56 protein-coding genes, 2 tRNA genes, 1 riboswitch and 1 other annotated feature (2 of these 60 cut by a window edge) are annotated in these 55,252 nt (G+C 67.0%); of the genes, 24 read left to right on the top strand and 34 right to left on the bottom strand.

The features are described from left to right. Window positions 1-144 carry the 5' portion of a class II 3-deoxy-7-phosphoheptulonate synthase gene (locus KO490_RS12675; protein ID WP_216019782.1) on the bottom strand. Its footprint begins 1,266 nt before the window's first position, so the window shows 144 of its 1,410 coding nt (coding positions 1-144); it begins with the start codon at window positions 142-144; its stop codon lies off the left edge, out of view. Window positions 145-322: 178 nt separating this feature from the next. Here KO490_RS12675 and KO490_RS12670 point away from each other — a divergent pair, with 178 nt between their 5' ends. Continuing rightward, the gene (locus tag KO490_RS12670; RefSeq protein ID WP_216019781.1) at window positions 323-1,309 is read left to right on the top strand and encodes a GlxA family transcriptional regulator; all 987 of its coding nucleotides are present in this window, start codon (window positions 323-325) and stop codon (window positions 1,307-1,309) included. Between the two features lie 89 nt (window positions 1,310-1,398). Next, entirely contained in the window at window positions 1,399-2,586 is a 1,188-nt protein-coding gene (locus tag KO490_RS12665) for a Hint domain-containing protein (RefSeq protein WP_216019780.1), read from the top strand. Here KO490_RS12665 and ftsY read toward each other — a convergent pair. From ftsY to KO490_RS12635, 6 genes are all read right to left on the bottom strand, one after another. Continuing rightward, entirely contained in the window at window positions 2,502-3,560 is a 1,059-nt protein-coding gene (gene ftsY / locus KO490_RS12660) for a signal recognition particle-docking protein FtsY (protein WP_216019779.1), read from the bottom strand. The two genes, KO490_RS12665 and ftsY, sit on opposite strands and share 85 nt — an antisense overlap. An 83-nt stretch (window positions 3,561-3,643) precedes the next feature. Then, window positions 3,644-5,248, bottom strand: coding sequence for a glucose-6-phosphate isomerase (pgi, locus tag KO490_RS12655; protein WP_216019778.1), 1,605 nt, complete (start codon window positions 5,246-5,248; stop codon window positions 3,644-3,646). Window positions 5,249-5,259: 11 nt separating this feature from the next. Continuing rightward, window positions 5,260-5,931, bottom strand: a complete 672-nt coding sequence (gene pgl, locus KO490_RS12650; protein WP_216020148.1) for a 6-phosphogluconolactonase — start codon at window positions 5,929-5,931, stop codon at window positions 5,260-5,262. Between the two features lie 5 nt (window positions 5,932-5,936). Next, complete coding sequence (zwf, locus tag KO490_RS12645; protein WP_216019777.1) at window positions 5,937-7,385, bottom strand: glucose-6-phosphate dehydrogenase; 1,449 nt, start codon at window positions 7,383-7,385, stop codon at window positions 5,937-5,939. Between the two features lie 60 nt (window positions 7,386-7,445). After that, window positions 7,446-7,985: an RSP_2648 family PIN domain-containing protein gene (locus KO490_RS12640; RefSeq protein ID WP_216019776.1), complete on the bottom strand. Its 540-nt coding sequence runs from the start codon at window positions 7,983-7,985 to the stop codon at window positions 7,446-7,448. Then, the gene (locus tag KO490_RS12635; RefSeq protein ID WP_216019775.1) at window positions 7,985-9,178 is read right to left on the bottom strand and encodes an RSP_2647 family RNA methyltransferase; all 1,194 of its coding nucleotides are present in this window, start codon (window positions 9,176-9,178) and stop codon (window positions 7,985-7,987) included. The genes KO490_RS12640 and KO490_RS12635 overlap by 1 nt, the downstream gene beginning before the upstream one ends. Before the next feature lie 182 nt (window positions 9,179-9,360). Between KO490_RS12635 and edd the strand changes: the two genes are divergently transcribed. Then, on the top strand, window positions 9,361-11,163 hold the full coding sequence (edd, locus tag KO490_RS12630; RefSeq protein ID WP_216019774.1) for a phosphogluconate dehydratase: 1,803 nt from the start codon (window positions 9,361-9,363) through the stop codon (window positions 11,161-11,163). A 70-nt stretch (window positions 11,164-11,233) separates the two neighbouring features. On the opposite strand, the gene KO490_RS12625 is transcribed toward edd, so the two are convergent. The 6 genes from KO490_RS12625 to KO490_RS12600 form a co-directional block, all read right to left on the bottom strand. Continuing rightward, window positions 11,234-11,692, bottom strand: a complete 459-nt coding sequence (locus KO490_RS12625; RefSeq protein ID WP_216019773.1) for a low molecular weight phosphatase family protein — start codon at window positions 11,690-11,692, stop codon at window positions 11,234-11,236. A 4-nt stretch (window positions 11,693-11,696) separates the two neighbouring features. After that, window positions 11,697-12,176, bottom strand: coding sequence for a UPF0262 family protein (locus tag KO490_RS12620; protein WP_216019772.1), 480 nt, complete (start codon window positions 12,174-12,176; stop codon window positions 11,697-11,699). Next, window positions 12,173-13,486, bottom strand: coding sequence for a histidinol dehydrogenase (gene hisD / locus KO490_RS12615; RefSeq protein ID WP_216019771.1), 1,314 nt, complete (start codon window positions 13,484-13,486; stop codon window positions 12,173-12,175). The genes KO490_RS12620 and hisD overlap by 4 nt, the downstream gene beginning before the upstream one ends. Before the next feature lie 111 nt (window positions 13,487-13,597). Beyond that, entirely contained in the window at window positions 13,598-14,074 is a 477-nt protein-coding gene (locus KO490_RS12610; RefSeq protein WP_216019770.1) for a DUF2948 family protein, read from the bottom strand. A 3-nt stretch (window positions 14,075-14,077) separates the two neighbouring features. Next, window positions 14,078-15,349 (bottom strand): UDP-N-acetylglucosamine 1-carboxyvinyltransferase, encoded by a 1,272-nt coding sequence (murA, locus tag KO490_RS12605; RefSeq protein ID WP_216019769.1) that lies wholly within the window; start codon window positions 15,347-15,349, stop codon window positions 14,078-14,080. Continuing rightward, the gene (locus tag KO490_RS12600; RefSeq protein WP_216019768.1) at window positions 15,349-15,528 is read right to left on the bottom strand and encodes a hypothetical protein; all 180 of its coding nucleotides are present in this window, start codon (window positions 15,526-15,528) and stop codon (window positions 15,349-15,351) included. The genes murA and KO490_RS12600 overlap by 1 nt, the downstream gene beginning before the upstream one ends. A 151-nt stretch (window positions 15,529-15,679) precedes the next feature. Here KO490_RS12600 and KO490_RS12595 point away from each other — a divergent pair. Continuing rightward, window positions 15,680-15,754, top strand: a tRNA-Thr gene (locus KO490_RS12595). A gap of 121 nt (window positions 15,755-15,875) precedes the next feature. Here KO490_RS12595 and KO490_RS12590 read toward each other — a convergent pair. Next, window positions 15,876-16,862, bottom strand: coding sequence for a zinc-dependent alcohol dehydrogenase family protein (locus tag KO490_RS12590; protein WP_216019767.1), 987 nt, complete (start codon window positions 16,860-16,862; stop codon window positions 15,876-15,878). A gap of 366 nt (window positions 16,863-17,228) precedes the next feature. On the opposite strand from KO490_RS12590, the gene KO490_RS12585 reads away from it, so the two are divergent. From KO490_RS12585 to KO490_RS12575, 3 genes are read left to right on the top strand one after another with little or no spacing between them, the layout of a single operon-like run. Then, window positions 17,229-18,176, top strand: a complete 948-nt coding sequence (locus KO490_RS12585; protein ID WP_252727163.1) for a sulfurtransferase — start codon at window positions 17,229-17,231, stop codon at window positions 18,174-18,176. A 1-nt stretch (window position 18,177) separates the two neighbouring features. Continuing rightward, a complete protein-coding gene (locus KO490_RS12580; RefSeq protein ID WP_371822349.1) occupies window positions 18,178-19,311 on the top strand; it encodes a YeeE/YedE thiosulfate transporter family protein in 1,134 nt (377 codons plus the stop codon). Further along, complete coding sequence (locus KO490_RS12575) at window positions 19,308-19,478, top strand: hypothetical protein (RefSeq protein WP_216019766.1); 171 nt, start codon at window positions 19,308-19,310, stop codon at window positions 19,476-19,478. Before KO490_RS12580 ends, KO490_RS12575 begins: the two co-directional genes overlap by 4 nt. A 35-nt stretch (window positions 19,479-19,513) precedes the next feature. On the opposite strand, the gene KO490_RS12570 is transcribed toward KO490_RS12575, so the two are convergent. After that, window positions 19,514-21,307: a TRAP transporter permease gene (locus tag KO490_RS12570; RefSeq protein ID WP_368500156.1), complete on the bottom strand. Its 1,794-nt coding sequence runs from the start codon at window positions 21,305-21,307 to the stop codon at window positions 19,514-19,516. After that, window positions 21,304-22,245, bottom strand: a complete 942-nt coding sequence (locus tag KO490_RS12565) for a TAXI family TRAP transporter solute-binding subunit (protein ID WP_216019765.1) — start codon at window positions 22,243-22,245, stop codon at window positions 21,304-21,306. The genes KO490_RS12570 and KO490_RS12565 overlap by 4 nt, the downstream gene beginning before the upstream one ends. 180 nt (window positions 22,246-22,425) lie before the next feature. On the opposite strand from KO490_RS12565, the gene KO490_RS12560 reads away from it, so the two are divergent. Further along, a complete protein-coding gene (locus tag KO490_RS12560; RefSeq protein WP_216019764.1) occupies window positions 22,426-23,646 on the top strand; it encodes a GAF domain-containing sensor histidine kinase in 1,221 nt (406 codons plus the stop codon). Between the two features lie 64 nt (window positions 23,647-23,710). On the opposite strand, the gene KO490_RS12555 is transcribed toward KO490_RS12560, so the two are convergent. The 14 genes from KO490_RS12555 to KO490_RS12490 form a co-directional block, all read right to left on the bottom strand. Beyond that, a tRNA-Phe gene (locus tag KO490_RS12555) sits at window positions 23,711-23,786 on the bottom strand. Window positions 23,787-23,869: 83 nt separating this feature from the next. Next, window positions 23,870-24,031, bottom strand: coding sequence for a DNA gyrase inhibitor YacG (locus KO490_RS12550; RefSeq protein ID WP_216019763.1), 162 nt, complete (start codon window positions 24,029-24,031; stop codon window positions 23,870-23,872). Beyond that, window positions 24,031-25,080, bottom strand: a complete 1,050-nt coding sequence (locus KO490_RS12545; RefSeq protein ID WP_216019762.1) for a ribonuclease E/G — start codon at window positions 25,078-25,080, stop codon at window positions 24,031-24,033. The genes KO490_RS12550 and KO490_RS12545 overlap by 1 nt, the downstream gene beginning before the upstream one ends. Beyond that, on the bottom strand, window positions 25,077-25,679 hold the full coding sequence (locus KO490_RS12540) for a nucleoside triphosphate pyrophosphatase (protein WP_216019761.1): 603 nt from the start codon (window positions 25,677-25,679) through the stop codon (window positions 25,077-25,079). The genes KO490_RS12545 and KO490_RS12540 overlap by 4 nt, the downstream gene beginning before the upstream one ends. A 25-nt stretch (window positions 25,680-25,704) precedes the next feature. Further along, window positions 25,705-25,923 (bottom strand): translation initiation factor IF-1, encoded by a 219-nt coding sequence (gene infA / locus KO490_RS12535; RefSeq protein WP_022707441.1) that lies wholly within the window; start codon window positions 25,921-25,923, stop codon window positions 25,705-25,707. Between the two features lie 88 nt (window positions 25,924-26,011). Further along, entirely contained in the window at window positions 26,012-27,073 is a 1,062-nt protein-coding gene (locus KO490_RS12530; protein ID WP_216019760.1) for a FliM/FliN family flagellar motor switch protein, read from the bottom strand. Window positions 27,074-27,134: 61 nt separating this feature from the next. Next, window positions 27,135-29,774 (bottom strand): sensor histidine kinase, encoded by a 2,640-nt coding sequence (locus tag KO490_RS12525; RefSeq protein WP_216019759.1) that lies wholly within the window; start codon window positions 29,772-29,774, stop codon window positions 27,135-27,137. Next, window positions 29,764-30,033 (bottom strand): hypothetical protein, encoded by a 270-nt coding sequence (locus tag KO490_RS12520; RefSeq protein WP_216019758.1) that lies wholly within the window; start codon window positions 30,031-30,033, stop codon window positions 29,764-29,766. Before KO490_RS12520 ends, KO490_RS12525 begins: the two co-directional genes overlap by 11 nt. Continuing rightward, window positions 30,026-30,385, bottom strand: a complete 360-nt coding sequence (locus KO490_RS12515) for a response regulator transcription factor (protein ID WP_216019757.1) — start codon at window positions 30,383-30,385, stop codon at window positions 30,026-30,028. The genes KO490_RS12520 and KO490_RS12515 overlap by 8 nt, the downstream gene beginning before the upstream one ends. 55 nt (window positions 30,386-30,440) lie before the next feature. Continuing rightward, on the bottom strand, window positions 30,441-31,721 hold the full coding sequence (locus KO490_RS12510; RefSeq protein WP_303462980.1) for a short-chain fatty acyl-CoA regulator family protein: 1,281 nt from the start codon (window positions 31,719-31,721) through the stop codon (window positions 30,441-30,443). Then, a complete protein-coding gene (locus KO490_RS12505; RefSeq protein WP_216020143.1) occupies window positions 31,718-32,545 on the bottom strand; it encodes an ATP-binding protein in 828 nt (275 codons plus the stop codon). Before KO490_RS12505 ends, KO490_RS12510 begins: the two co-directional genes overlap by 4 nt. A gap of 8 nt (window positions 32,546-32,553) precedes the next feature. Continuing rightward, window positions 32,554-33,408, bottom strand: coding sequence for a twin-arginine translocase subunit TatC (gene tatC, locus KO490_RS12500; RefSeq protein WP_216019756.1), 855 nt, complete (start codon window positions 33,406-33,408; stop codon window positions 32,554-32,556). A 1-nt stretch (window position 33,409) separates the two neighbouring features. Continuing rightward, the gene (gene tatB / locus KO490_RS12495) at window positions 33,410-33,880 is read right to left on the bottom strand and encodes a Sec-independent protein translocase protein TatB (RefSeq protein ID WP_216019755.1); all 471 of its coding nucleotides are present in this window, start codon (window positions 33,878-33,880) and stop codon (window positions 33,410-33,412) included. A gap of 19 nt (window positions 33,881-33,899) precedes the next feature. Further along, window positions 33,900-34,133 (bottom strand): twin-arginine translocase TatA/TatE family subunit, encoded by a 234-nt coding sequence (locus tag KO490_RS12490; protein WP_216019754.1) that lies wholly within the window; start codon window positions 34,131-34,133, stop codon window positions 33,900-33,902. Between the two features lie 130 nt (window positions 34,134-34,263). Here KO490_RS12490 and KO490_RS12485 point away from each other — a divergent pair, with 130 nt between their 5' ends. Together KO490_RS12485 and KO490_RS12480 are read left to right on the top strand one after the other, a co-directional pair. Next, complete coding sequence (locus tag KO490_RS12485) at window positions 34,264-34,881, top strand: MarC family protein (protein WP_216019753.1); 618 nt, start codon at window positions 34,264-34,266, stop codon at window positions 34,879-34,881. Beyond that, window positions 34,881-35,444 carry a TIGR02281 family clan AA aspartic protease gene (locus tag KO490_RS12480; protein ID WP_216019752.1) on the top strand — a complete coding sequence of 188 codons (564 nt, stop codon included), beginning with the start codon at window positions 34,881-34,883 and terminating at the stop codon, window positions 35,442-35,444. The genes KO490_RS12485 and KO490_RS12480 overlap by 1 nt, the downstream gene beginning before the upstream one ends. Before the next feature lie 13 nt (window positions 35,445-35,457). Here the strand turns inward: KO490_RS12480 and KO490_RS12475 are convergent, their stop codons facing one another. The 3 genes from KO490_RS12475 to KO490_RS12465 form a co-directional block, all read right to left on the bottom strand. Continuing rightward, window positions 35,458-37,731: an FdhF/YdeP family oxidoreductase gene (locus KO490_RS12475; protein WP_216019751.1), complete on the bottom strand. Its 2,274-nt coding sequence runs from the start codon at window positions 37,729-37,731 to the stop codon at window positions 35,458-35,460. A gap of 68 nt (window positions 37,732-37,799) precedes the next feature. Further along, a complete protein-coding gene (locus tag KO490_RS12470) occupies window positions 37,800-38,789 on the bottom strand; it encodes a bile acid:sodium symporter family protein (RefSeq protein WP_216019750.1) in 990 nt (329 codons plus the stop codon). Window positions 38,790-38,804: 15 nt separating this feature from the next. Further along, window positions 38,805-40,388, bottom strand: a complete 1,584-nt coding sequence (locus tag KO490_RS12465; protein ID WP_252727162.1) for a gamma-glutamyltransferase family protein — start codon at window positions 40,386-40,388, stop codon at window positions 38,805-38,807. A gap of 88 nt (window positions 40,389-40,476) precedes the next feature. Here KO490_RS12465 and KO490_RS12460 point away from each other — a divergent pair, with 88 nt between their 5' ends. Both KO490_RS12460 and KO490_RS12455 read left to right on the top strand, forming a co-directional pair. Further along, window positions 40,477-41,121: a GntR family transcriptional regulator gene (locus tag KO490_RS12460; RefSeq protein WP_216019749.1), complete on the top strand. Its 645-nt coding sequence runs from the start codon at window positions 40,477-40,479 to the stop codon at window positions 41,119-41,121. Then, a complete protein-coding gene (locus KO490_RS12455; RefSeq protein ID WP_216019748.1) occupies window positions 41,118-41,888 on the top strand; it encodes an inositol monophosphatase family protein in 771 nt (256 codons plus the stop codon). Before KO490_RS12460 ends, KO490_RS12455 begins: the two co-directional genes overlap by 4 nt. Here the strand turns inward: KO490_RS12455 and KO490_RS12450 are convergent. Further along, a complete protein-coding gene (locus KO490_RS12450) occupies window positions 41,858-42,601 on the bottom strand; it encodes an FkbM family methyltransferase (RefSeq protein ID WP_216019747.1) in 744 nt (247 codons plus the stop codon). The genes KO490_RS12455 and KO490_RS12450 overlap by 31 nt on opposite strands. A gap of 126 nt (window positions 42,602-42,727) precedes the next feature. Between KO490_RS12450 and ribA the strand changes: the two genes are divergently transcribed. The 12 genes from ribA to nrdF all read left to right on the top strand — a co-directional run. Continuing rightward, window positions 42,728-43,864 carry a GTP cyclohydrolase II gene (gene ribA, locus KO490_RS12445; protein WP_216019746.1) on the top strand — a complete coding sequence of 379 codons (1,137 nt, stop codon included), beginning with the start codon at window positions 42,728-42,730 and terminating at the stop codon, window positions 43,862-43,864. Further along, window positions 43,861-44,805 carry a zinc-binding alcohol dehydrogenase gene (locus KO490_RS12440; RefSeq protein WP_216019745.1) on the top strand — a complete coding sequence of 315 codons (945 nt, stop codon included), beginning with the start codon at window positions 43,861-43,863 and terminating at the stop codon, window positions 44,803-44,805. The genes ribA and KO490_RS12440 overlap by 4 nt, the downstream gene beginning before the upstream one ends. Window positions 44,806-44,824: 19 nt before the next feature. Continuing rightward, a complete protein-coding gene (locus KO490_RS12435; protein WP_216019744.1) occupies window positions 44,825-45,220 on the top strand; it encodes a 6-carboxytetrahydropterin synthase in 396 nt (131 codons plus the stop codon). Continuing rightward, on the top strand, window positions 45,220-45,993 hold the full coding sequence (locus KO490_RS12430) for a trans-aconitate 2-methyltransferase (protein ID WP_216019743.1): 774 nt from the start codon (window positions 45,220-45,222) through the stop codon (window positions 45,991-45,993). Before KO490_RS12435 ends, KO490_RS12430 begins: the two co-directional genes overlap by 1 nt. Window positions 45,994-46,024: 31 nt before the next feature. Next, window positions 46,025-46,867, top strand: coding sequence for a RibD family protein (locus KO490_RS12425; protein WP_216019742.1), 843 nt, complete (start codon window positions 46,025-46,027; stop codon window positions 46,865-46,867). A 33-nt stretch (window positions 46,868-46,900) separates the two neighbouring features. Then, window positions 46,901-48,556 (top strand): BCCT family transporter, encoded by a 1,656-nt coding sequence (locus tag KO490_RS12420; protein ID WP_216019741.1) that lies wholly within the window; start codon window positions 46,901-46,903, stop codon window positions 48,554-48,556. A 112-nt stretch (window positions 48,557-48,668) separates the two neighbouring features. Further along, window positions 48,669-48,724: a sequence feature (sul1 is cis-regulatory element that is thought to sense ions involved in sulfur or methionine metabolism; They are found in Alphaproteobacteria), on the top strand. A gap of 74 nt (window positions 48,725-48,798) precedes the next feature. Beyond that, complete coding sequence (locus tag KO490_RS12415) at window positions 48,799-50,292, top strand: SulP family inorganic anion transporter (RefSeq protein ID WP_216019740.1); 1,494 nt, start codon at window positions 48,799-48,801, stop codon at window positions 50,290-50,292. A 14-nt stretch (window positions 50,293-50,306) separates the two neighbouring features. Further along, on the top strand, window positions 50,307-51,158 hold the full coding sequence (locus KO490_RS12410; RefSeq protein WP_216019739.1) for a universal stress protein: 852 nt from the start codon (window positions 50,307-50,309) through the stop codon (window positions 51,156-51,158). A 166-nt stretch (window positions 51,159-51,324) separates the two neighbouring features. Then, window positions 51,325-51,482, top strand: a riboswitch (cobalamin riboswitch). A gap of 91 nt (window positions 51,483-51,573) precedes the next feature. Next, entirely contained in the window at window positions 51,574-51,798 is a 225-nt protein-coding gene (nrdH, locus tag KO490_RS12405) for a glutaredoxin-like protein NrdH (protein WP_216019738.1), read from the top strand. A gap of 4 nt (window positions 51,799-51,802) precedes the next feature. After that, a complete protein-coding gene (nrdI, locus tag KO490_RS12400) occupies window positions 51,803-52,216 on the top strand; it encodes a class Ib ribonucleoside-diphosphate reductase assembly flavoprotein NrdI (protein WP_216019737.1) in 414 nt (137 codons plus the stop codon). Beyond that, the gene (gene nrdE / locus KO490_RS12395) at window positions 52,201-54,324 is read left to right on the top strand and encodes a class 1b ribonucleoside-diphosphate reductase subunit alpha (RefSeq protein WP_216019736.1); all 2,124 of its coding nucleotides are present in this window, start codon (window positions 52,201-52,203) and stop codon (window positions 54,322-54,324) included. Before nrdI ends, nrdE begins: the two co-directional genes overlap by 16 nt. Window positions 54,325-54,391: 67 nt before the next feature. Further along, window positions 54,392-55,252, top strand: partial view of a class 1b ribonucleoside-diphosphate reductase subunit beta gene (gene nrdF / locus KO490_RS12390; protein WP_216019735.1) — the 5' portion only. Its footprint extends 111 nt past the window's final position; 861 of the gene's 972 nt are visible here — the first part of the coding sequence; it begins with the start codon at window positions 54,392-54,394; its stop codon lies beyond the right edge, outside the window.

The raw sequence follows: 55,252 nt of genomic DNA, 5'->3' as shown, positions 1-55,252 counted from the left end.
CGGCGGCAGGCGGCGCAGCTGCGATTCGACCGCCGACAGCGCGTCGGCATTCGTATAATCCGGCATCTGGACGCGGGGATAGGCGCGCCAGCCGGCCTTGTCCCAGGTTTGGGTGGCGACGGGTTTGCGATTATCCTGCGTCATCTTGATACGCTCCTTGGAAAAAATGGTCGGATCGATATAGCCGCGAATGCCACTCAGGGAAAGTCTTTGCTGACCTTGCGGGCAAGGTTTCGGCCCGGGTCCGGCCATGGACGGAAATTCTTGCGGGGGCAGTCAAAGGCTGATTGGCTGCCTGATACACGTTCAGCCCGGACCACCCATGCATATCACGCCCCCCCGCCGCTTCACCTTCCTGCTGCTCGACCGGTTCACGATGCTGCCCTTCACCGCCGCGATCGAGCCCCTGCGCCTGGCGAACCGTCAGGCGGGGCAGCAGCTCTATTCGTGGCGGCTGGTCGGGCCGAACGGCGACCGGGCGGTCTGTTCCAACGGTACCGCCGTGGCGCTGGATGGCGGGCTGACCATGGACGGCCCCACCCCCGGCCGGGACGAGGTCGTGCTGATCTGCGGCGGAACCGAAATCGCGCGCGAGGCGACGCGCCCCGTGCTGTCATGGCTGCGCCGGATGGCCCGAGGGGGCGCACAGCTGGGCGCGTTGTGCACCGGGTCGTGGGTTCTGGCCGAGGCGGGGCTGCTGGACGGTCGCAAGGCCACGATCCACTGGGAAAACCACGACGGCTTTGCCGAGGCCTTTCCGCAGGTCGATCTGTTCCGCAGCGTCTTCGTCCATGACGGCAACCGCCTGACGGCGGCGGGCGGGACATCGGCGATCGACCTGATGCTGCATCTGATCGCCGAGGCGCATGGGGACGCGCTGGCCGCCGATGTCGCCGACCAGATGCTGCACACCGCCATCCGCACCGATCAGGATCGCCAGCGCCTGTCGATCCCCACGCGGATCGGGGTGCGCCATCCGCGCCTTGCCGCCGTCATCGCGCGGATGGAGGCGAACCTGGAAGAACCGATCAGCCCGGCCCAGCTGGCAACCGATGCGGGCATGTCCACGCGCCAGCTCGAACGGCTGTTCCGCCGTTACCTGAACCGCAGCCCGAAACGGTACTACATGGAGACGCGACTGGCGCGGGCGCGCAACCTGCTGATGCAGACCGAGCTGTCGATCATCGAGATCGCGCTGGCTTCGGGATTCTCCAGTCCGTCGCATTTCTCCAAATGCTACCGCGCGCAATATGGCAGCACCCCTTACCGCGAGCGCGGTGTCTCTGCGCCGCTGCCCCAGCCTGCTTAACGCCCCATTAACCTGCCTTACCCTATCGTTTTGCGCGGACCGCGCGCTCGGGCGCACGGAGGGGGAATGGGCAGGGATGGACGGGCGGGTTGGAATACAAGATCACGATACTGACGATGCCGACCGCCATCCGGACCAACGGCGCAAGCTATGCCCCCTGGAGCGGGTCCTACGCCTCGATCGAAATGACCGGCGCAACCACGCAAGTCATCGGGATCGAGGACGATGATTCGAGCTTCGAGCATCCCTATTACTCGCCCGCGGAAAATCAGCAGACGCTGACCCATGACGTCACGCTGACACACGGAACCGCGCAGACGGTGCTTCCGGCCGGGACGGGTATCATCGCGACCTCTGGCGGGTTCATCACCGGCCCCGACGGCGAACGGTTCGTGACCATGTTTCCCGTGCGGGACAACGACGCCTTCGGGCAGGAGGTCGGTCAGCGATACTCGGTGATCCTCATCCCCGTTCCCGCGGCAGACGGGTCGCTGCCGGTCTTCGAACTTGGGAACAGTTATCGCTTCTCCGGCAATCGGACGATCGGCACGTCCAATCCCAGCACGCTGATCTATGGGCTGGCGACGCCCTTGTGCTTTGCGGAAGGAACGCTGATCGCGACCGATGCGGGGCCATGTCCGGTTCAGGATCTGCGCCCCGGCGACCGGCTGTGGACGCTGGATGCAGGGTATCAACGGCTGAAATGGCGCGGAATGCAGATCCTCGGGCCGTCGGATCTGGACCTTGCCCCGCAGCGGCGCCCGATCAGGGTCGCGGCCGGTGCGCTTGGTTGCGGTCAGCCCGCCCGGGATCTGGTCCTGTCGCCGCAACATCGGGTCCTGATCCGGTCGGCCGTCGCCAAACGCATGGGCGGATCGGCCGAGATGCTGGTCGCGATCAGGCACCTGGTCGGAATGCCGGGGATCGAGGTCATGCGGCGGGCCCGTTCGGTCATCTATTGGCACCTGCTGCTGCGCGACCATCACATCCTCGATGCCGAAGGTGCCCTGGCCGAGAGCCTGCTGCCCGGCCCCGAGGCGATGCGCAGCCTGGCCCCCGCAGCCCGGGCCCAGATCATGTCGCTGATTGCGGGCAGGCAGATCGAACCCGCCCGCCCCATCCTGCGCGGACAGCAGGCGCGCGGTCTGCAGCGGCGTCACGCCAAGAACGCCAAGCCGCTGGTCGCCCCGGATCAGAGCCCGACGAGGGCGCGCGCGAATTCATCCGCGTCGAAGGCATCCAGATCGTCGATCTGTTCGCCCACCCCGATGGCGTGAATGGGCAGGCCGAAGCGGTCGGCCAGCGACACGAGCACACCACCGCGCGCGGTCCCGTCCAGCTTGGTCATCACGAGGCCCGACACGTCGGCCAGCTTCTGGAACGTGTCGACCTGGTTCAGCGCGTTCTGGCCCGTGGTCGCATCCAGCACCAGAAGGGTGTTGTGCGGGGCCTCGGGGTCCTTCTTGCGGATGACGCGAACGATCTTGGCCAGCTCCTCCATCAGGTCCTGGCGGTTCTGCAGGCGTCCGGCAGTGTCGATCATCAGCAGATCGGCGCCATCGGCCTCGGCCTTGACCATGGCGTCCCAGGCAAGGCTGGCGGGATCGCTGCCATGAGGCGCGACCATGACGGGCACGCCCGCGCGGTCGCCCCAGACCTGCAGCTGTTCGACCGCAGCCGCGCGGAAGGTGTCGCCCGCCGCGATCACGACGGATTTGCCCGCCGCGCGGAACTGGCTGGCCAGCTTGCCGATGGTGGTGGTCTTGCCCGCGCCGTTGACGCCCACGACCAGCACGACCTGCGGCTTCTTGGCATAGAGCGGCAGCGGACGCGCAACGGGGGCCATGATGCGCCCGATCTCGGTCGCCAGAAGCTCCTTCAGCTCGGTCGCGGAAACGCGGCGGCCCATGCGCCCTTCGGCGATGTTGGCGGTGACGCGCAGCGCCGTCTCGACGCCCAGATCGGCCTGGACCAGCATGTCCTCGAGATCCTCGAGCATGTCGTCATCCAGCGCCCGGCGCGGTTCCTCGACCTTGCCGCCGCCGAACAGGCGACCGACGATGCCCGCCGTCGCGGGCTTGGCGATCTGTGGCTTGTCCGCTTCCGGTTCGGGGACGGGAACCTCGGGGGCGGGTGCTTCGGGAATGGACGCCTCGGGCGCCGCATCCTCGGACACGATCCCGTCCAGCCCCTCTCCGATCTTCGAGGAAGAGCGCGTCAGCCGCTCGCGCAGTTTCGTGAAGAACGCCATGGAAGAACCCCGCTTGTATCGGGTTCAGACCTAGCTGCTCGGTCCGCAAAGGAAAAGGGGGGCCATGGCCCCCCTTCGCGTTCTCAGCCCCGCATCTGGCGGATCAGGCCCGCCAGCGCCTCGGTCGAGGCGTCATGGCCGGGGGCGTCTTCGCCCTTCAGCAGCGGCTCGACCTTCAGTGCCAGCTCCTTGCCCAGCTCGACCCCCCACTGGTCGAAGCTGTTGATGCCCAGGATCACGCCTTCCACGAACACCCGATGTTCATAGAGCGCGACGATCTGGCCAAGCGCATAGGGCGTCAGCTTGTCGATCAGCAGCGTGGTCGAGGGCCGGTTGCCCGGGAAGACGCGGTGACGCGCCTGGCGTTCCAGCTCGTCGCCGGTCAGGCCCTTGGCCTCCATCAGGGCGCGCGCCTCGTCCAGCGAGCGCCCGCGCATCAGCGCCTCGGACTGCGCAAGACAGTTCGCGGCCAGCAGGATGTGGTGATGGGCCAGATCGGGCTCGTGGCCGTTCGCGGCCAGGATGAATTCGGCCGGGACGGGCATCGTGCCCTGGTGGATCAGCTGATAGAAGGCGTGCTGACCGTTCGTGCCGGGTTCGCCCCAGACGACGGGGCCGGACACCACGGGCAGGTCGCTGCCGTCCATCGCCACGCGCTTGCCGTTCGATTCCATCTCCAGCTGCTGCAGATAGGCGGGCAGACGGATCAGGCGGTTGTCATAGGGCAGCACCGCGCGGGTCGGATAGCCGCAGATCTGGTGATGCCAGATCCCGGTCAGGGCCAGCAGCACGGGCAGGTTCTGCGCCAGCGGTGCGCTGCGGAAATGCGCGTCCATCGCCGCGGCACCCGCCAGGAAGCGATCGAAATCCTCGGGCCCCACGGCCAGCATGACCGACAGACCGATCGGACCCCAGACCGAGTATCGCCCGCCGACCCAGTCCTCGAAGCCGAAGACGCGGGATCCGTCGATGCCGAAATCGGCGGTCTTGTCCACGGCCGAGGACAGCGCCGCGAATTGCGCGGCAGGCTCGGACACTTTCGCCGCCATCCAATCGCGCGCGGTGCGGGCATTGGTCATCGTCTCGATGGTGGTGAAGGTCTTGGAGGCGACGATCACCAGCGTCGTTTCCGGGTTCAGACCCTTCAGCGTGTCCGCGATATCCGCACCGTCCACGTTGCTGACGAAATGCGTGCGCGGCCCGTCATGGTAGGGTGCAAGCGCCAGCACCGCCATGAACGGCCCAAGGTCCGACCCGCCGATGCCGATATTGACGACATCCGTGATCTTGCCGCCCTGCCCGGTGAATGCGCCCGAACGCACGTCATCGGCAAAGGCCTTCATGCGGGCGTGGGTTTCACGCACCTCGGGCATCACGTCGCGGCCATCGACCGTGACGCTGGCATCCAGATTGCGCAGGGCGGTGTGCAGGACCGCGCGGCCCTCGGTCTCGTTGATCTTCTCGCCGGTGAACATGGCTTCGCGCCGCGCCTCGACCTGCGCGTCGCGCGCAAGGTCCAGCAGCATCTTGCGGGCGCCGGCATCGATCATGGTCTTCGAATAGTCGAAGACCAGCCCGTCGGCCTGCGCGGTGAATTCCTGCGCACGATCCGCGTCGAACAGCGATTCGATCCGCGCGTCGCCCTGGGCTGCGCGGTAATCCTTGAGGCGGTTCCAGAAATCGGTCATCTCGGCTTTCCTTATTCGGCCCAGTGCACGGTCGCGGCATCGAGGAAGGCGCGGATCGGCGCCTCGATCGGGTCGAGCTTCATCGCGCGTTCCAGCGCCTCGCGCTTTTCCGGGCCCATGATCAGCACATGCGTGTTCAGCGCGTCGGCCAGGACCGGGCGCGTCAGGGTGATGCGCGGCTCTTCGGCGCCATCGGCGCGGATCGGCATCAGCATGGGGGCATCGGAGGCCATCGCGGCCTTCAGGTGATCGGCCCCCGGGAACAGGCTGGCCGTGTGCATGTCGTTGCCCATGCCCAGCAGCAGCACCGTCAGCGGCAGCGCCGGCGCGATCCGTTCGGCCAGCCCTTCGGTCGCCTGATCGGGGGTTTCGTCGCCGGTGAACAGGTCGATGTAATTGGCGGCCTCGGCCTTGTCCTTCAGCAGGTGGCGATGCAGCAGCCGGGTGTTCGACCGCTTGTGCGTGCCGTCCACCCAACGCTCGTCGCCCAGAAGGACGGTGACGCGGTTCCATTCCAGCTGGGCACCCGACAGCGTCTCGAAGACCGGCGCGGGCGAAGTGCCCCCCGGAACGCAGAGCGTCGCGCCCGGATTGCCACGCAGATGCTGCGCCAGCTGCGATCCGATGCGATCGGCCAGCGACAGCGCCAGCATCTCGCGGTCGGGATATTCCTTGAATTCCATCGCCATCAGCGGATCTCCCTCCAGCGGCGGTTGTCGCGGTGCATCAGGCGCAGGGCCTCGTCGGGCCCCGAGGAACCGGGATCATAAGGCTCGGGGCGGCGCTTGCTGTCCTCCCAGGCCTGGATGATCGGGTCGGTCCATGCCCATGCGGCCTCGACCTCGTCGCCGCGCATGAACAAGGTCTGGTTGCCGCGGATCACGTCCATGATCAGACGCTCATAGGCGTCGGGCATGTCGCGCCCGTCCGGCCCCAGGGCATCCGCGAAGGACATGTCCAGCGGCACCTGCACCAGACGCATGCCGCCCGGTCCCGGTTCCTTGATCATGACCTTCATGTTCATGCCCTCGTTGGGCTGAAGGCGGATCACCAGCTCGTTGGCCTTGGGATGGCCGCTATCGTCGAAGATCGAATGCGGCGGCTCCTTGAAGGTGATCGCGATCTCGCTGGTGCGGGCGCGCAGCTTCTTGCCGGTGCGCAGGTAGAAGGGCGTCCCCTGCCAGCGCCAGTTCGAGATGCGGACCTTCATCGCGACATAGCTTTCGGTCGAGGAATTCGGATCCTCGGCATCCTCGAGATAGCTGGGCGCTTTGCCGTCGGACTGGTACTGGCCGCGCACGATCTCCTGCGGTTCGACCGGCTCCAGCGCGCGGATCACCTTCAGCTTCTCGTCGCGCACGGCGTCGGGATCGAAGTGATAGGGCGGCTCCATCGCGATCAGGCACAGAAGCTGCATCATGTGGTTCTGGACCATGTCGCGGATCGCGCCGGACTTGTCGTAATAGCTGCCGCGCCCGGTGACACCCACGGTCTCGGCCACGGTGATCTGCACGTGGTCGATGAACTGCGCGTTCCACAGCGGTTCGAACAGCACGTTGGCAAAGCGCACCGCCATCAGGTTCTGGACGGTTTCCTTGCCCAGGTAATGGTCGATCCGGTAGATCTGCTGTTCCGAGAAATGCTGCGCCAGCGTCGCGTTCAGCGCACGCGCGGTCTTCAGATCGCGACCGAAGGGCTTTTCCACCACGATGCGGCTGTCGTCATCCGCGATGCCGTGGCCTGCCAGCCGTTCGGCGATGTCACCGAACAGCGACGGCGCGACCGAGAAGTAGAAGGCATGAACCGCACCCGCGCGCATGCGCGATTTCAGTTCCTTCCAGCCGCCTTCGCCCTTGGCGTCGATGGGGACGTAACCCAGGGTCTGCAGGAATTCCGCCAGGCTGGAATCGTCGGGCTTCACGCCGCCGAATTCGCAGATGGCGGCCTTGGCTTCGGCCCGGAAATCGTCGTCGCCCTGATCGGTTCGGGCTGCGCCGATGATCTGGGCATCGGGCGGGATCTGACCGGCCACGAAACGGCGATAGAGCCCCGGCAGGATCTTCCGATGCGCCAGATCGCCCGTGGCGCCGAAGATCACGAGGTCGAAATCATCGACCGGAATGACGCGCGAGACCATGCTGTCCTCCTTGTGTTTGGCAACCGCAATATCGTTTGTGAGCGGTAACAGCAACGCGAATTAAATCTTCATCAGCTTGGCCAGCCGCGGAAGGCGGCAGCGTTTCAGCAATTCAGCCACACTCATCGCGCCGCCTGCCGCCTCGGCGCGCAAACGGGCGGATTCCACGGCAGACCGCACTGCGGCGGGGTCGGTCGCATGCAGATCCAGCAGGAATGCGTCGGGATGGATCGCCCGCAGCCCCAGCCGTTCCATCAGCGGGCGCGGGAAATCGCGCAGGTTCGCCGTCACGATCAGGGCGGCATCGCCTGCAAGCGCGGCCTCGACCACGTGGCGGTCGGCGGGGTCGGGGAAATCCAGATCGATCGCCGCATCCCCGTCATCGGGTTGGACGGCCTGCGGAAAACGCAGGCACAGCATCGCGATCTCGGCGCCCGCCACTTCGGCGGCGACGGGCCCCAGGCGGATCGCCGCGCGGTGCCATTCGCCCAGGATGCGATCCGACCACATGGGACGATACAGCCCCCCTTCCCCGAGATCGGTCAGGATCTCCCTCAGGATCGTCGGGAACAGGACATTCGCATCTAGGACCGCGCGCATCAGTCCAGCCGGAAGAACAGCGACTTGAGATAGCCCGTCTCGGCCAGCTGCGGCAGCGTGGGGTGATCGGGACCGGCATGGCCGCTGTGGATGAGCTGACCGCGACGCCCGCCGCGCCCGATGCCGCGTGCGCTGACATTGCGGAAGCTTGCCAGATCGACGGCATGGCTGCAGCTGCAAAGCCCGAGGTAACCACCCGGCTTGACCAGCGGCGCGGCCAGCTTGGCGATGCGCTCATAGGCGCGCAGCCCGGCCTCGAGCGCGGGTTTCGAGGGCGCGAAGGCCGGCGGATCGCAGATCACCACGTCGAAGCGGCGGCCATCTTCGGCCAGCTGTTCCAGCATGGCGAACGCATCGCCGCGCAGGACTTCCAGCCGGTCGGCGGCACCCATCGCGTCGGCACCGCCCTTGGCCAGTTCCAGCGCCGGCGCGCTTGCATCGACGCAGGTCGCCCGTTCGGCGCCCGCCGCCAGCATCGCCAGACCGAAGCCGCCAACATGGCTGAACACGTCCAGCACCTCGCCCTGATCGACAAGGCGTTGCGCGAAGGCATGGTTCGGGCGCTGATCGAGGAACAGCCCCGTCTTCTGCCCGCCCATCAGATCGGCCAGATAGGTCGCACCGTTCATCTGCACCGGGATCGGAGCCTCGGGGGTGGTGCCGCGCACGACCTCCATCCGTTCGGGCAGACCCTCCAGCCCGCGTGCGCGTCCCTGCCCGTTCAGGACGACCGTGCCGACGCCCACGATCTCGACCAGGGCATCCGCGATGCGGTCGGCCAGCGCATCGGCCCAGGCGGCGTTGGGCTGCATGACGGCGGCATCGCCGAAGCGGTCGATGACCAGGCCCGGCAGGCCGTCGGCCTCGGCATGGACCAGCCGATAGAACGGCTGATCGTGCATCCGTTCGCGCATGGCCAGGGCCCGTGCGATGCGGCGTTCCAGCCAGGCGGCGTTCACCCGCGCCTCGACATCCAGATCCATCACCCGCGCGACGATCTTGGAATTGGGGTTCACCGTCACCAGCGCCAGCGGCTTGCGCTCGGCATCCTCGAGGATGGCGAAATCGCCCGGTGTGATGCCCTTGGTGCGACGGTCGAGAACGACCTCGTCGGCAAAGACCCAGGGGAAGCCGTGGCGGATCGCCTGCGGCTTGGATTTCGGACGGAGACGGATGACGGGCAGCTCGGACATGGGGGAATTCCTTTCGTGCCTCGATCTGGCATGACGCCCGCCCCCGCACAAGCCGCGATCCCCGCAGGGCGCGTGCAAATTTTCGCAACCCGTGCCCCATGCTTCCGCGTTCCCTTGCTTGGGAACGGTTGAATTGTTAACGCTAACTACATATGATCCGCCCGAAGCCAGAGGGAAGCCACATGACACTTCACGCCAGCATCGAACGCGTCACCGACCGTATCCGCGAACGCTCTCTTGCGTCGCGCGCGGCCTATCTGCAAAAGATCGAGAAGGCGGCGCAGGACGGACCGGCGCGGGCGCATCTGTCCTGCGGCAACCAGGCCCATGCCTATGCGGCGATGTCGGACAAGGACGACATGGCGACCACCCGCAAGCCCAATATCGGGATCATCACCGCCTATAACGACATGCTGTCGGCGCATCAGCCCTATGAGCGTTTCCCCGACATCATCCGTCGTGCAGGCCATGCGGCAGGCGCCACGGTCCAGGTCGCGGGCGGTGTGCCCGCCATGTGCGACGGCGTGACCCAGGGCCGTCCGGGAATGGAGCTGTCGCTGTTCTCGCGCGATGTCATCGCGCTGGCCGCGGGCGTGGGGTTGTCGCATGACTGCTTCGATTCGGCGATGTATCTGGGCGTCTGCGACAAGATCGTGCCGGGGCTGATCATCGCGGCGGCGACCTTCGGGCACATCCCGGCGGTCTTCGTGCCGGCCGGTCCGATGCCCTCGGGGCTGCCCAACGACGAGAAATCGAAGGTCCGCCAGCAATTCGCCGCCGGAGAGATCGGTCGCGACGCGCTGATGGCGGCCGAGATGGCGTCCTATCATTCGGCGGGCACCTGCACCTTCTACGGCACCGCGAACACGAACCAGATGCTGATGGAGTTCATGGGCCTGCACCTGCCGGGGTCCAGCTTCGTCAACCCCAACACCCCCCTGCGCGAGGCACTGACCACGGCGGCCGTGGAACGTGCGGCGGCGATCACCAACCTGGGCAACGAATACATGCCCGCGGGCCAGGTCCTGGACGAACGCGCCTTCGTGAACGGCATGGTCGGCCTGATGGCGACCGGCGGCTCGACCAACCTGGTGCTGCACCTGCCGGCCATGGCACGTGCAGCGGGCGTGATCCTCGACATCGAGGATTTCAACGACATCTCCGAGAGCGTGCCGCTGATGGCGCGGGTCTATCCCAACGGTCTGGCCGACGTGAACCATTTCCACGCAGCCGGGGGCCTGGGCTACATGATCGGGCAGCTGCTGGAAAACGGCCTGCTGCATCCCGACGTGAACACGATCAACGGCACGGGGCTGGACGGATACACCGCCGAGCCCAAGGTCGCCGATGGCCGCGTGAAATGGGAAGCCGGTGCCAAAGACAGCCTGAACGACAAGATCCTGCGCCCCGCGACCGACCCCTTTGCCAAGACTGGCGGCCTGAAGCAGCTGACGGGCAATCTGGGTCGCGGCGTCATCAAGGTCAGCGCCGTCGCCCCCGAGCGGCGCGTGATCGAGGCGAAGGCCCGCGTCTTTGCCGACCAGGAAGAGGTTAAGACCGCCTTCCGCGCCGGTGAATTCACCGAGGACACGATCGTCGTGGTCCGTTTCCAGGGGCCGCGCGCCAACGGCATGCCGGAACTGCATTCGCTGACGCCGGTTCTGGCGGTGCTGCAGGATCGCGGGCTGAAGGTCGCACTGCTGACCGATGGGCGCATGTCGGGCGCATCGGGCAAGGTGCCCGCCGCGATCCATGTTTCCCCCGAGGCGGCGACGGGCGGCCCGCTGGCACGGGTGCAGGATGGCGACGTGATCCGGCTGGATGCCGAGACGGGGCAGATCGATTGCCTGGCCCCCGATTTCGACAGCCGCAGCCCGGTTCAGGCCGACCTGTCCAGCAGCCAGCAGGGCCTGGGCCGAGAGATGTTCGCAGCCTTCCGCGCGGTCGCGGGCGATGCGACCGACGGCGCAGGCGTCGTGGTCTGATCGCGGCGGACAAGCTGTGGAACGGATGGCCCCGCCGCGTGCGGGGCCTTTTCATTGAACGGGGCCGCAGTCAGGTCCGCGGCGGACCGAAGCGTTCGATCATGCGGCTGCGGATCTGGTCGCGCGTCTGGCGATAGGCATTCAGCTTGGCCTCTCGTCCCTCGGCCAATCCCGCCGGGTCCATGATCGGCCAGTATTCGACATCCAGATGGGCATGGCGCGTCATTTCCAGCGCCATGCGCTGGCTGGCGGGCGACAGGGCCACGATCAGGTCGAATTGCGACAGGTCGTCGCCCCAGTCGCGCATCTCGTCGAAGCTGCGCGACCGGTGATTGGCCAGGGGCACGCCCATCTCGTCGCAGACGGCGATGGCGAAGCCGTCCACCTCCATGTCGCTTTTCACGCCGGCGGACTGGACATAGGCCGATCGCCCGTAGAACTGCTTCATCATCCCCTCGGCCATCGGGGAACGGATGGCATTGTGATCGCAGCAGAACAGGACCGATGATGGGATCTTGCCCTGCGCCATCCCCTCAGCCCTGCGGTATCAGTGCACAGATGAGGGTGAACAGACGCCGCGCGGTGTCGATATCCAGCCGGGCCTTGCCCTCCAGCCGCTCCTGCAGGGTGCGGGCGCCCTCGTTGTGGATGCCGCGCCGGGCCATGTCGATCGCCTCGATCTGGGCGGGCGGCAGGCGCTTGACCGCGTCGAAATAGCTTTGGCAGATCTGGAAGTAATCCTTCACCACCTGGCGGAACGGCCCGAGCGACAGGTGGAACTCGGCCACCTTGTCGGCAGCTTCGGATTGCAGGTCGAAGACCAGTCGCCCGTCGCGAATGCACAGGTCCAGCACGAACGGCCCCTCGGGTTCGGGGGCGTCGTCACGGGCGGGCACGGCAAAGCTGTTATCCTCGATCAGGTCGAAGATCGCGACGCGGCGCTCCTGCTCCATCTCGGGGGTGGCAGGCGGGATGGCGCTGTCGTCGATCTCGATCCTGATGATGCGGCTCATTCGGGCATTCTCTCGTTCAGGGTCCCCAGCCTAGCCTGAACCGAAGCGCCATGCGCCTGCAAGCCCTCGGATGCGGCAAGGCGCACGGCGGCGGGGCCGATGGACGCAAGGGAACCGGGCGTCAGCCGCGCCATGGTCGTGCGCTTGACGAAATCCATGACCGACAGCCCGGACGAGAAGCGCGCCGAGCGGGCCGTGGGCAGGACGTGATTCGGGCCGCTGACGTAATCGCCCACGGCCTCGGGGGTGTGCGCGCCAAGGAAGATCGCGCCCGCGTGGCGGCATTTCGCGGCCAGCCCCTCAGGGTCGGCCACGACCAGTTCCAGGTGTTCGGGCGCAATGCGGTTCGACAGGGCCGCGGCCTCGTCCAGATCGCCGACGGTGATGACGGTCCCGTAATCGCGCCAGCTTGCGCCCGCGATGGCCGCACGGTCCAGCGTGGGGATGATCCGTTCGACGGCATCTGCGGTGGCGCGGGCCATGTCCGGGTCCGTGGTGATCAGGATCGATTGCGCATCGGCATCATGTTCGGCCTGCGCCAGCAGATCCCATGCCAGCCAGTCGGGGTTCTGATCGCCATCCGCGATCACCAGCACCTCGGACGGGCCCGCGATCATGTCGATGCCGACGCGCCCGAAGACCTGGCGCTTGGCCGCCGCGACATAGGCGTTGCCCGGCCCGGTGATCTTGTCCACCGGCATGATCGTGTCGGTGCCATAGGCCATCGCGGCGATCGCCTGCGCGCCGCCGAGGCGATAGATCTCGTCCACGCCCGACAGGCGCGCGGCCAGCAGGACCAGCGGATTGACCACCCCGCCCGGCATGGGCACGCAGATGACCAGCCGCTCGACCCCCGCCACGCGCGCCGGGATCGCGTTCATCAGGACGGATGACGGATAGGCCGCCTGCCCGCCCGGCACATAGAGCCCGGCCGCGGAAACCGCGCTCCACCGCCAGCCGAGGGTCGCGCCGGTCGCGTCGGTCCAGCTGTCATCCTGCGGCATCTGGCGTTCGTGATAGGCCCGGATGCGTTCGGCGGCCAGCTCCAGCGCGGCGCGATCCTCGGCCGAGACCTTGGCGATCTCGGCATCCATTTCCTCGGCGGTGACGCGCAGGCCCTCGGGGGGCAGGTCCAGCCGGTCGAAACGGGCGGTCAGCTCGCACAGCGCCAGATCGCCACGCGCGCGCACATCCGCGATGATCGCCGCGACCGTGTCGTTCACGTCCGCGCTGTCCTCGCGCTTGGCCGACAGCATGTGCTGGAAGCCCGCTTCGAAATCCGCGTCGCTGCTGTTCAGAAAGACCGGCATGGCATACCCCATTCGCAATTCTCGCGTCCGGGCCTGCCCCGGACCGCCCCGCGGATCAAGCCGCCTTCGGGGGACAGGATGCCGCAGGTTCAGTTCTTCAGACGATCCCGGTCATTCGGGATGATGCGGCACCTTGCCCGACACCGCCTTGTGCGGGCGGGTGACGTCGCGCAGGTCCAGGTTGATGCACTCGACCTCGGCCATGATGGTGCCGTCACCCGCGAAATCCAGCGTCAGTTTGCCGGTGCCGTCCTCGCCCGGCTGCCAGCGGATCGCCAGCAGTTCCAGGACCGAACCCTCGTCGCGGGCCACGCCGTCCGACAGGACGCGCAGCACGTCGTTGATCACCAGCACCGAACGGACGCGTTCGAAATCGCGCCCTTCGGACCGTGCGGCATCGACATCTTCCCAACGGAAGCGGTTGACCAGCAGGGCAAGCCGCCGCGCGCGGGTGTCGTGGCTGATATCCGTCCCGATCAGCACCGCGTCCTGCACGAACGAGGACATGATCCCCAGATCGGTCTCGTCCTCGGCCCTGATGGCAAGGGGCCTGGGATCGGCATCGGCGAAACGGGCATCTTCAGCCATGGATCACTCCTCTTTCACGCGTTCGATATGGGCGCCGACATTGCGCAGCTTGCGCACGACATGTTCGTAGCCGCGATCCAGGTGATAGACGCGGCTGACCGTGGTCTGCCCTTCCGCGGCCATGCCCGCAAGGATCAGGCTGACCGAGGCGCGCAGATCGGTCGCCATCACCGGCGCGCCGCGCAGCTTCTCGACGCCGTGGACCGTGGCATGACCGCCATGAACCTCGATATTGGCGCCCATGCGGGTCAGTTCGGGGGCATGCATGAAGCGGTTTTCGAAGATGGTCTCTTCCAGCACGCTGGTTCCCTCGGCCATGCACATCAGCGCCATGAACTGCGCCTGCAGATCGGTCGGGAAGCCGGGGAAGGGTTCGGTCGTCACGTTCACGGCCTTCACCCGCCCGTTGTGGCGCGAGACCTTGATGCCGCGGGGCGTCTCCTCGACGGTCACGCCGGCCTCCTCCAGCTTCTCGCAGAAGGCCGACAGCAGCTCGATCTTGCCGCCCAGGCACTCCACCTCGCCGCCGCACATGGCGGGGGCCAGCATGTAGGTGCCCAGCTCGATCCGGTCGGTCACCACGGGATGTGTCGCGCCGTGCAGCGCATCCACGCCCTGGATGGTGATGGTGCTCGTGCCCTCGCCCTCGATCTGGGCGCCCATGGCGCGCAGGCAGCGGGCAAGGTCCACGATCTCGGGTTCGCGGGCGACGTTCTTCAGCACCGTGGTCCCGCGGGCAAGCGTCGCGGCCATCAGCGCGTTCTCCGTGGCACCAACGGACACCAGCGGGAATTCGTAGGTCGCGCCCTTCAGCCCGCCCTGCGGAGCCTTGGCAAAGACATAGCCGTCGCGCAGGTCCAGCGTCGCGCCCATCGCCTCCAGCGCGCGCAGATGCAGGTCGACGGGTCGCGCACCGATCGCGCAGCCGCCCGGCAGCGACACCTCGGCCACGCCGTCGCGCGCCAGCATCGGCCCCAGGACCAGGATCGAGGCGCGCATCTTGCGCACGATGTCGTATTCCGCACGGTGGCTGTTCAGGTCGTGGCTGGACATGGCCAGAACCTGGCCATCCTGCAGGCCCGTCACCTCGGCCCCCAGGCTTTGCAGAAGCGCGGTCATGGTGCGGATGTCCGACAGGCGCGGCGCATTCGTCAGCGTCAGCGGCTGATCGGTCAGCAGCGTCGCGGGCATCAGGGTCAGGCAGGCATTCTTGGCCCCCGCAATCGGAATCTCGCCCTTCAGAGGGCCGTTCCCTTCGACGATGATCTGATCCATCAGCTGTCCTTGCCTGTCGCGTGGCCCGTTTCGGGCGCATCCTCGTTGTCATCGACCTGATCGGCCGCCTGCCGCGCCCGTGCCTGCGCCTTGCGGCGGGCAAGGTTCGCCCGCAATGCCTGCGCAAGGCGGTCTTCCCGGCTGCCGGGCTGCGGTTTGCTGCTGCGTCGATCGGTCATGGTGTTTCCTGTTAGCGCCCGCCCGCGCGTTCGTCCAGCAATCGCGAAGCCCCGGACGGAGCTCGTGCGATTTTCCGTCCCGTGACGCGAAAAAATGCCCAAACCCCTCTTGCACGCCCCGAGGGGTTTGGCTAAACGCCCCTTCATCGGCGCTGTGGTAGCTCAGTGGTAGAGCACTCCCTTGGTAAGGGAGAGGTCGAGAGTTCAATCCTCTCTCACAGCACCAGAAATCTTCCCCAAGATCAATGGTACGACCTGCGCCCCAAACGGTTGCGCCGGCCTGTCGCGCAAACGCATTCGGGCGCCGACGATGCGGCGCCCGTGGGGTTCGAACTGTTCTCCGGCACTCAGACTTCGACGACGACCTTGCCGATGGCCTGACCGCTTTTGAGCCGGTCATAGGCCGCGCCGACCTCGGTCAGGGCGAAGCGTTCGGCGTCCAGAAGCGGCTTCACCGCGCCCGCATCGATGATCTGCGCCAGATCGGCCAGGATGCTGCCATGTGCCTCGCGGCGGAAATCATGCAGCATCGGGATCAGCATGAAGACGACATGCAGCGACAGGCCGCGGAAATGCGCGGGCGTCAGGTCCAATTCCAGCAACGCCACGGTCGTGACGACCTGGCCGTTCAGTGCCGCCGCGGCAAAGGAATTGGTCAGGTTCGCGCCGCCGACACTGTCGAAGACGACATCGAAACCTGCGCCGCCTGTATGGGCCTGCACATAATCCTCGACCGTCTGGGCCTTGAAGTCGATCGGCGTCGCGCCGAAACTCCGGATCGTCTGCAACTGCGCATCGCCCGACCCCGTCGCCCAGACCTCGGCCCCCAGATGACGCGCGATCTGCACGGCCAGATGGCCGACGCCCCCGGCCCCACCATGGACCAGCACCCTCTGGCCGGTCCCGACGCCCGCACGATGCAGACCCTCATATGCAGTGATGCCCACCAGCGGCACGGCGGCCGCCTTTCGCATGGTCAGGGTCTTCGGCTTGGGCGCGATCAGGCGGGCATCGGCCAGCATGTATTCCGCCAGCGCGCCCTGCAGGTCGGCCAGACCGCCCGCGCAGCCATAGACCTCGTCGCCGGGCGCGAAACCGGTCACGCCCTCGCCCACCTCCTCGACGATGCCTGCGAAATCCATGCCCAGCACGGCGGGCAGATCGGGCGACAGGGGCAGATCCTTGCCCATGTCTCGGATCATCATGTCGATCGTGTTCACGCTGGTCGCCTTGACCCGGACCACGACATGGCCCGGCGTGGCGGCAGGTCGGGGCAGTTCGGTCGGGCTGAAGGCGGCATCGGGACCGTAGGTGGTCAGGTTCATCGCTTGCATGGCTGTCTCCGTAGGGATCGGGTTATGCTGACAAGATAATCCCGCTGCGCTTCGATAAAATCCGTCTATGATTGATTTCAGAATACGCGATTTTCATATAATCACGCGCCCGATGCCGTGGCCGTCGCATCGGCGTAGCTGACGCAGGGACAGGCAGCAAAAAAAAAACCCCGTTCCGGCATATGGCGCAATCCGGGCAAACCTTCGCCCCGACAGCGTCACAAGCGGAAATTCTTCCGCATCATGCCCCGCAGGATGCACCCGGTTCGCATCCGGTGGCTTCGGGTCATGGTCCCAGAACTCGATTGATGCGATGATCGTTGCTATCTCCTCCGGCAACCCGATCAGCATCAACGCGAGCATATCATGACCAAGCCCATCGCATCCGCCGCGCTGGCCGCGGCGCTTCTTTCAGCCCCCGCAGGCTTTGCCCAGTCCATCGACAGCCCGCTGGTATCGCCCGACGAACTGGCGGCCCTTCTGAAGACCGACGACGTGGCGGTGCTGGACATCCGCGCCGCCGATGGCAGCGGAAGCTATGCTGAGGGCCATGTCGAGGGCGCGGTCAACGCCCCCTATGCCCTGTTCCGCGGCCCCGAGGACAACCCCGGCCAGCTGCCTTCCGAAGAACAGCTGACCCAAACGCTGCGCGAACTTGGCCTGACCGAGGATCGTCCGCTGGTCATCACCTATCAGGGCAGCGACGTGACCGATTTCGGGGCGGCGGCGCGTGTCTACTGGACGATGAAATCCGCGGGCATCACCGATCTGGCGATCCTGAACGGCGGGGTGAACGCATGGACCGATGCGGGCCTGCCGCTGGACGCTGCTGCCGTGACGCCGCAGCCCTCGGACATCACCGTGACCTGGGACGACACCTGGACCGCCAGCGTGGATGACGTGCAGGCCGCGATCGACGGCGAAACCGACACACAGCTGGTCGATGCCCGCCCCGAGAGCTTCTGGAAGGGGGAACAGGCCCATCCCGCTGCGGCCCGTCCGGGCACCCTGCCCCAGTCGCGCTATTTCGTGCATTCCAGCTGGTTCTCGGACAAGCCGGTGATCGTCGATGCCGAAGCCGCCCGCCGACTGGCCGAGGAAAACGGCCTGACCGGCTCCGAGAACCTCATCTCGTTCTGCAATACCGGCCACTGGGCGGCGACCAACTGGTTCGCCATGTCCGAACTGGCGGGGATCGAGAACGTGAAGCTTTATCCCGAATCCATGGTGGGCTGGTCGAATGCGGGCCGCGAGATGGCGAACGCGCCGGGCCGCATCCAGCATCTGTGGACCCAGATCAAGAACGTCTTCTGACATGGCCGCGACCGACATGACGATCCCCGCCCCATCGCGGGCGGGCAACATCACGCGGCGCGGCGGGCTGATCCTGGCTGCGCTGATCCTCTGCGGCGTGGTCGCGGTGATGGTCGGAGCGCGCTATGGCCTGCTGCTGATGATCGGCCTGGGCTTCGGCATCACGCTGGAAGGGTTTCGCTTCGGCTTTGCGGGTCCGTGGCGCGCGACGATCACCAAGCGTGATCCGGGCGGCACCATCGCGCAGCTGATCGCCATCGCCATCGTCGCGATGGCGGCGTTCCCGCTGCTGGCCACCCACGGGGCCGAAATGGTCGGCGCCCATGCCCCGGTAGGTTTTGCCATGATCGGCGGCGCCTTCGTCTTCGGCGCGGCCATGCAGGTGGTGATGGGCTGCGGTTCGGGCACGCTGGTCAATTCCGGCAGCGGCAATCCGATCAGCCTGATGGCGCTGCCCTTCTTCGCCATCGGCAGCTTTGCCGGGGCCTATCACCTGATCTGGTGGACGTCGCTCGGCTCGATGCCGACGGTGGCATTCTCGGGGACGTCCGGCCTGATCGGGACGCTGATCGCATTGGCCGCGGTCGCGGCGGTGCTGCTGTGGCGCGCGCCCCCCGAACTGCGCCGCGTCCCGCGCCGGCTGTGGATCGCGGCACCGCTGCTTGCCGGTCTGGCGATCCTGAACCTGCTGGTCGCCGGGCAACCGTGGGGCGTGGTCTACGGGCTGGGCCTGTGGGTCGCCAAGGGCGCGGCGGCGACCGGGATGGACCTGACCCAATCGGCCTTCTGGGGGACCGAGGCGAATATCGCGCGGGTCGGACAATCGCTGCTGACCGACGTGACCTCGCTGACCAATCTGGGGATCATCGGGGGTGCGTTCCTCGTGGCCGCCTGGCGGAACGGGCTGTCGCAGAAACTGCCCTCCTATCCCCCGCGGGCATGGATCGCGACCATCGTGGCGGGCTTCCTGCTGGGCTACAGCTCTCGCCTGGCATTCGGGTGCAACGTGGGGGCGTTCTTCTCGGGGATCTCGACTGGCAGCCTGCATGGCTGGGTCTGGTTCGCCGCCGCATTCGCAGGTGCCTTCATCGGCATCCGCCTGCGCCCCGTGCTGGGATTGGAGGCGAAATCATGAGAACGCGCAGGCTGACCGCGTCGCTGACGGCGATCCTGGTGCTGGGGCTTCTGGGTTTCGACTTGGCCACGTCCGAGCCGCCGAACCCGTTCCGGGCACCACCGATCCTGGCCTTCGGCTCGGGGCAGGCATCGGGCGGGGCGCATTGCGCCGCCCTTCCGAACTGAACGAAAGGGGCGCATCACCGCGCCCCTTTCCCGTTTCAATAGCTGGCTGCGAAGCCGAAGATCAGCGCCAGTCCCGCGGCGATCCCGATCACCGTGGGCAGCACCCTCTGCGCACCGATCAGCGCATAGGAGATGATCACGCAGCCCCCGCCCACGATCACCGCCGCCAGCAGCGCGGCCAGGGGCTCCGACGCCAGCCGGATCAGCGACGGATGCGCCACCATCCCGAGCGGGATGAGATACAACCCCACCCCAAGCGCCATGGCCGTGATCGCCACGCGCAGCCAGTTCTCGCGCGCCATGCCGGCCGCGATGAAGACCGCGCCGCAGACCGGCGGCGTGATGGTGGACAGCAGCGCGAACCAGAAGACGAACAGATGCGCCTGCAGCGGCGCCAGTCCCAGCTGCGTCAGCGCCGGCCCCGCGACCGAGATGCAGATGACATAGGCCGCCGTGGTCGGCACCTCCATCCCCAGCACCAGGCAGGCCAGCGCGGTCAGCAGCAGCGACGGCCAGATCGTCCCGTTCGACGTGGACAGGATCAATGACGTCACCTTGACCCCGAGGCCGGTGATCGCCAGCACCCCCACGATGATCGAGGCGCAGAGGATGATCGAGGCGATCAGCGCCACCTGCCGGGCCGATGCGATCAGCGCGGCTTCGAAGCGCGACGCCGCGCGGCGCAGGTCGATGCGCATGTCGGCCCCCGCGATCAGCAGGACCGCACCCGCGATGATAGCCAGTGCCGCGGAATATTGCGGGGTGAAGCCCAGCCCGAACATGCCCCCCAGAAGCACCGCGAAGGGCACCGCGAAAAAGGCCGAGGTGACTGCGACCTCGGCCCCGCCGGGGCGCTGGTCGGCGGGCAGCGCGCCCAGTCCGAAGCGGCGGGCATAGGCGTCGATCCCGACCCAGACCACCACGAAATAGAGGATCGCGGGCAGGATCGCCGCGCCGATGATCTGGGTATAGGGGGTGCCCGTCAGCTCGACCATGACAAAGGCGCCCGCACCCATCAGCGGCGGCATGATCTGCCCGCCCGAGGATGCGACGGCCTCGACCGCGCCCGCGATGCGGCGGGGATAGCCAAGCCGGATCATCGCCGGGATCGTGATCGCGCCGGTCGATGCGACATTGGCCGATGCCGACCCCGATATGGACCCGAACAGCGCCGATGCGATGACCGAGACCTTGCCCGCCCCGCCGCGCAGGCGGCCCGCGACGGCGGCGGCAAGGTTCATGAAGCCCTGCCCGGCCTCGCCCGCGTTCAGGACCGCCCCGAAGATCACGAAGATCGCCACGACCCCCACGGACACGCCGGTCAGCGATCCGAAGATCCCGCCCTCGGCCAGGGTCAGCGTGCCCATCAGGCTGGCGGCGGGCAACGGTGCATGGCCGAACTCGCCCGGCACATGCTGGCCGAAGGCGGCATAGGCCAGCGCCAGCGCCGCGATCAGCGGCAAGGGCCAGCCGATGGCACGGCGCGCGGCCTCCAGCACGGCCAGCAGCAGGACGCCGCCCACGGCATATTGGAAGCCGGTCTCGACAAAGCCGTACTGATCGGCCAACGGCCCCGCATTCAGCGCGATCCAGACCGAACCGGCAATGCCCAGCAGTGCCAGCACGACGCCGCCCCAGCCCAGGATGCCGCGTGGGCGATCCTCGGTGAAGATGAAGATCCAGGGCAGGATCAGCGCAAGATGCAGCGGGCGCGCGACAAGGTTCGGCACCAGCCCGGAAAAGATCAGCCCCAGATGAAAGGCTGTCAGAATGAACGCGGCGGACAGCATCGCTGCCCGCCACATGGTCGAAACGGCCCGTTCGGTCATTCCCCGACTGCCACTCCGGCTTCTTCATAGTAGCGGGCCGCGCCCGGATGCAGCGCGCCCAGTTCGGCCACCTGATCCGTGCCGACGCCGCTCCACCAGGGTGCGGTTTCCGCCATCGCGTCGCGCTGCGTCCAGAAGGCGCGGGTCAGCTGATAGGCGGTCTCGTCATCCATCTCGGTCGAGGCGAAGGCCACCACCGGCAGGCCCGTCGTCACGATGTCGCCCGCCTGCCCCGGATAGACATCGGCCGGGATCACGACGCGGGCCTGGCCCGTCTGCGCGACCTGCTCGTCGGTCATGGACAGGATGCGCACGCCTTCGCCCGCGGCGGCCTCGATCACGTTGGGCGCAGGGAAGCTGCCCGCCGTCACGAAGCCGTCGATCTGGCCATTCGTCAGCGCGTCGCCCGCGTTCGACAATTCGGCATCCGCGATGGTCACCTTGTCGGTCAGCCCGAACAGGTCGAGGTATTTCTGCCCCTCGCTTGCGCCGAAGCTGCCCTTGCCCAGCAGGATGCGCTGACCTTCCAGGGCCGACAGGTCGGTCGGCCCCTCGGACCCGCCCACGACGAAATGCATGGTCAGCGAGGGGATCGGGAACAGCGCGCGGATCTCGTCGAAGCGCGGGTTGCCCTTGCCCTCGAACGGGCCGGACCCGGCCTGCGCGGCGGATACCAGCGACGGCGGTGCCGTGAAGACGTAATCGCCGCCCCGCGCGCGGACCTCCATCACGTTCTGGACCGAGCCCTGGCTCTCCTCGACCGTGACGGCCAGTTCGCCCTCGGTCGCGCCGCGCACGCCCTCGGCCAGTTCGACTGCCATCTGGTAATAGGACGTGCCCGTCTTGGCCGACTTGTAGGTCAGCCGCGTTTCCGCATGTGCCGCGCCCGCCGTGACCAGCACCGCCCCCGCCAGCATGGCATGTTTCCATCGACGCATCGTTTCCCCCTTCGCTCCCATTCGGTTCCGTCCATCTTGTTAGTCGATGACCGCAGCCGGGTCCATTCGCTTCAACCCCTTCGGGAACGGTCACAATCCTCGCCGCAGGCGTTGTTTTGCTTTCGTGCAGGGGGCAACATCCCTATGCAGGGACCAACGCGATACCCACAGGAGATGACGATGCAAGGCGACACGCCCCCCCGGTTGCAGGACCGCGCAGCCTTCGCGTCGGGGCAGCACGATTTTCAATCGGATATCGAAACCCTCAGCCAGAGCCAGACGATCCGGACCATCCTGGAAACGGTCATGCTGGCCACCGAGATGCGCTTTGCCGCCGTGGCCCGCGTGACGGAAGATCGGTGGGTCGCCTGCCGCACGGTGGACGAACTGGACTTCGATCTGGTCGCGGGCGACGAGATCGAGATCCAGTCCACCTTCTGCCAGCAGGTCCGCGAGGCCGCGTGCAAGGTGGTGTTCGACGACGCGGACAGCGACCCCGCCTATCGCGGACATGCCGTGGTCGAGAGGTTCGGCATCGTCAGCTATGCCTCGTTCCCGATCCATCGCAGCGACGGGTCCTTCTTCGGCACGCTCTGTGCGCTGGACAGCTGCCCGCGCGACGTGTCGAACCCGCGTGCCATCGCCATGATGGAGATGTTCGCCGACCTGATCGGACGCAACCTGGAAACAGAAGAGCAGCTCGAGGCGCAGAAGATCGCGTTGCAGCACGAACGCGAACTGGCCCGCCTGCAAGAGGAATTCGTGGCCATCCTTGGCCATGACCTGCGCAACCCGGTCGCGGCCTTTCATGCGGGCCTGCGGCAGTTGAACCGCGAACCGCAATCCGAGAATGCGGCGGTCCTGCTGCCCCTGATGCAATCCTCGGTCCATCGCATGAACGAGCTGATCAACAACATGATGCTGCATGCCACCGACCGGCTGGGCGGCGGCATCCGGGTGACCCGATCCGAGAACGCGCCCCTGGCCCAGACCATCCTGCAGATCGTCGAGGAATTGCGCATCGCCAGCCCCGACCGCGAGATCCTGTCGGACCTGGCGCTGGACGGGCCCGTCGCCTGCGACGCGCAGCGCATCGGTCAGGCCATCTCGAACCTGCTGTCCAACGCCTTAACGCACGGACAGGAAAACACCCCGGTCGAACTGTCGGGCAGGATGGACAAGGCCGGCATCGTCATCACCGTGCGCAATCGCGGCCGTGACATCCCGGAAGATATCCGCCGCAACCTGTTCCGCCCCTTCCACCGGGGACCGGCCGCAGGGGGCCAGGGGCTGGGGCTGGGGCTGCATGTCGCGGCATCCGTCGTCGCGGCACATGGCGGCGCGATCGAGGTCACGTCGGATCAGGGCCTGACCGAATTCACCTTGCGCCTTCCCCACTAAGGGGCGGGCCGCAAAGGCGTGAAACAGCGGGCTGTTTTCGGTCTTGGCATCATCTGGGAAAAGATGGTGCCCGGAGGCGGATTCGAACCACCGACACGCGGATTTTCAATCCGCTGCTCTACCAACTGAGCTATCCGGGCCCCTGTGACGATCTCTGCGTCGCCGGGCGTAGCGCGGTGTTTAGAAGGGGTTGGCAGGACTGTCCAGACCCAATCTGAACTTTTTATCGCCCTTCTTCTTCGTCCGAGGAAACATCGTCCAAGGGGGCGCCCGGGATCACGTAACGACCCCGCAGCCACTTGGCCAGGTCGACATCCGCGCAGCGCTTTGAGCAGAACGGGCGATAGCGTTCGACACCGTCCTTGCCGCAGACCGGGCAGGTCATCAGGCCCGCCCCGCAGCCAGCAGCGACAGCGCGATGCGGTCGCGCTTGCGCGTCATCTCGAACAGGCCCATCGCAGTCCAGCCCAACAGCGTCGCTTCGGCACCCGACTGACGGAAGACCGATTGCAGGACCTGGTCCAGCGTCGCGCGGTCGCGCTTGGGCATGGGGGCGAAATCGACCGCGATCTGGCCGCCGATGCCCCGCAGCGCGAGTTGACGCGGCAGATCGCGCGCCAGCGCGATATTCGCCTTCAGCCCCGCCGCAGGGGATGTGTCGGCCCCGGTATTCACGTCGATGGCCGTCAGTGCGCGCGTCGTTTCGATCCAGGCATCCCCGCCGCCGGCCAGCGCGATACGCGGCGACAGCAATTCATCCACGGCCTCCAGCACGTTGCAGCGTTCGAAGCTGTCATCGCCCTCTTCGACCGAATCGGGTTCGGGATCGGTCCATTCCAGGGCGGCCATCTCGTGCGGGGCCGGCGCGTCCAGCAGCAGTTCGGGGCCGCCATCGTCATCCTGCAGGATCTGGTCGGCCAGATCGGCCAAGGTTGCGATTTCGGCCGCGATATCCTCGTCCTCGGCGGCTTCGGCGGCACTGCGCAGGATCGCCCCATGGCTGCGGTCGCCCATGGCGTCGCGGCCCAGCTTCTCCAGCTCCTCGCGGCGGGCGGTCTCGCGGATGCGGCGCGATACGTTGATCCCCGAGGCGCCCGGCGTCACCAGCGCCAGCACGCCGCGAAAGATCAGGCGGCTGGACACCGGGATGGCCTTGCCTTCATCGGCGACACCGCTGATCTGCACGAGGATGCTGCCACCCTCGGTCAGGCCGCGGCGTTCGCGCAGATAACCGCTGGCACCGCCCGGAAGGCGCAGGAACACGCCGCCCTGCCCCTTCATGAAGCGCCCGACCGTCGCACGGCAGATGGCACCCGGCGCAAGGTCCGTGACGGCATCCGGCGCGATCATCAGATCGACCAGCTGGCCGTCCTGCATCAGCGCGGCGGCTTCCTGGCCGAAGATGCGGCCAAGGACGATTTCGCGTCCCTTCATGGGTTTTCTCCTTCAGGGGCGGGAAAGATCCCGGCCGAGGCAAGCAGGCTGGCGGTTTCGGACAGGGGCAGACCGACGACGGCGGAATGCGACCCCTCGATCCACGGGATGAAGGCCGCGGCGGCGCCCTGAATGGCATAACCCCCGGCCTTGCCCTGCCAGTCGCCGATATCGAGATATCGCTGCAGGGACGCATCGTCGATGGGACGCATTCGGACGCGGGTGGTCACCAGCCTTTCGCGGATGCCGGTCGCATCGCGCACCGCCAGCGCCGTCAGAACCAGGTGACGGCGGCCGGACATCAGGCGCATGAAGGATGCGGCCTCGTCGCGGTCCTCGGGCTTGCCCAGGATGCGACGGCCCACGCTGACGGTGGTATCCGCAGTCAGCAGAACCTCGTTATCCGAAAGGCTCAGCGCTTCTGCCTTCTGGCGGGCCATGCGGCGGACGTAATCGCGAGCGTTCTCGTCCCGCAGCGGCGTCTCGTCGATATCGGCCGGACGCAGCGCGGCCGGCCTGATACCGATCTGGGACAGCAGCTCCAGCCTGCGGGGGCTGGCCGAGCCGAGGATCAGCCGTCTTTGGGCGATACCGGGCATCTGCGGACCTCGGGTGGCGGCAGTCTTACTTGAAGCGGTAATTGATCCGGCCCTTGGTCAGATCGTAGGTGTTCATCTCGACTTGAACGCGGTCGCCGGCCAGGACACGGATGCGGTTCTTCCGCATCTTTCCTGCCATATGCGCAATGATCTCATGGCCGTTCTCAAGCTCGACCCGGAATGTCGCATTAGGCAGGAGTTCCTTCACGACGCCGGGAAATTCGAGCATTTCTTCCTTGGCCATGGTCACTCCATAATGATCGTTCCGCAGGATTCGGAACCGAAGAGTAAATGCGTCCGACCGGCGCGGATTTCAAGGAAAAAGAGCGGGGTCAAGCCGTTTCCCGACCCGGCCCGGCCTGCAGACCCACCCCCTGGTCGGGCCGGAACGGGTCGGGTCGGGCCAGATCGACGGGTGCGGGCGCTGGCCGCAGGGGCGTGCCCGCATCGGGCGCGGGACGTGCGGCGGCGGGGTCCAGAAGGCGCAGGGCGTGACAACCCTCGGCCTCGCCCAGCTTGCCGCGCGCAAGGATCTGACCGTCCGACGTTTCCAGCTGGGCATCTTGCAGGGCGACCCTGGGCAGATAGAGCAGCTTGCCCCCCAGCACCCCGCGCAATTCCCCAAGCGACATCGTCCTGCGGCACAGGATGCCCTGCAATTCCACGGGCGCGTCCTGCATTCGGGGCGCAAGGCTGGGGCGGGGGGCGGCGGGCTTGGCGGCCGATCGCGCGGCCATGGGCGCGGGCGCTGCGACCTCGGGGCCCTGCGGCAGGATCAGCATTATGCGTCCCTCGCGCGCATCGGCGCCCCCCAGCCGCAGCTGCATGTCGATGCTGCGATAGGCGATATCCTCCAGCATCAGCGCAAGGGGGCGGGCGTCTTCCAGATGCGTCAGGAAGTGATAGCCCGCAAAGCCCGAATATCCCGGAATTGCCCGCATCTCGGTCGCCATCTCGGACAGCAGGCCCTCGATGAAATCCGCGCAGAGCGCCGCGTCGCTGCGGGTGGGCTTGCGCCGCTCCAGCGGGCGCGAGGTGACGCGGCCCAGGGCCTGCACCTCGACCAGCGCGGCCGCGACCTCGGGTGAAAGGGCGATGGCGCCCAGCTGGTCGCCCGGCCCCTGCAGCACGGCCAGCAGCGACATCTCGGGCAGAAGTTCCGGCAGTTCCGCAAGGGTCAGCGCGCCCGGCACCACCGCAACAGGTCGGATCGGCAGGGAATACAGCTGCTCCGCCGTGCGGCCGATCGCGGCGGTAGCCGCCCGCGCGGGCGTCATGGGCGGAGTGGGCGGCAGATCGGGCGTTTCCGCCGCCACCGGATCGTCACGCCGCTTCAGCAAGCCGCGCAGGACGCCCCCGCCCTTCATCCCCTGATCGCCATCCGCCGCTTCCATGTTCCGCCCGAATCCTGTGCCTTGTCCCCGGCAACATGACCCGGTGGCGGTTTCCAAACCGTTAACCGGCCTGCCCCGGGGGCCGCGCGGGCAGCACGACCCGGAAGGCCGCGCCGCCCTGCCCCGGAAGATAGCTGATCGAACCGCCAAGCGCCGCCATGATCTCCTTGCAGATCGCAAGGCCAAGCCCCGCGCCCCCCGCCTTCGCCGGATCGTTCAGGCGCGAGAACTTCTCGAAGATCAGCGACTGGCGACCCGCGTCGATACCGCTGCCATTGTCGACGACGTCGATCACCGCGCCCCCCGCTTCGGGCCTGCGCACCCGGATACGCATCGCGGGATGGGGCGCGTCGCAATATTTCCGCGCATTGCCGATGACATTGATCAGCACCTGCAACAGCCGGTCGGCATCCGTGATGACGCCCAGATGCTCGGCCGGAAGGTCGCGGTCGATGACGAAGCTGCGCTCGGGTCGGGTGGCGGATGCGGCCGCCAGGGCACGCGTGATCAGGTCGTGCAGATTCGCCGCCGTGACCGTCAGCTGCGCGCGCCCGCCCTCCAGGACCGACAGGTCCAGCAGATCGTCCAGGATGCGTGTAAGGCGACCCGCCTCGGTATGGATTATCTGGGCAAATCGCGAACGTTCTTCGGGCGTTATGGAAGGATCCTTAAGTATTTCCGAGAATGCCTTCACCGAGGTCATGGGCGTGCGCAGCTCGTGGCTGATCTGGCCCAGAAAGGCATCCTTCTGGATCGACAACGCGGTCAGCTTGTCGTTCACCTCGCGCAGCTGGCGGGCCGTGCGGGCCAGTTCGGCGCGCGCCGCCTCCAGACGCTGCGTCTCCTCCTTGGCGCGCTGCGCCTCGTCGGCCACCTGCAGCAGGTCGGCCACGGTCAGGGCCACGCCCCCCGCGACCCGGTCGATCATCGCATGTGCCGTGGCCGATCCGATGGAGCCCGCAAGCCGCCGTTCCAGCGCGGTCAGAAAGCGGGGCGTCAGGTCGGGAAGATAGCCCGACTTGCCCTGAGCCTGCGCCTCGGCCTGGAAATAGCGCAGGGCGGCATCCGTGCCCCAGACGCGGCGTGCCATCGCCAGAAGCGGCTCGGCCCGGTCGTCGCCCCGCGCCATGCGGCTGTGGCGGATCGGCTCGACCGCGGACACGAAGGACAGGCCCTGCAGGCGTTCGACCGGGTCGGGAAAACCGAAGATCGACACGCCGATGAAGGCCGCGGTGTTCAGCGCCAGCGACAATGCGACCGCGGCGGTCCAGGGGTCGACGCCCGCGGGCACCGGCAGATCGCCCCCCATCCCGACCGAGGGCAGGAAGATCAGCGCCATCCACAACGCGAAGCCCGTGCAGATCCCGGCATAGGCGCCCTTGCGGTTGGCCCCCCGCCACAGAAGCCCCCCCAGCATCGCGGGCAGCACCTGCGCCATGCCGGTGAATGCCACGAGGCCCATCGTCGCCAGCGCCGCCGCCCCGCCCGAGGCCTGGTGATAGGTCCAGCCCGCTGCCATGATCGCAAGGATCGCAATCCGCCGGGCATTCAGGACGAAGCCGCGCAGGTCGTCCGTCCCCTCGCCCGCCGGAATGCGCCGCAGCGCCAGCCAGCCCGGCACCAGCCAGTGGTTCGACACCATCGTGGCCACCGCGATCGCGCAGACCACCACCATGGATGTCGCAGCCGAAAATCCGCCCAGAAACACCAGCAGCGCCAGCATGTCCTGCCCCGCCGCCGCCGGCAGCGTCAGGACATAGAGATCGGGGTTGGCCCCTTCGGGCAGGATCTCGGCCCCCATGACGGCGATGGGCAGCACGAAGAAGGACATCGCGAACAGATAGGCCGGAAAGGCCCAGCCCGCGACATGCAGGCGATCCTCGTCCGCGGCCTCGACCACCATTACCTGGAACATGCGCGGCAGGGTCAGGATCGCCGCGCCCGACACCAGGATCAGCGCGGTCCAGCGATCGGGCCGCAGCACCCAGCCATCGGCAAATCGCGGGTCCTGCGCCGCATCGCCCACCCGGCGCAGCACGTCCACCGGCCCGTCGGCAAGCCCCCACACGACGAAGACGCCAAGCGCCAGAAAGGCCACGAGCTTGACCAGCGCCTCGAGCGCGATGGCGGTGACCACCCCGTGATGGCGTTCATCGGCGGCCAGATTGCGCGTCCCGAAGAGGATGGTGAACAGCGCCAGCCCCCCTGCGACCCACATGGCGGTCCCGCCAAGCGCGCCGCCCTCGTCGGGGCGGCTGGTCGCGAACAGCTCGAACGACAGGCGCACGGATTGCAGCTGCAGCGCGATATAGGGGGTCGATGCGATCACCGCGATCAGCGTCACGATGGCCGCCAGACGGTTCGATTTCCCGAACCGGGCCGAGATGAGATCCGCGACCGAGGTGACGTGATGCATCCGCGCGACCCGCACCAGTCGGCGCAACCCCCACCATGCGCCGGTGAAGACGATCGTCGGCCCCAGATAGATCGTCGCGAATTCCAGCCCTGAGCGCGACGCGTAACCGACCGCGCCATAGAAGGTCCAGGCGCTGCAATAGACCGACAGCGACAGCGTGTAGACAAGCGGGTGATCCAGCCAACGCACATGGCCCGCAGCCGCCGCGCGATCGGCGGCATAGGCCACGCCGAACATCAGCGCGACATAGCAGAGGCACGTGGCCAGAAGCGCCTCAAAGGGCATCGGGGTCCACCTCGGCTGCGCGGATGGCGATGGCCTCGGCCCGCAGAAGTGCACGGTGCAGCGCGAAGACCCCGGCGATCAGCGCGGCCCACAGCCCGAAGAACCAGACCGCGCCGGTGGCGAAGCTGATGCTGGCAGGCATCCACCAGACGGGAACCAGCATCAGGATCATCGCCAGCACCGGCAGGATGCGGGCCGCATCGCCCAAACGCCGCCGTCGGAACGATGCGCGTTCCAGGAAAAGCGGCCTCTCAGGCATGGATCAGCCTGCGCACCATCCTGCGCAGTTCCTCGTTGTCGAAGGGTTTGGCCAGAACGGCATCGGCCTGCTCGGCGGCCTCGGTATCGCCGCGCGCGGTCAGCATCAGCACCGGAGTGGCCGCCAGCGACCGGTCCTGCGCGCGCCGCAGGTCCAGCAGGATTTCCGCGCCCGAGCGGTTCGGAAGCATCAGGTCCAAGATCACCAGCCGCGGTCGGCGATCCATGATCGCCTCGATCCCGCCTGCCCCGTCCACATGCAGATCCACCTGCCAGCCGTCGCGGGACAGGATGAAGCGCACGGCCTCGGCGATGTTGGGCTCATCCTCGATCATCAGGATGTCAGGCTGCATCCGGCTCCCCCTCCGATGACGCGTCCGTGATATTGTCCTGCGGGCGCGCCGCTTGTCAAAGCCCCCTGCGCGGTCCCTGCGGCGCAAGGATCGAGGGTTCGCGCCGTGCGACGCAATCGTCGCGCGGGCAGATGCGGCAGGCGGGCCCCACGGGCAGCGCATCCTGCGGCGCGGGCCCGTCCAGCGGGACCATCAGCATCGTGGCCTCGGTCAGCCAGGGACCGTGCAGACCCAGGGGCTGACGGCGGGTGGAATGGCTGACGGTCGCGAAGCTGCGCCCCTCGGTCGTGACGACGTGATGTGCCAGCGCGACATTGGGCGCGGCCAACGCCTGGAACAGCGGCCAGAGCGCGCAGCTGTCGCCCGGACGCGGCAGCGCGAACCCCCTGGCCGCCCGGCGCAGCACCGGAACGCCCGAGGCATCGCAGACCAGAAGCCCCGCCCCTGCAAAACCTTCGGGCTGCAGATCGACGATGCGGCGCATCACCAGATCGACCGCCAGATCCAGCAGCGCCGCCATCGCGACCACGTCGCCGCCCTGCCCCAAGGCATCCAGCAGCATCTGGTCCGGCAGCGCCTGCCGGTCGCGCGCCAGCCTTACCCCGATCGTCGCGGCCATCTGGCGGGCCGCGTCCGAGGACAGCTGGATCGACGCATCCGCGCCATCGGCCAGCCATGCCTCGACCTCTTCCTGGGGGGATGCGGCGGTGCCCTCGGCCTCGAACCCGTCCAGATAGGCGACCAGCGATTGTGCCGTCACCGACAGGCGCTGGCTGTCCTGATGCAGGTTCGCATGAAAGCGGTCGCGCCATTCGGGGGCCACATCGCCATCCTCGACCAGGATCGCCGCGGTCGAACGGACCGAAGTCACCGCCGACAGCACCTCGTGCATCGTGGTCAGCAGATAGGGGTCCTGCGTCATGCGATCCGACAGATCGACCAGCTGGCGTTCCAGCGATGCCGCGCGGCGCGACTGCGCGATCAGCAATTCCGACCACCCCGGATAGCGGGCAAGGAATTCCGACAGCTGGTCCAGCTCGGGCGGGCTGTCGCCTGCGACGGGATGGGCCGCAGCCTCGCGCAGGGCGGCGATGCGGACCTCTTCGCGGCCCTCGGACAGTTCCTCGGGGGTGATCTGCAGCTCGACCGCCAGCTTCTCCAGCAGCTCGGCGCTGACGGGTCGGCGGTTATGCTCGATCAGGTTCAGATAGGCGGGCGAGATGCCGACCGCGCGTGCCACATCGCTCTGGCGGCGGTCCTGCGCCATGCGCCGTTCGCGGATCCGTGTGCCCAGAAGGACGTTCGGACCCGCGCCCATGTCGCGCGGGGGCGTCACAGCGCGATCCCGTGCCGCCCCGCCAGATCGGTGAAGAACTGCCATGCGACCCGGCCCGAACGCGATCCGCGCGTGGCCTGCCACTCGATCGCCTGCGCGCGCAGGTCATCTGCACCGATGCGCAGCCCGTATGCCGCGCAATACCCGTCGATCATGGACAGGAACTGATCCTGATCGCAGGGATGGAAGCCCAGCCACAGCCCGAAGCGATCCGACAGCGACACCTTTTCCTCGACGGCCTCGGCGGGGTGGATCGCGGATGAACGCTCGTTCTCGATCATGTCGCGCGGCATCAGGTGGCGGCGGTTCGACGTGGCATAGAGGATCACGTTCGAGGGCCGTCCGCTGATCCCCCCATCCAGAACGGCCTTGAGCGACTTGTACTGCGTGTCGTCATGGCTGAAGGACAGGTCGTCCGAAAACAGGATGAAGCGCTTGTCGGGCGCGGCGGCCAGAAGCGCCAGCAGCCTGCCGACCGAGGCCAGATCCTCGCGCGCAATCTCGACCAGGACCAGCGGCAGACCTTCGTTCACGGCGCGGGCATGGACCGCCTTGACCAGCGAGGATTTCCCCATCCCCCGCGCACCCCAGAGCAGCGCGTTGTTCGCCGCGTGTCCGCGGGCGAATTGCAGCGTGTTGGCCAGCAGCGTGCGCTTGGCCCCGTCGATGCCCAGAAGCAGGTCCAGATCCTGTCGGTCGACATCGGCCACAGGCTCCAGCCCCGCGGGGTCGCTGCGCCAGACGAAGGCGGCGGATGCGTCGAAATCGGGGGCCGGACGCGGCGGCGGGGACATCCGTTCCAGCGCCTCGGCGATGCGGGTCATATCCTCGGTCACTCGTCCTCCTCGACCCACAGGCCCTGGGCGCGCAGTTCGGCCTCTCGGCGTTTCTCGATGCGGGCGACAAGCTGGATCGAAATCTCGTAGAGGCCGTAGACCACGGTGAACAGCACCACCTGAGAGATGATGTCGGGCGGCGTGGCAACGGCTGCCAGCACCAGGATGGCCAGCACGGCATAGCGGCGCACCGCCGCCAGCCCCTCGGCCGAGACGAGGCCCGCCTTGCCCAGAAGCGTCAGTGCCACCGGCAGCTGGAAGCTGAGCCCGAAGGCCAGAAGGAACTTCATCGTCAGCGCCAGGTATTCCTGCATGGACCCCTGGAAGGCGATCCCCGCCACGTCGCGCGTGGTCGTGATCTCATCCGTGGTGGCCACGACCGGGGCCTGCTGGAATCCGAGGAAGAAGTCGTAGGCCATTGGCAGGATGACGTAATAGGCGAAGGTCGCCCCGATGATGAACATCACCGGAGATGCGATCAGGAACGGCAGGAACGCAGCCTTCTCGGATTTGTAGAGGCCGGGCGCCACGAAGCGCCACAGCTGGTTGCCGATGACCGGGAAGGCCAGGACGAACCCGCCGAAGAAGCTGATGTTGATGGCGGTAAAGAAGCCTTCCTGCAGCTTGATGATCTGCAGCTGACAGCTCTGGTCGCGTTCGGCCAGGGCATGGCAGATCGGCTGGGTCAGCACGTTGTAGATCGGCTTCCAGACGGCATAGCACAGCACCATCGCCACCACGAAGGCCACCAGCGACCAGATGATGCGGGTGCGAAGCTCGGCCAGATGCTCGATCAGCGGGGCCGAGCTGTCGTCGATGTCGTCCTCGGGGCGCGTCGTGTTGTCGGCCACGTCAATCGTCTTTCATGTCGGAACGGCGCACGGGATGCAGGCTGCGCGAAGGTGCCTCGGCCTTGGCCTCGGGCTGGGCATCCGCGGCACCGGGAACCTCGGCAGTGGGGACCTCGGCATCGGGCGTCTCGGCTGGGGTGGGTGCGGCGGGATCGGTCTTGGCGCCCTGCTTGGACGAGGGCATCTTGGGTTCCCACTTGTCGAAACGGTCCGCCGCGCGGTCCAGCGCGTCCAGCCCCAGGCCCTTCTTGGTGGTCAGCGACCGCATGTCGCGCAACGACCCCGCGGCCTCGCCTATGCCGGAACTGCGGGCCGCATCCTCCATCGCGGATGTGAATTCGCGGCCCATCGCGCGAACGCGCGCCATGATCCGGCCAAGCGAATGGAAAAGATGAGGCAGGTCCTTCGGACCCACCACGATCAGGGCGACGATGCCGATAAGCAGCAGCTCGCTCCAGCCGATATCCAGCATGGGACGCGCCTTTCCGGGCTCAGCTACGGTCGGTCGTGTGCGGCGTGACGTCGCGTGCGGTCTGGCCGGGGACTTCCTCGTCGGCCTTCGAGGCGTTCTCGATCTCGTCCGCGCCATCCTTGACGCCGCGCTTGAAGGCGGTGATTCCCTTGCCCACTTCGCCCATCAGCGAAGAGATCTTGCCGCGCCCGAACAGGACGAGCACGACGACCGCGATCAGAAGAAGGCCGGGAAGGCCGATATTGTTCAGCATTTGACACTCCATCGCCGGGCGGTCCGACCGCCCGCGTGGCCATGTCTAAAAGGTCGCGCGGCCTTTTGCAAAGCCCTTTACCGTGAAAGCACCACCTTGGCAGAACGGGCCTGTCGCGCGATAAGGCGGCATGGACATGGCCGCATACATCACCGCCTTCGTCACGCTGTTCGTGGTCATCGACCCGATCGGCCTGACGCCGGTCTTCATCGCGCTGACCCCCGGACAGGGGGCGGAACAGCGTCGCCGCATCGGTATCCGCGCGCTGTTCATCGCCGCGATCCTGCTGATGCTGTTCGGATTGGCGGGGGATGCGATCCTGACGGGCATCGGCATCTCGATCTCGGCGTTCCGAATCGCGGGCGGGCTGCTGTTGTTCCTGACGGCGCTGGACATGCTGTTCGAACGCCGCACCGAACGACGCGAGGACAAGGCCGACAGCGACGATCCCGATCACGACCCGTCGGTCTTTCCGCTGGCGATGCCCCTGCTGGCCGGACCCGGCGCGTTGGCAACGATGATCCTGCTGATGGGCCAGGACCCGACACTCGGCCATGTCGTGATGGTCAACCTGATGATGCTGATCGTCCTTGGCATCTGCATGGTGCTGTTCATCCTGGCGACGCCCCTTGCGCGCGCATTGGGGCGCACCGGGGTCATGGTGGTCACCCGGCTTCTGGGGATGCTGCTGGCGGCGCTTTCGGTGCAGTTCGTGATCGACGGGCTGAAGGGCTCGGGCCTGTTCTGATGGGGGCGGGCGACTGGTCCAGCCTGATCTTCTACGGCCTGCTGCTGGTCTTCATCGGCGGCGCGGTCATCGTGGAGTTCACGGGCCGCGGCGGGCGCGCCATCCGGATGGCCGCGATCTGGGCGGTGATCTTCGCGGGGCTGACGCTTGGGGCGGACTGGTGGTTCGGTGCCGAACAGACCGTGACCCGGGACGGCCGCCGGATCGAGGCCCGCGCCGGTCCCAACGGGCATTTTCACCTGACCGCACAGGTGAACGGCGAAGATATCCGTTTCATCGTGGATACGGGTGCGACCGGCATCGCATTGACGCGAGAGGATGCCGCGCGGCTGGGCCTCGATCCCGACAACCTGCGCTTTGGCGGCCGCGCAATGACCGCGAATGGCGATGTGCCCACCGCACGGGTGACGCTCGATCGTTTCACCCTCGGCGGGATCGAGGACCGCTCGGTCCCCGCCACCGTGGTCGGCGGGGATCTGGGCGCATCGCTTCTGGGGATGAGCTACCTCCGCCGCTTCGCCCGCGTCAGCTTCGAGGGCGAGCGGCTGATCCTGGAACGCTGACCCCGCAGCGCGGTCAGGATCCGATATCCAACCGCACCGGAATGGCCTTGGCCGCCGGCGTCCCCGACGCCAGGTCATGCCGCGACAGGGGCGAGAGCGGGTTCAGCTCCGGGAAATAGCCCGCGATGCAGCCCCGCGGCAGGTCGTAGGGCAGGACGCGCAGCCCCTCGACCCGGCGGGCGATATTGTCATCCGCCGCCCCGTCCAGCGCGATGCGCTGTTCGGGCTCCAACCCCTCGGCCACCATGTCGTCGGGCGACATCATGATCAGCATCCGGTCGCCGTCGATCCCGCGCAGCCGGTCGCTGTAGCCATAGACCGTGGTATTGAACTGGTCGTTCGACCGCAGCGTCAGCAGGCGATAGATCCCCTCGCGTTCCCCCAACCCCGTCTGGTCCAGATCGGCGGGGATCGTGAATTCGGCCTTGCCGCTTTCGGTGTGCCAGATCCGCTGGCTTGCGTCATTGCCGCGATAGAAGCCGCCCTGCCAGTGCATCCGTTCCTCATAATCGTAGAACTGGGCCGAGTAGATGCGGCTGATCGCCGAACGGATCAGCGAATAATCCTGCCCCCATTCCCGCCAGGGCAGCTTGGGGTTCGGATCCAGAACGGCCTCGGCCAGCGCGGTGATGATCGCGGTTTCCGACAGCAGCGTCGGATCGGCGGGCTTCCGGCGCCCGATCGAGGCGTGGATGTGGCTGAAGCTGTCCTCGATGCTGACATGCTGGTTCTTGCCGCCGCGAATGTCCTCCTCCTGCCGCACGAGGCAGGGCAGGATCCAGGACGACCGCCCCGGAACCAGATGCGTCCGGTTCAGCCGGGTCGCGACATGCACGGTCAGGCGCATCTGGCCCCAGGCCTCGGCCACGCGGTCCTGATCGGGCACCGCCCGCACGAGGTTGCCGCCCAGACCGACATAGGCCTGCACATCCCCCGCCAGCAGCGATTGCAGGAAGGTGGTGGTGTTCCAGCCCTCCTCCATCGGCGGTTCGATGTCGAATTCGGCGCGCAGGCGGTCGTTCGGCACCAGTTCCGGCTTTTCCGAAATGCCGACCGTGCGCTGTCCCTGCACGTTGGAATGGCCGCGCACCGGATTGCAGCCCGCGCCGGGCTTGCCGATATTGCCGCGCAGCAGCAGCAGGTTGACCAGCGCGCCGATGGCGTCGGACCCGTGGACATGCTGCGTCAGCCCCATGCCATAGATGCCCATGACGGCATTGGCATTCGCATAGATGCGCCCCGAATCCTCCATCTGCGCGCGCGGAATGCCCGAGACGCGTTCCAGATCGGCCCAGTCCTGCGCGCGGACCCAATCCATCCAGGGGTTCAGGTCATGGGTATGTTCGGACAGGAACGCGTGATCGAGGACATCGCCCTGTTCGTCCTCCAGCTCCAGCACATGCTTGGCGATGCCGGTCAGGACGGCGATGTCGCCCCCCGCGCGCACCTGCAAATACCGATCCGCGATCTCGGTTGATCCGCCGACCGTCATCTGCCAGGGGCGCTGCGGGTTGGCAAATTCGATCAGGCCCTTTTCCTTCAGCGGGTTGATCGCGACGATATGACAACCCCGTTCGGCCGCTTGCTGCAGCGGATGCAGGATGCGGGGGCTGTTCGTGCCGGGGTTCTGCCCGACATAGAAGATCGCATCCGTATGCTGGAAATCATCCAGCGTGCAGGTGCCCACCGGCGATCCGATGACCTTCTTCAGCCCGACCGAGGTCGTCTCGTGGCACATGTTCGAACTGTCGGGCAGATTGCAATGCCCCCAGGCCCGCGCGAACAGCGCCCAGAGGAAGGACGGTTCCAGCGCCGCCTTGCCGGATGCGTAGAAGCAGGTGCGCTTGGGGTCCAGTTCGCGCATCTCGGCGGCGATGGCGGCGATGGCCTCGTCCCAGCCGACCTCGACATAGCGGTCGGTTTCGGCGTCGTAGCGCAGGGGCCGCGTCAGGCGGCCCGCCATCTCCAAGTCGTATTCGGACCATCCGTAAAGCTCGGTCACGGTATGGTTGCGGAAGAATTCCGGCGTGCAGCGCGCGCTGGTCAGATCCCAGGCGGTGGCCTTGGCGCCGTTCTCGCAGAACTCGACCCGGTGGGGGTGGCGCGGCTTGCCCCAGGCGCAAGAGGTGCACATCGTGCCGCCCTGCTTGTTCTGATGCAGCAGGGTCTCTGCCATGCCGGGCGAAGGGCGGGCCGCGCGGGTGACCTGGGCGATGCCGCGGGGCGAACCCCACCCGCCGACCGGACCGTCATAGGAATGTGGCGTGGGACGTTCGCGGTCGGTCATGGCGTTCCTCGTATGTCTGTGCGCAAGGGCAGCGTAATCTTCGAACGTCCCGGCGCAAGGGCGGTTCCTCAGGCAGCAGGCACCTCTTGTTCGGCGGCACGGCGCGCACCCGACTGGGCGATCACCGCGCAGGCCAGCAATTGCGCCATGTGATAGACGAGTACAGGCAGAACCGTCGCGCCCACGATCGCGGCGGGGAAAAGTGCCGTCGCAATGGGCAGACCCGAGGCCAGGCTCTTGGTCGAACCGCAGAAGAACAGCACGGAGCGGTCGGCATCGGGCAGTTTGCACAGCCGCCCCAGCCCGGAAACCAGCCCGAAGACCAGCGCCAGCAGGATCAGCATGACGACGATCAGCACGATCAGCGCGGTGGGCGGGATCTGCGCCCACAGACCCGAGACCGTCCCCGCCCCGAAGGCCGAATAGACGATCAGCAGGATCGCGCCCCGGTCCACGAACAGCGTGGCGCTGCGATGCCTGCGCACGGCCTCGCCCACCCAGGGGCGCAGGATCTGGCCCAGCACGAAGGGCAGCAGGATCTGGGTGCCGATGCGCAGGATGGCCGAAGGATCGACCCCGCCGTCACCCACCTGCAGGAACAGCGCGACCAGAAGGGGCGTCAGCACGACCCCCACCAGGTTCGACAGGGACGCCGCGCAGATCGCGGCCGGCACGTTGCCCTGCGCGATCGACACGAAGGCGATCGAACTTTGCACCGTGGATGGCAGCAGCCCGAGGAACACCACCCCCGTCGCGACCTCGGGGCCCAGAAGCGGGCGGAAGATGGCGGCCACGACCATCGCCAGCGCCGGGATCAGCACATAGGTCGACACGAAGGTCAGCCCCTGCAGCCGCCAGTTCAGCATCCCGGCCCGGACCGATGCCGGGTCCAGCTTCGCCCCATAGAGGAAGAACAGCAGCGCCACCGCGAAATAGGTGAAGCGCCCCAGCCCCTCGGCGGCGATGCCGCGCGCCGGCAGGACCAGCCCCAGCAGAACCGCCCCCAGCAGCATCAGCATGTAATTGTCGATCCCGATGCGTTTCAGTCGTGCAAACATCGCCATGCCCCCCGATCAGATTCCCGCCGCCATGCCGTCCTTGCGGCTGTCGGACCCGCCCTCCAGGCCACCGGCCACGGGGCGGATCGCCTGCGCGCCGCCGATGGGGCTGCCCACGCGGTTGATGCGGTGCCCCCGCGCGGCCAGATCCTCCGCCACGTCCTGCGGCACGCCCGGTTCGATATCCAGCCGCCCCTCGGTCGCGAAGCTGCGGGGACGGTCGATGGCATCCTGCAGGGTCATCCCCTCGTCCAGGACCCCCGACAGGAAGGCCGCATGCCCCGCTGCCTGGTAATGCCCGCCCATCACGCCGAAGGGCATCATGCCGCGATCCGTGCGGATCATGCCCGGAATGATCGTGTGCATGGGACGCTTGCCCGGCGCGATGCCGTTGGGATGGGCCGGATCCATGCGGAAGGACGCGCCGCGGTTCTGGAACAGCACGCCCGACGCCGGATCCAGCCGGGTCGAGCCGAAGGGATGGAAGATCGAGTTGATGAAGGACACCGCGTTGCCCTGATCGTCCACCACGCACAGATAGATGGTGTCGCGATGCTCGACCTCGTCCCACAGGGCGGGTTCGCCCGCGCGGGCCATGTCGATGCGCGACCGCATGGCCTCGATGGCCTCGTCCGACAGTAGCGTCTCGGACAGCCCCTCGGATTGGACTGCATCGGCGATCAGCGCGTCGCGGTGGTGATAGGCGATCTTGGTCGCCTCGGCATGGACATGGATGCGGTCGGCGGGCGACAGCGCGGCCATGTCGAAGCCCTCGATGATGCGCAGGATGATCAGCGCCGCCAGCCCCTGCCCGTTCGGCGGGCATTCGAAGACCTCGTGCCCGCGATAGGTGGCGCTGATCGGGTCGGTCCAGAAGGCCGCATCGGCCCCGTCCGCGAAATCGCCGACCGTGTGCAGCCCGCCGAGCGAGTTGAGATGCGCGACCATGCTCTCGGCGGTGCTGCCCCGATAGAAGCCCGCCGCGCCCTTCTCGGCGATCTCCTCGAGCCGGTCCGCCAGCAGGGGCTGGGCGTGACGGTCGCCTGCACGCGGCGCCTTGCCATCCGGCAGGAACAGCTTGGCGGCATGGGGGTCGGCGCCGATGCGCGCGACCTCGTTCGACCAGTCGAAGGCCACGCGCGCGGTCACCGGATATCCTTCGCGCGCATAGGCGATGGCCGGGGCGAAGATGCGCGACAGCGGCAGGCTGCCCATGTCGGCATGCAGCCTGCACCATGCCGACACCGCGCCGGGCACGGTCACGGCATGGGGGCTGTCCAGCGGGATCGCCTCCCCCACCCCCGAGGCGCGCAGCCCCTCGATCGTGGCACCTGCGGGGGCACGGCCCGACCCGTTCAGGGCGCGCACCTGGCCGCCCGCGGTCGCCACCAGCGCAAAGCAATCGCCGCCGATGCCCGTCATCAGCGGATCGACCACCGCCTGCACCGCGCTTGCGGCAATGGCCGCATCGAAGGCATTTCCGCCATCGGCCAGCACCTCGAGCCCGGCAGACGTTGCAAGCGGATGCGAGCAGGCTATCATCGACCTGGACGCATATCCCGGCGCACGACGCCCGTTGAAGAAATCGTATCCTGCCATGAACTTTCCCAACCTTCCTGAATCGAATTTGCCCGAGGCGCAGGAAAGGTATACAGGTCAAACCGTACAGAATACAAATGGAACAGGCATGGAAGCCCCCGCATTTTCCGCCGACCAGATCTATGCCCAGCTGATCCGCGACATCATGGGCGGCAGGCTCAGCCCCGGCGCCCCCATGGCCGAGGTGCAGCTGGCCCTGCGATTCGGCGTCTCGCGCACGCCGATCCGGCAGGCGCTGCACCGCCTGGACGCCGAGGGCATGATCGAGCGCGGCCCGCGCCGGGCCTTCATCGTGCGGCGCATGAACCAGGATGCCCTGCGCGACCTGTTCGAGAGCCTGGGAGAGATCGAGGCGCTGTGCACCGGCCTGGCGGCGCGGCGCATGACAGCCATGGAACAGGCGGCCCTGGCCCGGATCGTCGATGAGGGCGACGCCCACGACGCCGATTACGCCGAAGCCAACCGCCGCTTTCACGAGGCGCTGCGGCTGGGGGCCAAGAACGCGATCCTGGCCGAGCTTTCGGCCGACCTGAACCGCCGGTCCATGCCGTGGCGCGATGCGCAGTTCGACAAGGGCATGAACCGCGTGGACAGTTCCCGCGCCGAACATCGCGCCATCATGGAGGCGGTGATCGCCCATGACGCCGACCGCGCCAGCGGCCTGATGCGTGCGCATATGGCCACGTCACTGGGCGTGATCGAAAAGCTGCTGCAGGGAAAGCTGGACGGATGAACCCGATCGCGGATCTTGAACGCGCCACCGCTGCCGCATGCGCCGCGGGCGATCTGCTGATGCGGCACTGGCAGGACCGCGAGGCGCTGGTGATCCGGCAGAAACGACCCGGCGATTTCGTCTCGGATGCGGATCACGGCGCGGAGATGCTGCTGAGGGACGCGCTGATGCGCCCCGGCGACGGCTGGCTGGGCGAGGAGACGGACCCCCTGCCCGCCCCGCGCCGCTGGATCGTCGATCCGCTGGACGGGACGACGAACTTCCTACGCGGGATCGGGCAATGGGCCGTCTCGGTCGCGCTGGAGGTGGACGGCATCCGCGTGCTGGGCGTGGTGCACGACCCGCTGCGGGGGGAAACATTCGCGGCGGCCAGGGGCCATGGCGCGACCCTGAACGGAAGGGCGATGGCCCGGCCCGATTGCCCGCCTGCGGGCGGCGCGCTGTGGGGAACGGGGCTGCCCTTCGGCGACATGCCCCATATCGACGACCATGCGCAGGATCTGCGGCGCCTGCTGCCCGACAGCGCGGGCGTTCGCAGGCTGGGTGCGGCGGCGCTGGACCTGGCCTATGTCGCGGCGGGGCGGCTGGACGGGTTCTGGGAACGCCGCCTGCGCCCCTGGGACATCGCCGCGGGCCTGGTGATCTGCGCCGAGGCCGGCATCCGCGTCGAGGGCTGGACGCGTGACGACCGCCCCGAGGACAGCGGCAATGTCATCGCCGCCCGCCCCGAGCTGTTTCAGGGCTTCGCCGCCTCGCTCCGCGCATAGAGATCGCCCGAGAGCGCGTCGCGCGGCAAGCCACGCAACCAGTGATCCACTGCCCGCGCATCGCGCCATTCGGGCCAGAGGAACCGCCCGCTTTCACCCACCACCGGGTTGAAGCGGTAATCGCCCAGGCGCTCGATCCGTTCGACGACACGCAGGCTGCGCTCGGGCAGGCCGGGCAGGTATTCGACCGACAGCATCGGAACCGGGCGGGACAGGCCCGACAGCACGTCCTCCTCATACCCCTCGACATCGATCTTGATGAAACGCGGCTGCCCATGATCCGCGATCAGGCGGTCCAGCGTCGTCACCTCGACCTGCTGGCTGCGATCCCAGCGCACATGATCGAAGCCGGGTGCCTGAACGGCCTCGGCGGCGAAATCGGGTGACAGGGACGACACGGTCGGGTGCAGACTGCTGACGGACATCCGGGCGACCGTCTCGGCGGGGCCCAGCGCCTTGCGGATCAGTGTCACGTCGCGCGGCAAGCTGCGGTGCAGGAACCCGGCAAAGGGCTCTTGCGGCTCGATCGCGACGACACGCGCCCCGGCGGACCTCATGGCACGACTGCGCGTGCCGACATGCGCCCCCACGTCGAAGACCAGATCGCCGGGCTGCAGAAGTTGCGCGTAATGCCGCCGCATCTGCGCCATGCGCAGCGGATTGTAATAGATGGCAATCGATCGCAGCAGCCCCAATGCGGCCTTCGGATTCATCGTCCTTCCCTCCTTCCGGGCATGTCTGGCAGCGACATTCGGCCGCGTGGCCGACCCTTGTCGGAACCACCGCAAAACCGTGGGCGTTCAAACCCCTAGCGATGGCACAAGACGGACAGCGGCATCATGCGTATCTTCCCGACCCCCTACCCGCAATCACAACCCATAGCGGCGGTTTCGGATCCGCTGGCGCTGCGCGCGGCGGAACGCGTCGCCCGGACCGTCGGCGATCTGCGGCTGGGACTGCCCGTCGTTCTGGCAGGAGATGACGGTGCCGCGATGGTCGTCGCGGTCGAGACGCTGACCAAGGAGCGACTGGACGCGCTGCGCGACGAGGGGATGGAGCTGGTCCTGACCGCCCGCCGTGCCGAGGCGTTGCACCACCCCGTCGATACCGATGTCGCGCGCTTTCCCGTCTCGCGGGATGTACGTCTGTCATGGCTGCAGGCAATGGCCGACCCGACCCGCAGCATGGCGGGGCCTGCCGCCCTGCCGCGTGCGCCGAAGAATGTCACCGGATCGATCCAGCGTGCGGCGATCATGCTTGCGAAATCCGCCGAACTTGTTCCCGCCGCGCTGATCGTACCCGGTCCCGATGTCATGGCCACGGCATTGCGGCACAACCTGTCCATCCTGTCGGCGGATGAGGCATTGGCACAGGCCGGCCTGCCCAACCGACCTCGTGCCGTATCGAACGCCCGGGTGCCCATGGCAGCCGCCGCTGCGGGCCGTCTGCATGTGTTCCGGCCGGATACGCATGGCCCGGAACATTACGCCATCCAGGTGGGCGAACCCGATCCTTCCCGCCCCGTGCTTGTCCGGCTGCATTCCGCCTGTTTCACGGGCGACGTGCTCGGCAGTCTCAAATGCGATTGCGGGCCGCAGCTTCAGGCAGCCATCGCCGCGATGAACGAGGCCGGCAGCGGTATCCTGCTGTATCTGAACCAGGAGGGCCGCGGCATCGGTCTTGCCAACAAGATGCGCGCCTATGGCCTGCAGGATCAGGGCCTGGACACGGTCGAGGCCAATCACCGCCTGGGCTTCGAGGATGACGAACGCGATTTCCGCGTCGGCGCATCGCTTCTGAGGGAACTAGGCATCGGTCAGGTGCGGCTGCTGACGAACAACCCGGCCAAGATCCGGCGCCTGGAATCCGAAGGGATCGTCGTGGCAGAGCGCGTGCGCCTGATGGTCGGACGCGGGCCCGACAACACGCGTTATCTCGACACCAAGGCCGCGAAATCCGGGCACCTCTTCGCATGAGCGGCGATGCGCTCTGGATCGAAGGACCGGACCAGGTCGCCATCCGTTCCGGCCAAGAGGGATCGGGCAGCCTGGTCCGGACGCTCTATTCCGGGATTAGCCGGGGGACCGAGCGTCTGATATCGCATGGGAAGGTTCCAAAGGCCGAATACCAGCGGATGCGCGCCCCCTTTCAAGAGGGCGATTTCCCCTTTCCGGTCAAATACGGATATTGCGCCGTCGGTCGCGCGACCGAAGGGGCGTATCGCGACCGCAACGTCTTTGCCCTGTTTCCCCATCAGCAGAGCTTTCGCCTGCCCGACGATGCACTGACGCCGCTGCCCGATGATCTGCCCGCGGAACGCGCGGTGCTGACGGCCAATATGGAAACCGCGCTGAATGTCCTGTGGGACAGCCGGGCCGCCGCGGGCGATCGGATCGCCGTGATCGGCGCGGGGGTCGTGGGGCTGCTGATCGCCAGCCTTGCAGCCAGGCTGCCGGGGGCCGAAGTGACAGTGATCGACACGCAACCCGCGCGCGAGGATCTGACCCGCATGCTCGGGTGCCGCTTTGCCCTGCCGGACGATGCGCCCGACGAACAGGACGCGGTCATCCATACCAGCGCATCCTCGGCGGGGCTTGCCCAGGCCATCGCCATCGCGGGAACCGAGGCGCAGATCACCGAGGCCAGCTGGCACCCCGCCCCCGTGACGATCCCCCTTGGCGGCGCGTTTCACAGCCGCCGCCTGCGTATTGTCAGCAGCCAGGTCGGACGCCTGCCCGATACACGCAATGCGCGATGGAACTATGCCCGCCGCCTGCGCAAGGCGATGGAACTTCTGGCAGCGGATGACAGGCTGGACGAACTCGTCTCGGGGGAAACCGCGTTTCGGGAACTTCCTGACCGCTGGACCGATATCATCAATGACGCGGCCACGCTGTGTCACCGCATCCGCTACTGAACAGACCAAAGGAACCTGCATGTTCGCCGTCGAAGTCCGTGACCACATCATGATCGCCCATTCGCTGCCCTCGCCGACCTTCGGTCCCGCGCAGGGCATGCATGGCGCGACATTCACCGTCGATGCCGCCTTCTTTACCGAGGCGCTGGATGACGAAGGGCTGGTCGTCGACATGGGTCTTGCCACCGATGCGCTGGCCTCGGCGCTGGCCCCCCTGCGATACAAGAACCTGGACGAGGTGCCGGAATTCGCGGGCAAGTTCACCACGACCGAATTCCTGTGTCAGCACATCTTCCACACGCTGGCAGGCGTGGCACGCGACGGCGGCCTTGGCAATCCGGCGCGACTGAAGCGCCTGCGCATCACCCTGCACGAGAGCCATGTCGCCCGCGCCTGGTACGAGGGGGATGTCTGATGTCATTCACCGCCGAATGGCTGGCGCTGCGCGAACCCGCCGACCGTGCGGCGCGCGATGCGGGGCTGGTTGCCCGGGCGGCGCTGGCTGCAGGGCCGGATCCCGTGATCCTGGACCTTGGCAGCGGCACCGGATCGACCCTGCGCGTGATGGAGCCGCATCTGCCGGATCACGCGGCATGGCGACTGGTCGACAATGATGCGGATCTGCTGGAGCAGGCCCGGTCCGATGCGCATGGCAGCGTCGAGACGCGGGCCATGGACCTGCGCGATCTGGATGCCCTGCCGCTGGAGGGCGTCACGCTGGTGACCGCCTCGGCGCTTCTGGACCTGATGCCTGCCGACTGGATCGCGCGCTTGGCCGACAGGCTGGCCGCCGCCCGGCTGCCCTTCTATGCGGCGCTGTCCTATGACGGCGTGATGCGCTGGCAGCCGCATCTGCCGGGCGACGCGTCGGTCACGCGGGCCTTCAACGACCACCAGCGCGGCGACAAGGGCCTGGGCGCGGCCTTGGGCCCCGACAGCGGCCCCCGCTCGGTCGAGATCCTGCGCAAGGCGGGTTTCCGCGTCCATCACGCCGACAGCCCCTGGTCGCTGAACGGGGCCGAGGCACCGCTGCACCGCGCGCTGCTGGAAGGCATCGCCAGCGCCGCAGCCGAAGCCGGCAATGCCGATGCGGCCGAATGGGGCCGAAATCGCATCCGGATCGCGGAACAAAGTCGCTGCCATGTGGGTCATATCGATATCCTCGCCCTGCCGCCTTGCGCAGGCTGAGGAGAGGACGCAGTCGCGAGGGGGGAAAGCCATGCAGATCGTCGAGGTCACGCCAAGGGTCTGGGACCGCATCCTGACCGTCAGGTCGGGCCGGGCCTGCACATGTTGCGGCAGGTTCTCGGATACGGAACGCGCGGCGCTGGATCTTTACGGTCCGCTGGCGCGACGCGATCTGGGACCCATGACATTCGCCCAGATCGGCCAGTCGCTGGACGGGCGCGTCGCCACGGCATCGGGCGATGCGCGCGACGTGTCCGGCCCCGAGGGGCTGGCCCATCTGCACCGTCTGCGTGCCCTTGTCGACGGTGTGGTGATCGGCGTGGGCACCGCGCTGCACGACACGCCCCGGCTGACGGTGCGGCTGTGCAGCGGGCACAACCCCGCCCGGATCGTGATCGACCCGCGCGGCAGGTTGCCCGATGACGCGCCCGTGCTGCGCGACGACGGCGCGCGCCGGGTCGTCGTGCAATCGGTGCGACGCCCCCGCCCCGACGGGGTCGAGGTCCTGCACCTGCCGCTGACGGACGGGCGCCTGGATCCCGCAGCCATCCTGCAGGGGATCCGCAACCTTGATATCGGTTCGCTGCTGATCGAGGGTGGCGGATCGACCATCACCAATTTTCTGGAGGACGGGCTCTTGGACCGGCTGCAGGTCTCGGTCTCGCCCCTGATCATCGGGAACGGCCCCCAGGGGCTGACGACGCGTTCGCCGGTGGATCGCCTGTCGGACGCGATCCGCCCCGATACGCGGGTCTTCAACATCGGCGGCGACATCGTCTTCGATTGCGCGCTGGCCCCCCGTGCGGCAGCTGCCTGCAGGCCCTTGCACACAGCGCAAGACGGCAGGGAACGAAACGGGATGCTGATCGCTTGACCCTCGGGAACGTGAAGGAACCGAGGGGACAGGATGCTCGAACGATTGGCCAACCGACTGGGTCTGAAGGCTGACCCGACAATCTTCTTCAGCGCGGCGGGCCTGAGCGTCGTCTTCGTATTGGCCCTTGTGGCCGCACCCGAAACCATCGGGGATGCCTTTGCCGCGGGCCGCGCCTGGATCGTGACCAATCTTGGCTGGTTCTTCATCCTGGGCGTGAACGTCTGGCTGGGCTTCCTCGTCTGGGCCGCCGTTTCCCGGCACGGACATATCCGGCTGGGTCCACGCAATTCGCGCCCCGAATACAGCAACGTGTCCTGGTTCACGATGCTGTTCGCGGGCGGGATCGGCACGGTGCTGATGTTCTGGGGCGTGGCCGAGCCCATCAGCCATTTCCAGTCCCCGCCCCTGCCCGGCGTCGAGCCCTATACCGTCGAGGCCGCGCAGGACGCAATCTCGATCGCGCTCTATCACCTTGCGCTGCACACCTGGACGATCTTCGCGCTGCCGGGGCTGGCCTTCGCCTATTTCATCAACCGCTACGATCTGCCCGTCCGCGTCAGTTCGGTCTTCTATCCGCTGCTGCGCGAACGCATCCACGGCCCCATCGGCAAGGCCATCGACATCGCCGCGATCCTCGGCACGCTGTTCGGGGTGGCGGTGTCACTGGGCCTTGGGTCGTCGCAGGTGGCGGCGGGCCTGTCCGAGCTGTTCGGCTGGGAAAACGGCACCTTCCTGCGCGTGGCCATCCTGACGGTGCTGACGCTGGTGGCCACCGCATCCATCGTCGCGGGCCTCGACAGCGGGGTCCGCATGCTGTCGAACCTGAATATCGGCATGGCGGTCGGTCTGATGATCTTCGTCCTGCTGACTGGCGCGACGCTGTTCCTGCTGCGCGGCATGGTGGAAACGGTGGGCCTCTACCTGTCGAACCTGCCGCGGCTGGCCTTATGGAACGACATGCTGCACGGCAACGGCATGCAGAACGGCGACTGGGGCTGGCAGGGCGACTGGACGGTCTTCTACTGGGCCTGGACGGTCACCTGGTCGCCCTTCATCGGGCTGTTCGTGGCGCGCATCTCTCGGGGGCGGACGGTGCGCGAATTCGTGGCAGGCGTGCTGCTGGCGCCGTCGCTGTTCACCGTGATCTGGTTCGCGATCTTCGGCTGGCAGGCGCTGGTGATGGACGGGCTGGGCCTTCAGGCACGCGAGGCGATGGGCGCCCAAGCGGGCACGATCAGCGCCGCCGTGTCGGAATCGATCCCGCTGGCGATGTTCGCCTTCTTCGAGCAGCTGCCCTTCGCGCATCTGATGCAGGGGCTGGCGGTGATCGTGGTCGCGATCTTCTTCGCCACCTCGTCGGATTCGGCGTCGCTGGTCGTCGACATGCTGTGTTCGGGCAGCCAGACGGCGGGCCCGGTTCACCAGCGCGTCTTCTGGGGCCTGGCCGAGGGGCTGATCGCCGCCATGCTGATCGTCCTTGCGGGCGAGGCCGGGCTGACCGCGCTGCAGCAGGTCATCACCGTGGTGGGCCTGCCGATCTTCATCCTGGTCTTCATGATGATCCCCGCCCTGATCCGGGGCTTCGCCGCCGAGGATATCGACCACGTCACGATCGGCCGCCGCCCCGATCTGAGCGAGTTCGAGCCCGAGGAAAAGGCATCCGAAGACCCGGCACCTCAGAACTAGGCAAGCGTGCCCACATGCGTGCCCCCCGTGCCGCAGTCCCGGTGCGGGGGGCATGCCCAAGCCACCCGAAGGTTGATCTTGCAGGGGCGCGCCGCTATCAGCGCCCCAATTGCATGGACCCGGTGAGATTCCGGGTGGCTCTTCCGGCCGCTGATCCGCCGGACAATTCCTGACGAAGCCCTGAACCGATGCCGGAACGCCCTGCGAAGGACCGACCGACACAGGGCAGAGGACCGTTCAAGATGACCCTTACCGAATACCGCAACCAGTGGTTCGGCAATATCCGCGGAGACCTGCTTTCGGGGCTGGTCGTGGCGCTTGCCCTGATCCCCGAGGCGATCGCCTTTTCCATCATCGCGGGCGTGGACCCGAAGGTCGGGCTCTATGCCAGCTTCTCGATCGCGGTGATCATCGCCTTCACCGGCGGGCGTCCGGGCATGATCTCGGCGGCGACCGCGGCGACGGCCGTGCTGATGGTGACGCTGGTGCGCGATCACGGGCTGCAATACCTGCTGGCCGCGACCGTGCTGGCGGGCCTGATCCAGATCGCGATGGGCCTGCTGCGGCTGGGCCGCTTCATGCGCTACGTCTCGAAATCGGTGATGACCGGCTTCGTGAACGCCCTGGCGATCCTGATCTTCATCGCCCAGCTGCCCGAGCTTGAATTCTCGCGCGATGGCGTGGGCCTGCTGGGTTACGCGCTGGTCGCGGCGGGGCTTGCGATCATCTACCTGTTCCCGCGCATCACGAAATCCATTCCCTCGCCGCTGGTGACGATCGTCGTGCTGACCGTGCTGGTCGCGATGCTGGGCTGGGACGTGCGCACCGTGGGCGATCTGGGCGCCCTGCCCGACAGCCTGCCGGTCTTCATGATCCCGCAGATCCCCGTCACGCTGGAGACCCTGCTGATCATCCTGCCCTATTCCGCGGCCATCGCCGTCGTGGGCCTGCTGGAAAGCCTGATGACCCAGAACATCGTGGACGAGCTGACCGATACCCGGTCGGACCGCAACCAGGAATGCATCGGCCAGGGCATCGCGAACACGGCCACCGGCTTCATCGGCGGGATGGCGGGCTGCGCGATGATCGGCCAGTCGGTCATCAACGTGAAATCGGGCGGACGCGGGCGTCTGTCGGCCTTCACGGCGGGAACCGTGCTGCTGATCCTCTGCGTGGGCCTGGGCGATCTGGTCGGCCGCATTCCGATGCCCGCGCTGGTCGCGATCATGATCATGGTGTCCATCGGCACGTTCAGCTGGTCGTCGATCGCGCAGCTGCGCACGCATCCGCGGTCGTCCTCGATCGTGATGCTGGCGACGGTCGCCACGGTGGTCTGGACCCACAATCTGGCCATCGGCGTGCTTGCGGGGGTGCTGCTGTCGGGCATCTTCTTCGCGGGCAAGATCGCGCAGCTGTTCCGCGTCTCCTCGACCCTGTCCGAGGATGGCCGCCACCGCACCTATGTGGTCGAGGGGCAGATGTTCTACGGCTCGGCCGAGGATTTTGCCGCAGCTTTCGACTTCCGCGAAGCGCCGGAACATGTGACGATCGATGTCAGCCGCGCACATATCTGGGACATCAGCTCGGTCCAGGCCTTGGACATGGTCGTCCTCAAGTTCCGCCGCGAAGGGGCCGAGGTTCGGATCACCGGCATGAACGAGGCGTCCGAGACGCTGGTCGACAAGCTTGCGCTGCATGACAAGCCGGGGGCGCTCGACAAGCTGTCCGCGCATTGAGGGGAGGAGAACGGATGACACGCATTCTGGCACTCGTCGACGGGTCGGCATATTCCGAGAGCGTCTGCCATCACAGCGCCTGGATCGCGGGCAGACTGCAGGCAGGGGTGGACCTGATGCATGTGCTGGGCCGCCGCGAGGGGGCCGAGGCTTCGGACCTGTCGGGATCGCTGCGGCTGGGCGCAAGGTCCGCACTGCTGGCCGAGCTGGCCGAGGCCGACGCCACCCGCGCCCGCATCGCCCAGGCCCGGGGCCGCGCCATCCTGGAGGATGCCGAGGCGATCCTGAAGGCCGATGGCGTGGACCCCGTTGCGACGCAGCTGCGCAAGGGCGACCTGGTCGATTCCGTGACCGCGCTGGAACCCGACCTGCGCGCCATCGTGATCGGCAAGCGCGGCGAAGGCGCGGATTTCGCGACCGGGCATCTGGGGTCGAACCTGGAACGCGTGGTGCGCGCGACCCGCATCCCCGTCTTCGTCGCATCGCGGGCCTTCAGGCCCATCGGGCGGGTGCTGGTGGCCTTCGACGGCAGCGCCAGCGCGCGGACTGCGATTCGCCGCATGGCCGACAGCCCGGTCTTTGCCGGGCTGGACATCACCCTGCTGCATGTGGGCGATGACAAGCCCGCCATGCGCGACAAGCTGGACGATGCGGCGATGACGCTGGCCAGTGCCGGATTGCGCCCGCAGATTCGCGTCATGCAGGGCGAACCCGACGAGGTTCTGGACAGCGTCGTCACCGACGAGGGATTCGATCTGCTGGTCATGGGGGCCTATGGCCACAGCCGGATTCGCAGCCTGATCATTGGGTCCACCACCACCGCGATGGTCCGCGCGGTGCGCATCCCGGTATTGCTTTACCGCTGATCCGCAGGGCGGTTCGAAACGCGCTTGCATCAAGGGGCGTCCGGGTTTAGCCGGGCGCCTTTCGCGTTCCGGGGACCCCCTTCGGACATGTGCGGATTCTGCGACGGATTGTCCGTCAAGCCCCAAAAACTGACACTAGATATATTGACCAGACAGCGGCGAAACGCCTAGATGATGTGGTCATGGCGCCCGTGATTCAATCCGAGGGCGAAACGGAAACCTGGTGAACATCCGGGCAATTTACTGCAACGGGACGCGGCAATCGCGGGGATCGTTCCCCGGCACCGCAAGCCCCGGCAGCCGGCCATGATGGCATTTGAACGACACCGGGCAGAGGGCCCGGCGGCGGACTGCCCCCTGCGGCGGATCGCGGCCCCGTCCCCGACGCGCCCCGAAGACAAGGAAAGCGACGGCCATGACGATCACGGTCTATTCGAAACCTGCCTGCGTGCAGTGCACCGCGACCACCCGTGCGCTGGACGCACGCGGCATCACCTATGACGTCATCGACCTGACCCAGGACGACGACGCGATGGAACGCGTGACCGCGCTCGGCTATCGCCAGGCACCGGTGGTCATCGCCAATGACGACCTGCACTGGGCGGGCTTCCGTCCCGACATGATCGGCCAGCTGGCCTGAGACGATGTCGGGGCTGGTCTTCTACTCCTCGGGGTCGGGAAACACCGCGCGCTTCGTGGCGACCCTCGGGTTGCCCGGCCTGCGCATCCCGATCCGGCAGGACGATCCGATGCCCCGCCCCGACGCCCCCTACGTGATGATCTGCCCCACCTATGCCGACGGCACGGGCGCGGGCGCGGTTCCCAAGCAGGTGATCCGCTTTCTGAACGATCCCGCCCGACGCGCCCTGATCCGGGGTGTCATCGGCGCGGGCAACCGCAATTTCGGGCCGACCTTCGGGCTTGCGGCCCGGATCATCGCCGAGAAATGCCAAGTCCCCATGCTCGACCGGTTCGAGCTTGCGGGAACCGAAACCGACACCGCCCGCATCCGCAACGGGCTTGAACAATTCTGGGGAATGACATGCTTGACGCCGTGAGGCCCGATCTCGACTACCACGCGCTGAACGCGATGCTGAACCTGTATGACGACCAGGGCAGGATCCGCTTCGACGCCGACCGCATGGCCGCGCGGCAGTATTTCCTGCAGCACGTCAACCAGAACACGGTCTTCTTCCATTCGCTGGACGAGAAGCTCGATTACCTTGTCGACGAGGGGTATTACGAGAAGCAGGTGCTGGACGCCTATCCGCGCGAATTCCTGCACGAGATCTGGGGCGCGGCCTTCAAGGCCAAGTTCCGCTTTCCGACCTTCCTGGGCGCGTTCAAGTATTACACCAGCTACACGCTGAAGACCCGCGACGGGAAACGCTTCCTCGAACGCTACGAGGACCGCGTGGTCATGGTCGCGCTGACGCTGGCGCGCGGCGACCAGGCCCAGGCCATGCATTTCATGCACGAGATCCTCTCGGGCCGCTTCCAGCCCGCCACGCCCACCTTCCTGAACGCCGGCAAGCAGTCGCGCGGCGAACTGATCAGCTGCTTCCTGCTGCGGGTCGAGGACAACATGGAATCGATCGGCCGGGCCATCAATTCCTCGTTGCAGCTGTCCAAGCGCGGCGGCGGCGTGGCCCTGATGCTGACGAACATCCGCGAATCCGGCGCCCCCATCAAGGGGATCGAGAACCAGTCCTCGGGCGTCATCCCGATCATGAAGCTGCTGGAAGACAGCTTCAGCTATGCCAACCAGCTGGGCGCACGCCAGGGTGCGGGCGCGGTCTATCTGAACGCGCATCACCCCGACATCCTGCGTTTCCTCGACACCAAGCGCGAGAACGCGGACGAGAAGATCCGCATCAAGACGCTGTCGCTCGGCGTCGTGATCCCCGACGTGACCTTCGAGCTGGCCAAGCGCAACGAGGACATGTACCTCTTTTCGCCCCATGACGTGGAGAAGGTCTACGGTCAGGCGTTCTCGGAAATCTCGGTCACCGAGAAATACGCCGAGATGGTCGCCGACAAGCGCATCCGCAAGAAGAAGATCAACGCGCGCGCCTTCTTCCAGACCCTGGCCGAGATCCAGTTCGAAAGCGGCTATCCCTACATCATGTTCGAGGACACGGTGAACCGCGCGAACCCGATCGCGGGCCGCATCGCCATGTCGAACCTGTGCTCCGAGATCCTGCAGGTGAACCAGGCGTCGGAATTCGACGAGGATCTGGGCTACAAGCAGATGGGCACGGACATCTCGTGCAATCTCGGCTCGCTCAACATCGCGAAGACCATGGACGGCCCCGATTTCGGCGCCACCGTGGAAACCGCGATCCGCGCCCTGACCGCCGTCAGCGAGATGTCGGCCATCAACTCGGTCCCCTCGATCCGCAAGGGCAATGACGAGGCCCATGCCGTGGGCCTGGGCCAGATGAACCTGCACGGCTATCTGGCGCGCGAGCACATCCATTACGGCAGCCCCGAGGGGATCGAGTTCACCTCGGTCTATTTCGCGGCCATCGCCTTCCACGCGATCCGCGCGTCGAACCTGCTGGCGCGTGAAAAGGGCACGACCTTCAAGGATTTCGACAAGTCGGATTACGCGAATGGCAGCTTCTTCGACCGCTATGTCACGAAGGACTGGCTGCCCGAACTGCCCGAGGTCGAACGCCTCTTCGCGAATGTGACCCTGCCCACGCGCGCGGATTGGGAACAGCTGAAGGCCGACGTGATGGCGCATGGCCTCTACAACCGCAACCTTCAGGCCGTCCCGCCGACCGGGTCGATCAGCTACATCAACAACTCGACCAGCTCGATCCACCCGATCGTCAGCAAGATCGAGATCCGCAAGGAAGGCAAGATCGGCCGCGTCTATTATCCGGCCCCGTTCATGTCGAACGAGAACCTGGAATATTACCGCGACGCGTATGAGATCGGCCCCGACGCGATCATCGACACCTATGCCGCCGCGACCGAGCATGTGGACCAGGGCCTGTCCCTGACGCTGTTCTTCCCGGCCGAGGCGACGACCCGCGATATCAACCGCGCGCAGATCTACGCGTGGAAGAAGGGCATCAAGACCATCTACTACATCCGCCTGCGCCAGACCGCGCTGGAAGGCACCGAGGTGCAGGGCTGCGTGTCCTGCACGCTGTAAGTCACCGACACGATACCGGCCGGGGGCACGTCCCCCGGTTTCCGCAAATTCAGAAGGATGGGTCCGCATGAAGGATCACGTGATGGGCGCCCCCGCGCGCGCGATCAACTGGAACCGACTGCAGGATGAAAAGGACCTCGAGGTCTGGAACCGCCTGACGGTCAATTTCTGGCTGCCCGAGAAGGTGCCGCTGTCGAACGACGTGCAGTCCTGGGCCACCCTGCGCCCCGAGGAACGCGAGCTGACGATCCGTGTCTTCACCGGCCTGACGCTGCTGGACACGATCCAGAACACCGTCGGCGCACCGGTGCTGATGCAGGATGCCGTGACCCCGCACGAAGAGGCCGTGCTGTCCAACATCGCCTTCATGGAGGCGGTTCACGCGCGCAGCTACAGCTCGATCTTCTCGACGCTGTGTTCGACCCGCGAGGTCGACGAGGCCTTCCGCTGGTCCGAGGAAAACCAGCATCTGCAGCAGAAGGCGCGGCTGATCCTGAACGAATACGAGGTCGGGACAGACCCGCTCAAGCGCAAGATCGCCAGCGTGTTCCTTGAAAGCTTCCTGTTCTATTCGGGCTTCTACCTGCCGATGCACTGGTCCAGCCGGGCCAAGCTGACGAACACCGCCGACCTGATCCGCTTGATCATCCGCGACGAGGCGGTGCACGGATACTATATCGGCTACAAGTTCCAGCGCGCGATGGAGAAGCTGGACGAGGCCAAGCGCAACGAGATGAAGGATTTCGCCTTCGCGCTGATGTTTGACCTCTACGAGATCGAGGCCCATTACGCCGAGGAACTGTATGACGGGATCGGCCTGACCGAAGAGGTCAAGGCCTTCCTGCACTACAATGCCAACAAGGCGCTGCAGAACCTGGGCTTCGAGGCCCTGTTCCCGCCCGCGGCCTGCGAGGTCAACCCGGCCATC

This window comes from Paracoccus sp. C2R09 (genome assembly GCF_018860625.1).
GTDB lineage: Bacteria > Pseudomonadota > Alphaproteobacteria > Rhodobacterales > Rhodobacteraceae > Paracoccus.
This window is presented reverse-complemented; position numbering and strand designations above follow the sequence as displayed.

What these genes read in the sequence shown, in the direction of transcription:
- KO490_RS12635 (WP_216019775.1), bottom strand. Translation starts at nt 9,178, where the DNA reads ATGTCCGAGCTGCCCGTCATCCGTCTCCGTCCGAAATCCAAGCCGCAG.
- KO490_RS12460 (WP_216019749.1), top strand. Translation starts at nt 40,477, where the DNA reads ATGGAAGCCCCCGCATTTTCCGCCGACCAGATCTATGCCCAGCTGATC.
- KO490_RS12455 (WP_216019748.1), top strand. Translation starts at nt 41,118, where the DNA reads ATGAACCCGATCGCGGATCTTGAACGCGCCACCGCTGCCGCATGCGCC.
- KO490_RS12480 (WP_216019752.1), top strand. Translation starts at nt 34,881, where the DNA reads ATGGGGGCGGGCGACTGGTCCAGCCTGATCTTCTACGGCCTGCTGCTG.
- KO490_RS12465 (WP_252727162.1), bottom strand. Translation starts at nt 40,388, where the DNA reads ATGGCAGGATACGATTTCTTCAACGGGCGTCGTGCGCCGGGATATGCG.
- KO490_RS12475 (WP_216019751.1), bottom strand. Translation starts at nt 37,731, where the DNA reads ATGACCGACCGCGAACGTCCCACGCCACATTCCTATGACGGTCCGGTC.
- KO490_RS12485 (WP_216019753.1), top strand. Translation starts at nt 34,264, where the DNA reads ATGGACATGGCCGCATACATCACCGCCTTCGTCACGCTGTTCGTGGTC.
- KO490_RS12420 (WP_216019741.1), top strand. Translation starts at nt 46,901, where the DNA reads ATGCTCGAACGATTGGCCAACCGACTGGGTCTGAAGGCTGACCCGACA.
- KO490_RS12610 (WP_216019770.1), bottom strand. Translation starts at nt 14,074, where the DNA reads ATGGCTGAAGATGCCCGTTTCGCCGATGCCGATCCCAGGCCCCTTGCC.
- nrdE (WP_216019736.1), top strand. Translation starts at nt 52,201, where the DNA reads ATGCTTGACGCCGTGAGGCCCGATCTCGACTACCACGCGCTGAACGCG.
- KO490_RS12440 (WP_216019745.1), top strand. Translation starts at nt 43,861, where the DNA reads ATGAGCGGCGATGCGCTCTGGATCGAAGGACCGGACCAGGTCGCCATC.
- KO490_RS12410 (WP_216019739.1), top strand. Translation starts at nt 50,307, where the DNA reads ATGACACGCATTCTGGCACTCGTCGACGGGTCGGCATATTCCGAGAGC.
- KO490_RS12620 (WP_216019772.1), bottom strand. Translation starts at nt 12,176, where the DNA reads ATGAGCCGCATCATCAGGATCGAGATCGACGACAGCGCCATCCCGCCT.
- murA (WP_216019769.1), bottom strand. Translation starts at nt 15,349, where the DNA reads ATGGATCAGATCATCGTCGAAGGGAACGGCCCTCTGAAGGGCGAGATT.
- infA (WP_022707441.1), bottom strand. Translation starts at nt 25,923, where the DNA reads ATGGCCAAGGAAGAAATGCTCGAATTTCCCGGCGTCGTGAAGGAACTC.
- KO490_RS12545 (WP_216019762.1), bottom strand. Translation starts at nt 25,080, where the DNA reads ATGAAGGGACGCGAAATCGTCCTTGGCCGCATCTTCGGCCAGGAAGCC.
- KO490_RS12415 (WP_216019740.1), top strand. Translation starts at nt 48,799, where the DNA reads ATGACCCTTACCGAATACCGCAACCAGTGGTTCGGCAATATCCGCGGA.
- nrdH (WP_216019738.1), top strand. Translation starts at nt 51,574, where the DNA reads ATGACGATCACGGTCTATTCGAAACCTGCCTGCGTGCAGTGCACCGCG.
- ftsY (WP_216019779.1), bottom strand. Translation starts at nt 3,560, where the DNA reads ATGGCGTTCTTCACGAAACTGCGCGAGCGGCTGACGCGCTCTTCCTCG.
- pgl (WP_216020148.1), bottom strand. Translation starts at nt 5,931, where the DNA reads ATGGAATTCAAGGAATATCCCGACCGCGAGATGCTGGCGCTGTCGCTG.
- KO490_RS12430 (WP_216019743.1), top strand. Translation starts at nt 45,220, where the DNA reads ATGTCATTCACCGCCGAATGGCTGGCGCTGCGCGAACCCGCCGACCGT.
- KO490_RS12515 (WP_216019757.1), bottom strand. Translation starts at nt 30,385, where the DNA reads ATGCAGCCTGACATCCTGATGATCGAGGATGAGCCCAACATCGCCGAG.
- ribA (WP_216019746.1), top strand. Translation starts at nt 42,728, where the DNA reads ATGCGTATCTTCCCGACCCCCTACCCGCAATCACAACCCATAGCGGCG.
- KO490_RS12540 (WP_216019761.1), bottom strand. Translation starts at nt 25,679, where the DNA reads ATGCCCGGTATCGCCCAAAGACGGCTGATCCTCGGCTCGGCCAGCCCC.
- KO490_RS12625 (WP_216019773.1), bottom strand. Translation starts at nt 11,692, where the DNA reads ATGGCGCAGGGCAAGATCCCATCATCGGTCCTGTTCTGCTGCGATCAC.
- KO490_RS12590 (WP_216019767.1), bottom strand. Translation starts at nt 16,862, where the DNA reads ATGCAAGCGATGAACCTGACCACCTACGGTCCCGATGCCGCCTTCAGC.
- KO490_RS12575 (WP_216019766.1), top strand. Translation starts at nt 19,308, where the DNA reads ATGAGAACGCGCAGGCTGACCGCGTCGCTGACGGCGATCCTGGTGCTG.
- KO490_RS12505 (WP_216020143.1), bottom strand. Translation starts at nt 32,545, where the DNA reads ATGACCCGCATCGCCGAGGCGCTGGAACGGATGTCCCCGCCGCCGCGT.
- KO490_RS12425 (WP_216019742.1), top strand. Translation starts at nt 46,025, where the DNA reads ATGCAGATCGTCGAGGTCACGCCAAGGGTCTGGGACCGCATCCTGACC.
- KO490_RS12470 (WP_216019750.1), bottom strand. Translation starts at nt 38,789, where the DNA reads ATGTTTGCACGACTGAAACGCATCGGGATCGACAATTACATGCTGATG.
- KO490_RS12560 (WP_216019764.1), top strand. Translation starts at nt 22,426, where the DNA reads ATGCAAGGCGACACGCCCCCCCGGTTGCAGGACCGCGCAGCCTTCGCG.
- KO490_RS12525 (WP_216019759.1), bottom strand. Translation starts at nt 29,774, where the DNA reads ATGCCCTTTGAGGCGCTTCTGGCCACGTGCCTCTGCTATGTCGCGCTG.
- edd (WP_216019774.1), top strand. Translation starts at nt 9,361, where the DNA reads ATGACACTTCACGCCAGCATCGAACGCGTCACCGACCGTATCCGCGAA.
- KO490_RS12565 (WP_216019765.1), bottom strand. Translation starts at nt 22,245, where the DNA reads ATGCGTCGATGGAAACATGCCATGCTGGCGGGGGCGGTGCTGGTCACG.
- KO490_RS12580 (WP_371822349.1), top strand. Translation starts at nt 18,178, where the DNA reads ATGGCCGCGACCGACATGACGATCCCCGCCCCATCGCGGGCGGGCAAC.
- KO490_RS12490 (WP_216019754.1), bottom strand. Translation starts at nt 34,133, where the DNA reads ATGCTGAACAATATCGGCCTTCCCGGCCTTCTTCTGATCGCGGTCGTC.
- KO490_RS12530 (WP_216019760.1), bottom strand. Translation starts at nt 27,073, where the DNA reads ATGGAAGCGGCGGATGGCGATCAGGGGATGAAGGGCGGGGGCGTCCTG.
- tatB (WP_216019755.1), bottom strand. Translation starts at nt 33,880, where the DNA reads ATGCTGGATATCGGCTGGAGCGAGCTGCTGCTTATCGGCATCGTCGCC.
- hisD (WP_216019771.1), bottom strand. Translation starts at nt 13,486, where the DNA reads ATGCCGGTCTTTCTGAACAGCAGCGACGCGGATTTCGAAGCGGGCTTC.
- zwf (WP_216019777.1), bottom strand. Translation starts at nt 7,385, where the DNA reads ATGGTCTCGCGCGTCATTCCGGTCGATGATTTCGACCTCGTGATCTTC.
- KO490_RS12670 (WP_216019781.1), top strand. Translation starts at nt 323, where the DNA reads ATGCATATCACGCCCCCCCGCCGCTTCACCTTCCTGCTGCTCGACCGG.
- KO490_RS12585 (WP_252727163.1), top strand. Translation starts at nt 17,229, where the DNA reads ATGACCAAGCCCATCGCATCCGCCGCGCTGGCCGCGGCGCTTCTTTCA.
- KO490_RS12520 (WP_216019758.1), bottom strand. Translation starts at nt 30,033, where the DNA reads ATGCCTGAGAGGCCGCTTTTCCTGGAACGCGCATCGTTCCGACGGCGG.
- nrdI (WP_216019737.1), top strand. Translation starts at nt 51,803, where the DNA reads ATGTCGGGGCTGGTCTTCTACTCCTCGGGGTCGGGAAACACCGCGCGC.
- KO490_RS12570 (WP_368500156.1), bottom strand. Translation starts at nt 21,307, where the DNA reads ATGACCGAACGGGCCGTTTCGACCATGTGGCGGGCAGCGATGCTGTCC.
- KO490_RS12600 (WP_216019768.1), bottom strand. Translation starts at nt 15,528, where the DNA reads ATGACCGATCGACGCAGCAGCAAACCGCAGCCCGGCAGCCGGGAAGAC.
- pgi (WP_216019778.1), bottom strand. Translation starts at nt 5,248, where the DNA reads ATGACCGATTTCTGGAACCGCCTCAAGGATTACCGCGCAGCCCAGGGC.
- KO490_RS12450 (WP_216019747.1), bottom strand. Translation starts at nt 42,601, where the DNA reads ATGAATCCGAAGGCCGCATTGGGGCTGCTGCGATCGATTGCCATCTAT.
- KO490_RS12435 (WP_216019744.1), top strand. Translation starts at nt 44,825, where the DNA reads ATGTTCGCCGTCGAAGTCCGTGACCACATCATGATCGCCCATTCGCTG.
- KO490_RS12550 (WP_216019763.1), bottom strand. Translation starts at nt 24,031, where the DNA reads ATGACCTGCCCGGTCTGCGGCAAGGACGGTGTCGAACGCTATCGCCCG.
- KO490_RS12640 (WP_216019776.1), bottom strand. Translation starts at nt 7,985, where the DNA reads ATGCGCGCGGTCCTAGATGCGAATGTCCTGTTCCCGACGATCCTGAGG.